This is a genomic window from Gluconobacter cerinus (assembly GCF_025961355.1).
Taxonomy (GTDB): Bacteria; Pseudomonadota; Alphaproteobacteria; order Acetobacterales; family Acetobacteraceae; genus Gluconobacter; species Gluconobacter cerinus.
Map to the genome: position 1 here is coordinate 1,721,328 of NZ_JAOQNM010000001.1, position 56,533 is coordinate 1,777,860.

The 56,533-nt window shown below is 56.6% G+C and carries 52 protein-coding genes and 3 tRNA genes (1 of these 55 running past the window's edge); 30 read left to right on the forward strand and 25 right to left on the reverse strand.

Annotated features, from left to right (window positions below; translation table 11 throughout):
- The first annotated feature begins 66 nt into the window (after positions 1-66).
- From M2305_RS07935 to M2305_RS07950, 4 genes are all read left to right on the forward strand, one after another.
- Positions 67-600 carry a Fur family transcriptional regulator gene (locus M2305_RS07935; RefSeq protein WP_052750032.1) on the forward strand — a complete coding sequence of 178 codons (534 nt, stop codon included), beginning with the start codon at positions 67-69 and terminating at the stop codon, positions 598-600.
- 74 nt (positions 601-674) lie between these two features.
- Complete coding sequence (locus tag M2305_RS07940; protein WP_174694812.1) at positions 675-1,505, forward strand: GNAT family N-acetyltransferase; 831 nt, start codon at positions 675-677, stop codon at positions 1,503-1,505.
- A 55-nt stretch (positions 1,506-1,560) separates the two neighbouring features.
- Positions 1,561-3,087 (forward strand): apolipoprotein N-acyltransferase, encoded by a 1,527-nt coding sequence (gene lnt, locus M2305_RS07945; protein WP_264649057.1) that lies wholly within the window; start codon positions 1,561-1,563, stop codon positions 3,085-3,087.
- A 57-nt stretch (positions 3,088-3,144) separates the two neighbouring features.
- Positions 3,145-3,663 (forward strand): helix-turn-helix domain-containing protein, encoded by a 519-nt coding sequence (locus M2305_RS07950; protein WP_211500486.1) that lies wholly within the window; start codon positions 3,145-3,147, stop codon positions 3,661-3,663.
- A gap of 8 nt (positions 3,664-3,671) precedes the next feature.
- Here M2305_RS07950 and M2305_RS07955 read toward each other — a convergent pair whose 3' ends face one another.
- Entirely contained in the window at positions 3,672-4,334 is a 663-nt protein-coding gene (locus M2305_RS07955; RefSeq protein ID WP_264649058.1) for a protein-tyrosine phosphatase family protein, read from the reverse strand.
- Positions 4,335-4,437: 103 nt separating this feature from the next.
- On the opposite strand from M2305_RS07955, the gene M2305_RS07960 reads away from it, so the two are divergent.
- Together M2305_RS07960 and M2305_RS07965 are read left to right on the forward strand one after the other, a co-directional pair.
- Positions 4,438-4,800 (forward strand): hypothetical protein, encoded by a 363-nt coding sequence (locus tag M2305_RS07960; protein ID WP_046900668.1) that lies wholly within the window; start codon positions 4,438-4,440, stop codon positions 4,798-4,800.
- A 118-nt stretch (positions 4,801-4,918) separates the two neighbouring features.
- Positions 4,919-6,430 carry a globin-coupled sensor protein gene (locus M2305_RS07965; RefSeq protein ID WP_264649059.1) on the forward strand — a complete coding sequence of 504 codons (1,512 nt, stop codon included), beginning with the start codon at positions 4,919-4,921 and terminating at the stop codon, positions 6,428-6,430.
- A gap of 13 nt (positions 6,431-6,443) precedes the next feature.
- On the opposite strand, the gene M2305_RS07970 is transcribed toward M2305_RS07965, so the two are convergent.
- Genes M2305_RS07970 through M2305_RS07980 form a run of 3 tightly spaced genes read right to left on the reverse strand, consistent with a single transcriptional unit; the run spans position 6,444 to position 8,249 of the window.
- Positions 6,444-6,623 carry a Trm112 family protein gene (locus tag M2305_RS07970; RefSeq protein WP_264649060.1) on the reverse strand — a complete coding sequence of 60 codons (180 nt, stop codon included), beginning with the start codon at positions 6,621-6,623 and terminating at the stop codon, positions 6,444-6,446.
- The gene (locus M2305_RS07975; protein ID WP_264649061.1) at positions 6,620-7,300 is read right to left on the reverse strand and encodes an LON peptidase substrate-binding domain-containing protein; all 681 of its coding nucleotides are present in this window, start codon (positions 7,298-7,300) and stop codon (positions 6,620-6,622) included. The genes M2305_RS07970 and M2305_RS07975 overlap by 4 nt, the downstream gene beginning before the upstream one ends.
- Before the next feature lie 4 nt (positions 7,301-7,304).
- Entirely contained in the window at positions 7,305-8,249 is a 945-nt protein-coding gene (locus M2305_RS07980; protein ID WP_264649062.1) for a thioredoxin family protein, read from the reverse strand.
- A 217-nt stretch (positions 8,250-8,466) separates the two neighbouring features.
- Between M2305_RS07980 and M2305_RS07985 the strand changes: the two genes are divergently transcribed.
- The 3 genes from M2305_RS07985 (at position 8,467) to M2305_RS07995 (ending at position 10,269) form a co-directional block, all read left to right on the forward strand.
- Positions 8,467-8,541 (forward strand) — tRNA-Gly (locus M2305_RS07985).
- 134 nt (positions 8,542-8,675) lie between these two features.
- A tRNA-Gly gene (locus M2305_RS07990) sits at positions 8,676-8,750 on the forward strand.
- 151 nt (positions 8,751-8,901) lie between these two features.
- Positions 8,902-10,269 carry an FAD/NAD(P)-binding protein gene (locus M2305_RS07995; RefSeq protein ID WP_264649063.1) on the forward strand — a complete coding sequence of 456 codons (1,368 nt, stop codon included), beginning with the start codon at positions 8,902-8,904 and terminating at the stop codon, positions 10,267-10,269.
- Positions 10,270-10,316: 47 nt separating this feature from the next.
- Here the strand turns inward: M2305_RS07995 and M2305_RS08000 are convergent, their stop codons facing one another.
- The 4 genes from M2305_RS08000 to M2305_RS08015 form a co-directional block, all read right to left on the reverse strand.
- A complete protein-coding gene (locus M2305_RS08000) occupies positions 10,317-11,849 on the reverse strand; it encodes a carbohydrate porin (RefSeq protein WP_086633471.1) in 1,533 nt (510 codons plus the stop codon).
- 189 nt (positions 11,850-12,038) lie between these two features.
- Positions 12,039-12,560, reverse strand: a complete 522-nt coding sequence (gene ppa / locus M2305_RS08005; RefSeq protein ID WP_046900674.1) for an inorganic diphosphatase — start codon at positions 12,558-12,560, stop codon at positions 12,039-12,041.
- A 204-nt stretch (positions 12,561-12,764) separates the two neighbouring features.
- Positions 12,765-13,166, reverse strand: a complete 402-nt coding sequence (locus M2305_RS08010) for a hypothetical protein (protein WP_046900991.1) — start codon at positions 13,164-13,166, stop codon at positions 12,765-12,767.
- Positions 13,167-13,281: 115 nt separating this feature from the next.
- The gene (locus M2305_RS08015; protein WP_086633592.1) at positions 13,282-15,420 is read right to left on the reverse strand and encodes an FUSC family protein; all 2,139 of its coding nucleotides are present in this window, start codon (positions 15,418-15,420) and stop codon (positions 13,282-13,284) included.
- Between the two features lie 219 nt (positions 15,421-15,639).
- On the opposite strand from M2305_RS08015, the gene M2305_RS08020 reads away from it, so the two are divergent.
- From M2305_RS08020 to M2305_RS08035, 4 genes are all read left to right on the forward strand, one after another.
- Positions 15,640-15,713: transfer RNA gene (locus tag M2305_RS08020), tRNA-Ile, on the forward strand.
- Positions 15,714-15,789: 76 nt separating this feature from the next.
- The gene (gene ettA / locus M2305_RS08025; protein ID WP_211500491.1) at positions 15,790-17,469 is read left to right on the forward strand and encodes an energy-dependent translational throttle protein EttA; all 1,680 of its coding nucleotides are present in this window, start codon (positions 15,790-15,792) and stop codon (positions 17,467-17,469) included.
- Positions 17,470-17,543: 74 nt separating this feature from the next.
- A complete protein-coding gene (locus tag M2305_RS08030) occupies positions 17,544-18,041 on the forward strand; it encodes a GNAT family N-acetyltransferase (RefSeq protein WP_046900676.1) in 498 nt (165 codons plus the stop codon).
- A gap of 84 nt (positions 18,042-18,125) precedes the next feature.
- Positions 18,126-18,482, forward strand: coding sequence for a pilus assembly protein N-terminal domain-containing protein (locus M2305_RS08035; protein WP_264649065.1), 357 nt, complete (start codon positions 18,126-18,128; stop codon positions 18,480-18,482).
- Positions 18,483-18,559: 77 nt separating this feature from the next.
- Here M2305_RS08035 and M2305_RS08040 read toward each other — a convergent pair whose 3' ends face one another.
- Both M2305_RS08040 and M2305_RS08045 read right to left on the reverse strand, forming a co-directional pair.
- Entirely contained in the window at positions 18,560-19,156 is a 597-nt protein-coding gene (locus tag M2305_RS08040; protein ID WP_099211669.1) for an MlaC/ttg2D family ABC transporter substrate-binding protein, read from the reverse strand.
- A gap of 10 nt (positions 19,157-19,166) precedes the next feature.
- Positions 19,167-19,973, reverse strand: a complete 807-nt coding sequence (locus M2305_RS08045) for an MlaA family lipoprotein (RefSeq protein ID WP_046900679.1) — start codon at positions 19,971-19,973, stop codon at positions 19,167-19,169.
- A gap of 317 nt (positions 19,974-20,290) precedes the next feature.
- Here M2305_RS08045 and M2305_RS08050 point away from each other — a divergent pair, with 317 nt between their 5' ends.
- Positions 20,291-21,451 carry an aldose epimerase family protein gene (locus M2305_RS08050; RefSeq protein WP_264649066.1) on the forward strand — a complete coding sequence of 387 codons (1,161 nt, stop codon included), beginning with the start codon at positions 20,291-20,293 and terminating at the stop codon, positions 21,449-21,451.
- A 75-nt stretch (positions 21,452-21,526) separates the two neighbouring features.
- Here M2305_RS08050 and cysE read toward each other — a convergent pair whose 3' ends face one another.
- From cysE to M2305_RS08065, 3 genes are all read right to left on the reverse strand, one after another.
- A complete protein-coding gene (cysE, locus tag M2305_RS08055; RefSeq protein ID WP_211498635.1) occupies positions 21,527-22,303 on the reverse strand; it encodes a serine O-acetyltransferase in 777 nt (258 codons plus the stop codon).
- Positions 22,300-23,517, reverse strand: a complete 1,218-nt coding sequence (locus tag M2305_RS08060; RefSeq protein ID WP_264649067.1) for a UbiH/UbiF/VisC/COQ6 family ubiquinone biosynthesis hydroxylase — start codon at positions 23,515-23,517, stop codon at positions 22,300-22,302. Before M2305_RS08060 ends, cysE begins: the two co-directional genes overlap by 4 nt.
- 65 nt (positions 23,518-23,582) lie before the next feature.
- A complete protein-coding gene (locus M2305_RS08065; RefSeq protein WP_264649068.1) occupies positions 23,583-25,775 on the reverse strand; it encodes a TonB-dependent siderophore receptor in 2,193 nt (730 codons plus the stop codon).
- 416 nt (positions 25,776-26,191) lie between these two features.
- Here M2305_RS08065 and M2305_RS08070 point away from each other — a divergent pair, with 416 nt between their 5' ends.
- From M2305_RS08070 to M2305_RS08095, 6 genes are all read left to right on the forward strand, one after another.
- Entirely contained in the window at positions 26,192-27,397 is a 1,206-nt protein-coding gene (locus M2305_RS08070; protein WP_211508233.1) for a mechanosensitive ion channel family protein, read from the forward strand.
- A gap of 171 nt (positions 27,398-27,568) precedes the next feature.
- Entirely contained in the window at positions 27,569-30,094 is a 2,526-nt protein-coding gene (locus M2305_RS08075) for a TonB-dependent receptor plug domain-containing protein (protein ID WP_264649069.1), read from the forward strand.
- Between the two features lie 149 nt (positions 30,095-30,243).
- On the forward strand, positions 30,244-30,582 hold the full coding sequence (locus tag M2305_RS08080; protein WP_029495718.1) for a P-II family nitrogen regulator: 339 nt from the start codon (positions 30,244-30,246) through the stop codon (positions 30,580-30,582).
- Positions 30,582-31,925 (forward strand): ammonium transporter, encoded by a 1,344-nt coding sequence (locus M2305_RS08085; protein ID WP_086633463.1) that lies wholly within the window; start codon positions 30,582-30,584, stop codon positions 31,923-31,925. The genes M2305_RS08080 and M2305_RS08085 overlap by 1 nt, the downstream gene beginning before the upstream one ends.
- Positions 31,926-31,983: 58 nt before the next feature.
- Positions 31,984-32,526: a hypothetical protein gene (locus tag M2305_RS08090; protein ID WP_264649070.1), complete on the forward strand. Its 543-nt coding sequence runs from the start codon at positions 31,984-31,986 to the stop codon at positions 32,524-32,526.
- Positions 32,527-32,703: 177 nt separating this feature from the next.
- Entirely contained in the window at positions 32,704-33,705 is a 1,002-nt protein-coding gene (locus tag M2305_RS08095; protein WP_264649071.1) for a hypothetical protein, read from the forward strand.
- Positions 33,706-33,716: 11 nt separating this feature from the next.
- Here M2305_RS08095 and M2305_RS08100 read toward each other — a convergent pair whose 3' ends face one another.
- A complete protein-coding gene (locus M2305_RS08100) occupies positions 33,717-34,502 on the reverse strand; it encodes a meso-2,3-butanediol dehydrogenase (RefSeq protein ID WP_264649072.1) in 786 nt (261 codons plus the stop codon).
- Between the two features lie 77 nt (positions 34,503-34,579).
- Between M2305_RS08100 and M2305_RS08105 the strand changes: the two genes are divergently transcribed.
- Positions 34,580-34,864, forward strand: a complete 285-nt coding sequence (locus M2305_RS08105; RefSeq protein WP_215766688.1) for a helix-hairpin-helix domain-containing protein — start codon at positions 34,580-34,582, stop codon at positions 34,862-34,864.
- Here the strand turns inward: M2305_RS08105 and M2305_RS08110 are convergent.
- Positions 34,861-35,760: a retroviral-like aspartic protease family protein gene (locus tag M2305_RS08110; protein ID WP_264649073.1), complete on the reverse strand. Its 900-nt coding sequence runs from the start codon at positions 35,758-35,760 to the stop codon at positions 34,861-34,863. The genes M2305_RS08105 and M2305_RS08110 overlap by 4 nt on opposite strands.
- Positions 35,757-36,707: a tyrosine recombinase XerC gene (locus M2305_RS08115; protein ID WP_264649074.1), complete on the reverse strand. Its 951-nt coding sequence runs from the start codon at positions 36,705-36,707 to the stop codon at positions 35,757-35,759. Before M2305_RS08115 ends, M2305_RS08110 begins: the two co-directional genes overlap by 4 nt.
- Before the next feature lie 33 nt (positions 36,708-36,740).
- Between M2305_RS08115 and M2305_RS08120 the strand changes: the two genes are divergently transcribed.
- Positions 36,741-38,981, forward strand: coding sequence for a primosomal protein N' (locus tag M2305_RS08120; protein WP_264649075.1), 2,241 nt, complete (start codon positions 36,741-36,743; stop codon positions 38,979-38,981).
- Between the two features lie 66 nt (positions 38,982-39,047).
- Here the strand turns inward: M2305_RS08120 and M2305_RS08125 are convergent, their stop codons facing one another.
- The 3 genes from M2305_RS08125 to ykgO form a co-directional block, all read right to left on the reverse strand.
- Entirely contained in the window at positions 39,048-39,278 is a 231-nt protein-coding gene (locus M2305_RS08125; RefSeq protein WP_046900693.1) for a hypothetical protein, read from the reverse strand.
- A gap of 64 nt (positions 39,279-39,342) precedes the next feature.
- Positions 39,343-39,969 carry a tetratricopeptide repeat protein gene (locus M2305_RS08130; RefSeq protein ID WP_264649076.1) on the reverse strand — a complete coding sequence of 209 codons (627 nt, stop codon included), beginning with the start codon at positions 39,967-39,969 and terminating at the stop codon, positions 39,343-39,345.
- A 41-nt stretch (positions 39,970-40,010) separates the two neighbouring features.
- On the reverse strand, positions 40,011-40,136 hold the full coding sequence (gene ykgO / locus M2305_RS08135) for a type B 50S ribosomal protein L36 (RefSeq protein WP_007281615.1): 126 nt from the start codon (positions 40,134-40,136) through the stop codon (positions 40,011-40,013).
- 175 nt (positions 40,137-40,311) lie between these two features.
- Here ykgO and M2305_RS08140 point away from each other — a divergent pair, with 175 nt between their 5' ends.
- From M2305_RS08140 to M2305_RS08160, 5 genes are all read left to right on the forward strand, one after another.
- Complete coding sequence (locus M2305_RS08140) at positions 40,312-40,767, forward strand: hypothetical protein (protein ID WP_264649077.1); 456 nt, start codon at positions 40,312-40,314, stop codon at positions 40,765-40,767.
- Positions 40,768-40,933: 166 nt separating this feature from the next.
- Positions 40,934-42,943, forward strand: coding sequence for an FUSC family protein (locus tag M2305_RS08145; protein ID WP_264649078.1), 2,010 nt, complete (start codon positions 40,934-40,936; stop codon positions 42,941-42,943).
- Positions 42,937-43,137 carry a DUF1656 domain-containing protein gene (locus M2305_RS08150; RefSeq protein ID WP_046900697.1) on the forward strand — a complete coding sequence of 67 codons (201 nt, stop codon included), beginning with the start codon at positions 42,937-42,939 and terminating at the stop codon, positions 43,135-43,137. The genes M2305_RS08145 and M2305_RS08150 overlap by 7 nt, the downstream gene beginning before the upstream one ends.
- 16 nt (positions 43,138-43,153) lie before the next feature.
- The gene (locus M2305_RS08155) at positions 43,154-44,104 is read left to right on the forward strand and encodes an efflux RND transporter periplasmic adaptor subunit (protein ID WP_064274642.1); all 951 of its coding nucleotides are present in this window, start codon (positions 43,154-43,156) and stop codon (positions 44,102-44,104) included.
- 129 nt (positions 44,105-44,233) lie between these two features.
- Positions 44,234-45,421 (forward strand): lipase family protein, encoded by a 1,188-nt coding sequence (locus M2305_RS08160; protein WP_264649079.1) that lies wholly within the window; start codon positions 44,234-44,236, stop codon positions 45,419-45,421.
- Positions 45,422-45,463: 42 nt separating this feature from the next.
- On the opposite strand, the gene M2305_RS08165 is transcribed toward M2305_RS08160, so the two are convergent.
- Positions 45,464-46,579: a hypothetical protein gene (locus M2305_RS08165; RefSeq protein WP_264649080.1), complete on the reverse strand. Its 1,116-nt coding sequence runs from the start codon at positions 46,577-46,579 to the stop codon at positions 45,464-45,466.
- 228 nt (positions 46,580-46,807) lie between these two features.
- On the opposite strand from M2305_RS08165, the gene M2305_RS08170 reads away from it, so the two are divergent.
- Positions 46,808-48,121 (forward strand): lipopolysaccharide biosynthesis protein, encoded by a 1,314-nt coding sequence (locus M2305_RS08170; protein ID WP_264649081.1) that lies wholly within the window; start codon positions 46,808-46,810, stop codon positions 48,119-48,121.
- A gap of 40 nt (positions 48,122-48,161) precedes the next feature.
- Here M2305_RS08170 and M2305_RS08175 read toward each other — a convergent pair whose 3' ends face one another.
- Positions 48,162-50,273 (reverse strand): S9 family peptidase, encoded by a 2,112-nt coding sequence (locus M2305_RS08175; protein ID WP_264649082.1) that lies wholly within the window; start codon positions 50,271-50,273, stop codon positions 48,162-48,164.
- Between the two features lie 232 nt (positions 50,274-50,505).
- Between M2305_RS08175 and M2305_RS08180 the strand changes: the two genes are divergently transcribed.
- Positions 50,506-50,988 carry a DUF2501 domain-containing protein gene (locus M2305_RS08180; protein WP_086633450.1) on the forward strand — a complete coding sequence of 161 codons (483 nt, stop codon included), beginning with the start codon at positions 50,506-50,508 and terminating at the stop codon, positions 50,986-50,988.
- A gap of 73 nt (positions 50,989-51,061) precedes the next feature.
- Here the strand turns inward: M2305_RS08180 and M2305_RS08185 are convergent, their stop codons facing one another.
- Positions 51,062-51,826, reverse strand: a complete 765-nt coding sequence (locus tag M2305_RS08185) for an SDR family oxidoreductase (protein WP_264649083.1) — start codon at positions 51,824-51,826, stop codon at positions 51,062-51,064.
- 105 nt (positions 51,827-51,931) lie between these two features.
- Here M2305_RS08185 and M2305_RS08190 point away from each other — a divergent pair, with 105 nt between their 5' ends.
- Positions 51,932-52,354, forward strand: a complete 423-nt coding sequence (locus M2305_RS08190) for a winged helix-turn-helix transcriptional regulator (RefSeq protein ID WP_264649084.1) — start codon at positions 51,932-51,934, stop codon at positions 52,352-52,354.
- 35 nt (positions 52,355-52,389) lie between these two features.
- Here the strand turns inward: M2305_RS08190 and mdoH are convergent, their stop codons facing one another.
- The 3 genes from mdoH to bioD all read right to left on the reverse strand — a co-directional run.
- Complete coding sequence (gene mdoH, locus M2305_RS08195) at positions 52,390-54,564, reverse strand: glucans biosynthesis glucosyltransferase MdoH (protein ID WP_211500509.1); 2,175 nt, start codon at positions 54,562-54,564, stop codon at positions 52,390-52,392.
- Positions 54,540-56,087 carry a glucan biosynthesis protein gene (locus M2305_RS08200; protein ID WP_099211713.1) on the reverse strand — a complete coding sequence of 516 codons (1,548 nt, stop codon included), beginning with the start codon at positions 56,085-56,087 and terminating at the stop codon, positions 54,540-54,542. The genes mdoH and M2305_RS08200 overlap by 25 nt, the downstream gene beginning before the upstream one ends.
- Before the next feature lie 168 nt (positions 56,088-56,255).
- Positions 56,256-56,533: the 3' portion of a dethiobiotin synthase gene (gene bioD / locus M2305_RS08205; RefSeq protein WP_264649085.1), read on the reverse strand. It continues 373 nt past the right edge of the window; the window shows 278 of its 651 coding nt (coding positions 374-651); the start codon falls outside the window, past its right edge; the stop codon is at positions 56,256-56,258.

The following is a 56,533-nucleotide window of genomic DNA, read 5'->3' on the forward strand; positions in this document are numbered from 1 at the left end:
GAAGCCGGTTCTTTTATTTGCATCTCTGATTGGACAAATGGTCCGGTTTTCGGCTAGGCCGCTGATATGGTCGTAGATATGAAAATCGCGGACAGACGCGCTCGCACGCAAGGTCGGAAGCCAGAAGGTTCCGTCGTTGTCGATGATTCTCCCATTGCACGCCTCTGCGTGGAAAATGGTTTGAAGATGACAGGACAGCGTCGGGTCATTGCCCATGTTCTGTCTGAAGCCAGCGACCATCCGGACGTAGAAGAGCTTTATCGGCGCGCATCCGCCATAGACAGCCGCATTTCCGTTGCCACGGTTTATCGGACCGTGCGTCTTCTGGAAGAAAAAGGGATTCTCGAACGCCGTGATTTCGGCGGTGGGCGTGCCCGGTATGAGGCCAGCGACAGTGGCCATCACTATCATCTGATTGATGTGGACAGTGGTCGTGTCATCGAATTTGAAGATGACGAACCTGTCCGTCTGCTTACGCAGATTGCAAAACGTCTCGGATTCGATCTCGTCTCACACCGCATAGAACTCTTCGGTCATCGTCTTGAAAAAGAAACTCCGAAGCAGACTGTTGCCAAGAACAGGAACAAGAGCGGATCATGAGCACCAATCCGGCCGAGGAAAAAACCTCACCGACAGCCCATTCGCTCATCAGTAGTGAAGAAACACTCAAGCAGATGGAGACCCTCTCCACGCTGGCTCTGAACCGTGACGGCGGTTTCCAGGAGCTTCGGGGCGGTTCTCTGGGTGTTCGCATTGCTGTTACCGAGGCTGAGCGGGATGCGGCTCAGGCCCTGCGGTATCGTGTCTTTTTTGAAGAACTTGGCGCACACCCGGACGAACGCGCATTCCGTACAAAGCGGGATGTGGACGAGTTTGATGAAGTTGCCGACCATCTACTCGTCATCGATCACAGCATTTCTTCTGGTGCAGAAGGCGTTGTCGGAACCTATCGCCTTCTACGTTCCGATGCTGCCGAGAAGATTGGCCGTTTTTATACGGCTTCTGAATACGATATTTCGACCCTGACAGAATTTCCAGGGCGTTTGCTTGAGGTTGGGCGGTCCTGTGTGGCTCGCGAACATCGTGGGCGTTCTGCAATGCAGCTGCTCTGGCGTGGCATTGCATCCTATATCTTTCTTCATCGCATCGACGTGCTGTTCGGTTGCGGAAGCCTTCCGGGCACAGATCCTGATGCGCTCTCCGATCAACTGACCTATCTGCATCATAATCATCTGGCTCCTCCGGCTCTCAGAATTCGGGCGCTCCCAGATCGTTATGTGGAAATGCTGCGTACGGACCCGCATACGCTTGATTACCGGGCCTGCCTGAACAAGCTGCCGCCTCTCATCAAAGGATATCTCCGCCTTGGGGGATATGTTGGAGACGGCGCTGTCGTGGACGAGCAGTTCAACACGACGGACGTAGCCGTTCTGGTAAAGAGTGAGCTTCTGGCGGACAAATATTACCGCCATTACGAGCGCCGCCTTCGGGACGCTCTGGACTGATTTCCGGCTCGGGCCTCTGTGGCCCGACCGTTTTTTCTAACGGATAATCATCTTCATGATTTCGACGCTCCCTGTGCGTGGCTGGCGACTTGCCGGCCTGATGGTGCTGGCAGGGGCGTTTTCTGCCCTGTCTCTTCCGCCGGTCTGTGCGCTTTTTGTGCTCCCTCTCGGGCTGCTGGTCCTCTATCGCGCCTCTGAGGATGCGGCATCCTGGAAGCAGGCTGCTCTTTGCGGCTTCCTGTTTGGAATGGGATTTCACACGGCAGGCCTGTATTGGCTGACCAATGCCATTCTGACTCGTATCCATCAGTTCTGGTGGGTCATCCCGTTCGCGGCTCCGGGTGTTGCGCTCATTATTGCCCCGCTGATGGCTGTTCCGGCGGTTCTCTGTCGTCTTGTGCCAGCGGGATGGCGCCGTATTCTGATGTTCGCCGGCAGCTGGACAGTCGTTGATATGGCGCGCGTCCTGATTTTTTCAGGCTTCCCCTGGAACCCGCTTGGCAGCGATCTGGAATTGCCGGGTTCGATCGGCAATGCGCTGATCCAGCCCGCGTCCATTCTTGGGGTCGATGGTCTGACCCTTGCACTGGTCCTGGCATCTCTGGCGCTTTTCCGTGGGCGTGTTGCTGTTTTAAGCGTGCTCGTGTGCAGCGTGCTGTGGCTCGGTGGCGGCTACTGGCGGCTTGCCACAGTGACCCCGTTGCCGATCAGTAATCCGCGTGCGGTTCTGGTTCAGGGGAATGTCTCGGAAAATGAAATTATCAACCGCCAGCAGAGCGTCGAAAATTTTCGGCGCTATCTCCGCCTGACGGCTCAGGGAACGCAGAAGGCCAGATTGATGGGCGATGACCGGCCCGTGGTTGTCATCTGGCCAGAATCCGGCTTTCCGGGCCTTCTCGACGAGGATGCACTGGCGCGACAGGTCATCGCCCATGCAGCCGGTGGCGCTTCGGCAATGATCGGGTCAGATCGTGAGGAAAATGGCCACTGGTACAACAGCCTCGAACTGGTGGATCAGGATGGCAAGATCACATCCATCTATGACAAGAGCCGCCTGGTGCCATTCGGAGAGTACCAGCCCTGGATTATTCCCTTCAACGTGCTTCCAGGGGTTTTGACTCCGGGCCCGGGGCTCAAGACATGGGATCTGCCTGATATTGGCCGTGTTGGCCCAATGGTTTGCTACGAGATCATTTTCTCGGGCTCTGTCGTTGTGCGGCATGACCGGCCTGACTGGCTGGTCACCATTTCCAATGATGCCTGGTTCGGTAACAGTGCTGGTCCACGCCAGCATCTTGCTACGGGTCGTCTGCGGGCGGTGGAAGAAGGTCTTCCGGTTGTCTTTGCGAACAACACGGGCATTTCAGCGATTTTTGATGCTGTTGGACGTGAAACGGTTCGTCTGGGGTGGGGACGGGCAGATGTGATTGTGAGTGATATTCCGTCACCCCTCTCACCAACAATATTCTCCCGGTATGGACGCGCTATTCCCCTGTCTCTGTCGATACTGTGCGTCTTGCTCTCGTTCTGGCCAACGGTTCGCCGCAAGAGAGAACGGGTTGTAATGCGTCAAAAGGGTTAATATTGACAATCTAGGGTTGTTTTATTTACCTTCTCTTGGTCTCAAGGGAGGATCATCATGTCTACGGGTCACGTTAAGGCCGAGCCAAAGAGTGCTTCGGCTGCTGGCCCGGTTGATGTGCATGTCGGAAACCGCATTCGGCTGCGACGCACGCTGATGGGGCTTTCGCAGGAAAAGCTTGGAGAGGCGCTGGGGCTGACGTTCCAGCAGATCCAGAAATATGAACGCGGCGCTAACCGCGTAGGGGCGAGCCGTCTTTACGATCTGGCGCGTGTTCTGGATGTGCCGATCGGTTTTTTCTTTGATGATATGCAGGATGCAGCCCCCAAAACGGCACCTGCTCCCATTCAGCCTTCGGTCACGACGGGCTTTGCAGAAACGCAGGCCACTTTTGGCGGTCCGCCCCGTAAAGCGGTTCAACCGCCTCGGCTGTTTGATCTGCCTGCCGATGAGGCGGCACTGTTCAGCCGTCGTGAAACGGTTGACCTGGTGCGATCCTATTATCGCATTCCAGATCCTTCCGTGCGCAAGCGGATGCTGGATCTTATCCGCAGCCTCGGCCCGGCAGAAGAATAAGCCAGAGCCTATTCGCGGCGCAGGACGCTATCGTTCAGGAAGGACGAAATCTTGCCCGCTTTGAAATCGGCCCGCAAACGGTCTTCATCGTATTCGGTCTGAAGCCAGTCCATGAAGGAAAGACGCCCTTCGGCTTCAGCGCGGTAACGCAGGAAAAATGCATCCAGGATGCCCGTGCGGGACCGGTTGAAATGTCCAAAGCGCCAGTGCAACTGCCTGAGAGCATCTGTTGCCGTTCCCCCCTCGAACATCACGACCAGCCCCGAAGCCAGTCCTGCGCGGTCAGCGCCTGACTTGCAGTGCATCAGCATTGGAAACTGAAGAGTCTGATACATGGCATGAAAGCGTAGGATGCGATCCTTGTGAGGCGCGCCCCGGCTCTCAAATGCCATATCCAGATGCGTCAGCCCCAGCTTTTCACTCGTGCTGCGGGACAGGGCATCCGACCCGCATTTACGATGCCCGCGCAGGTTTACGAGCGTCTTGAGGTGAAGCTTCTTCTTCAGTCTGCGCAGACGTGACGGTGTTGGGTGGTTGCAACGCCATACCTTGCCAGGAACGACTTCCGAAAGATTTGTCCAGCCGAGGCGGAAGATGGAGTGGTCCACAAAGAGACTGTCCCACCAGGCCCGTCGCAGCGTGGCGGCAGAAGTAATCCGGCCTTCAAACATCAAAAAACGTCCTCGACTGTGGGGCATGAAGCAGCTTCAGGCAGCGCTGTGTCCCATTTGAGATGGGGATGCGTCAACCGCAAGGAAATGGTAATGTCAGCTTATGCGGTGGCTTTCTCTTTCCCTGATGGTGTCCTGCCTGTCCCTGACGGGATGTGGTGTTGGTTCAATGTTTGACGGACCGGCTGCGGATATGACCGCGCTGCCCCCGCCGGGAGCTGCGCCGGATAGAGCTACTCATCGCCGGCCTCATGCCAGTGGCATGTCTTATGCGGACGATGCGCCCGTCATGCCGATGCCGCCTGGGGGAATGAGCGAGGAAAACCGCCCCCGGGAAAGCAGCGCTCCGTCCTCGGAAGGAATGACCTTTGGGACGAGTGGTGTAGGTGGCAATACAGCCGATATCACCCCACGCCCTGCCGTGCCGGATACGGAAGTGTCATACGGGAAGAATAGCGGAAATTAAGGACAGAGAGGCCGTTCAGGCCGTCTGACGGTCCAGTCTTCATGATTGCGTAACTATTGGCGTGGTAGGGCGAAAGCGTCCTCACCAGTGGGCCGAGTTGACGTCTTGGAGACTAGAAATGACCGAGCAGGTCGCGGCAGATATGAAAGAGCGCCTTACCTTTTTGGGGATTGGAGCCAATGAGAAGGCCCTGATAGCGCGAATTGGCCAACAAGTCCGCCGGATTTTGCCTCCCGCGCTTGACCGGTTTTATCGCCGTGTGGACGAGACCCCAGCGCTTGCACGTTTTTTCTCAAGCTCTTCCCATCAGAACTCAGCCCGTACACAGCAGGAAATGCACTGGAGCCGTATTCTCGAGGGTGATTTTGGCCCCGACTATGTCCAGAGTACGCGGGCGATCGGGAATACTCACGCCCGGATTGGCCTGGACCCACAGTGGTATATCGGCAGTTATGGGCTGCTGGTCGAAGGTATTGTCGCCGGCGTTATTCAAGATGCGTGGCCAAAGCAGAAACAAGGATTTCTTGGCAGGCTGTTCGGTAAGCGCCCATCAGGTCTAACCAGTCATGATGTTGCTGCGCGGGTAGGCGTTTTGGTGAAAGCCGCGTTTCTGGATATGGAGCTTGGCCTTCAGACATACACATTGAATCTGGATGGGCAGGAGCGTTCGCGCGCCGAGAAGGAGCGCACTGAAAGTCTGTCAGCACTTTCAGAAGCTCTTGCAGATTCGCTGGACCGCATGGCCGAGGGAGATCTTGTACAGGACATCGATCCCGAACTTGCCAGTCAGGCGGCACGGATGAGCGGAGCCTTCCAGCGTGCCTGTAATGGGCTAGGGCGAATTGTGCAGGGCGTACGCTCTACGTCGGGCGTGGTGGAGCATCGCGCCCGAACACTCAGCAGTTCGTCCGAAGACATCGCGTGTCGTATCGCGGAGCAGGTCGATGCACTGGGCACAGTATCGCGCAACATCACCCAGCTGACGACGTCCGTAAAGGAAGTGGCTGAAGAGGCACGGCAGGCAGATGAGACGGTTGAAGCCTGCTGTCAGGAGACAGGGCAAAGTACGGAAGTTGTTGCTCGGACAGTTGAAGCGATGGCCAAAATTTCGGAATCATCCACGCGGATTGTTCAGATTATTGGCGTTATCGATGAAATTGCCTTCCAGACAAATCTTCTGGCTTTAAACGCAGGCGTAGAAGCTGCGCATGCCGGGGATGCCGGGCGGGGTTTTGCCGTTGTCGCTCAGGAAATACGCGCTCTTTCCCAGAGATCAAAGACTGCAGCTTGCGAGATCAAGGAACTGATCAGCAGCAGTATGGAAGACGTGGAGCGTGGCGTGAAGATGGTCGATGAGACAGGGGCTGCACTCGGCAACATCAGTGCATCTGTGAATCGCCTGGGAGAAGCTGTGGGGCAGATTGCTTCAGGTGCGGAAGCTCAGGCGCAGCGGATTATGGATATCAACACCAGCACCACACAGCTTGAAGCTGTGACCAAAACCAACGCCGCGATCGTAAGGCAGATGAGCAACTCCAGTCAGGAGTTGGTTGGGGATGCTGCTCAGCTGATGAAGATCGTCATGAACTTCAAGGTTCAGAACGATCTTCCAGCACAGCATCAGCTCTGAAGAAAATCTTCAGTCAGAGCGAACGAGCTTCTTCCGGCAACATGATGGGAATGCCGTCCCGGATCGGGAATGCCAGCTTTGCGCGCGGGCTGATGAGTTCCTGCGTGTCACGGTTAAAGGTGAGCGGCCCTTTGGTGAGGGGGCAGACCAGAAGAGACAGGAGGCGAGGGTCAAGTTCAGTATTCATGGTCATTCCATGCCTTTTGCCAGAAGATCCAGCAAGACCCCGGCGCGGTCATCCAGCGTGCTTGCTTCAAGAAGGGCCTGTTTCTGCTCAGAACTGAACGGAACAAGCATCGGCAGGATGACGAGCAGCATGTCATCATCCAGTTCATCAAGCAAAGACCAGTCGGTCTGGAGCTGATGTGCTGTCAGATAGCTTTTCAGACGGCTTAACAAGCGTGCCCGGTTAATCGGGGAGGGGTCGCTTTCCAGCAAATCCGAGAAGAAAGGGGAGGCATCGATGGTGCCTTCCCTCCAGCCGCGCTGCGTCAAGCCTTCCATCAGCAATCTGAAACGCGTGACGCCCAGAAGCGTAATGGAGAACGTACCGTCAGAATATTCCGTAAAGCTGGTAATTCTGCCCAGTGTCCCGATGTTATGCAGCACCGGTAGAGGATCGGATTCGTCCTCTTCCTGAGGCTGGATCATCCCGATGAGGCGACGCCCCGCAAGCGCGTCTTCCAGCAAGGCGACATAGCGGGGTTCAAAGACCGTCAGAGGAAGATGCCCGCCAGGCAGGATCATGGCCCCGGAAAGTGGGAAAAGCCCGACCCGCGGTGGAATGTCAGCAAGAGTGAGGTCCGCAAGAGCTGGAACCCTGCGCGGGATATCATTTAGATCCAGGAAGGTGTCGGGCGTTTTCGTCATGGGATTACGAGAACAGGAGAGAAGAGAGCTTGCGACGCGCAGCAAGCGTTACAGGGTCCGTATGGCCCCACGCTTCGAAGAAACGAAGCAACTCGGTTTTGGCAGCGCCGTCGTTCCATTCACGGTCCTGACGGATAATACCCAGTAGAACATCCGCAGCATCAGCGCGATTTCCCGCAGCATTGAGTGCCCCAGCCAGTTTGAGCTGGATATCAAAGTCAGTCGGTGAGGCGGCGGCCTGTTGTCTGAGAGTATCCAGTTCGGAAACTGCCGCTGCACCTTCTATTTTGAGGGCGAGTGCCGCACGTGCTCCCGTAATCTCAGGATGGTTATTAAGCTTGGCAGGGACCTGGCTGGATGCTTCTTCTGCACCGTCTAGTTCATCGAGGGCCAGGAGCGCGCGGAGCATCCCGCCCCATGCTTCAGGGTTTTCAGGTTCTGCATCCAGAACCTGCGCGTAGAGGCCCACAGCTTCTGCAGCTTGGTTGTCTGCCAGGGCTGTTTTGGCTGTTGCCAGAATATCTGCTGCGGGCATCGTGCCGCCAGAAGCTTTCAAAAGCGATTCGACAAAATGACGAATTTCACTTTCTGGCTGTGCACCCTGGAAAAGATCCAGAACCTGGCCCTTCCAGAACGCGACCACAACGGGAATGGATTGAAGCGGAAGCCCCATCTGAGCCAGTTGAGCCGCGAGGGACTTGTTGGCCTCTACATCGACCTTGACCAGACGAACCCGTCCGTTGGCAGCATGGACGATCTTCTCCAGAACGGGCGTCAGCTGTTTGCAGGGGCCGCACCACGGGGCCCAGAAATCCACCAGAACCGGGATCTGCTGGCTGGCCTCAACCACGTCCGCCATGAACGTCGTCTGATCTGCTTCGACGATGTATGCGGCCTTGCCTGAAGACGGGGACTGGCCAATCAGATGTTCGTCAAAAGTGCTGCTCATGGAATGGAAGCCATCCTGCTGGGAAAATCTAGTTGCGTTGAAGATCGGGCCTGATGGCTCTGTGTGCAAGGGCGCTTTCGCGGGAATGCTTTTCATCTCGTCACGAGATCATGGCGCTTTCTTCACAAGAAACGGTGCAGATTGAAAAATTGACTGAGAGGTCCATTTTCTCTCTTGCATGTCCCTGAAAGTTCAGTAATAACACCGCCCACGGAACGCGGGTGTAGCTCAGGGGTAGAGCACAACCTTGCCAAGGTTGGGGTCGTGGGTTCGAATCCCATCACCCGCTCCAGTTTGAAAAAGACGCCTTAGGGCGTCTTTTTTCGTTTCTGGCTCATAAATATTTCCTGATCAGGAAAATGCTTTTCCACTCGTCTTTCCTCTTGCGGATATTGCAAGTTTCCGCCATAAGCCGCCTCACGGAATGCGGGTGTAGCTCAGGGGTAGAGCACAACCTTGCCAAGGTTGGGGTCGTGGGTTCGAATCCCATCACCCGCTCCAGTTTGAAAAAGGCGCCTTAAGGCGCCTTTTTTCGTTTCTGGAGCCTGCAGTGCCTCAAGGTGGCGTTCTGTTACGATAAAAGTCGCATGGTTGCAGAAAACGCAGCGATGATCAGGGCATTGTCCAGCCCCGAACAGAGTGATGCGCCTTCGTGGAAAATCCTGATCCATCCTCTCCGGTCATTGCCATTATCGGAAGTGGCGCCAGTGGAACGCTTCTGGCCTGGTATCTTCGCAAAGCAGGCTGCGCTGCGAGACTGATTGTTGTTGGAGATGCGCCAGAGCCGGGTCGAGGGCTGGCATACGGCACTCCCTGTCTCACACACTATCTGAATGTCTGTGCGTCCGGGATGAGCGCAGTTACGGATGACCCATCGCACTTTCTGGCGTGGGTACGAGAGCATCATGATCCAGAGATCAGCGCTTCAGATTTTGTGCCCAGAGCGATTTATGGGCGCTATCTCCAAAGTCTGTGGACAGAGGCCGCGCCAGAATACCATCAGGGCCATGTTCTTGCCTGCGACAAGGCGGATCAAGGGTGGCATCTTACCCTTTCTGACGGGGCCTGTATTGCAGCGTCCTATGTCGTTCTCGCGACTGGCAATTTTTCGCCCGTCGTGTTGTCAGACCCGCGGCGTTTGGTGCCCGGATACTCTCCTTCAGCGTGGCAGAATGATCTTTATAGCCGCATTCGCCTTGATGATGACGTTGCTCTGATTGGAACGGGGCTGACAGCTGTTGATGTTCTGGTTCGTTTGAGACAGCAGGGGCACAGAGGCCAGATTACCGCTATTTCCCGGCATGGGTGGTATCCGACCTCACATGCAGAGGCGCCTGCGGCGGGGGTGGATGATGTGTGGTTCGCCACGCCCCCGAGTGCGAGAGCTTATCTTGCTCTATTCCGAGCGTGTCTGCGCAAAGGTATTTCCTGGAGGAGCATGGTCAATGCTCTGCGTGCCCATACGAACGCCCTCTGGGGCCGACTGCCAGTAGAAGAAAAACGCCGCTTTGCGCGCCACCTTCAGCGGCGATGGGACATCGTGCGGCATCGAATGGCGCCAGCACTTCGATCAGTGCTCGATCAGGAAACTAGAGCAGGGACTTTGAAAACCCAAAAAGGGCGCGTGGAGCAGGTCTTCGCAGTTTCAGGCGGGGTGCGTCTTAGCATTCAGGGAGCAGAACGGCTTCGTTGTCTCGATGTAGATCACGCGGTGAACTGTACGGGGCCAAGTCGTGATTATCGGACAGTCGGCTCAGCTTTGTTAACAGGGTTGCTTGAGACAGGGTGGGCAACACAAACCCCATTGGGTGGCCTGGTTTGTGATGACAGTGGCGCTTTACAGAATGTCTCGGGCAGATGGAGTACGAGCCTGTATGCCATTGGCCCGATGCGCTGGGGGACTGTCTTCGAAACAACAGCCATACCCGAAATTCGCCAGCAGGCTGCTGAACTGGCTTATCATCTGGCTGCTCAGGTGCAGTCCTCGTCTTTCCAAAACAGTCTGGCCGATGAGGGCTGAGTAGCAAAAGCGGCCAGTCATGATATCTGACTGGCCGCTGAGAAAGCTTAGAAGAACTGGATGTGGCTCTTGAAGCCGAGCATTGCTGCATTATGCAGTGCAGCCTGGCCACCGGGACGGAAGTAGTACTGGAAGTCCGGTGCGAAGGTGACGCCACGCATCACGTGGATACGGTAGTTCGCTTCAAGAACTTCGCCATAGTTCTGGATCCCGTAAGATCCGTTCATGAGTGACATCCCACGAGCAAGCTGAAGGCGTTGTGTATCGGAAACGCTGCCTGCAACACGAACGTAGGTGAAGTTCACACCAATGCCGTCCAGCGGGCGAGCCTTCCAGAAGCCGCTGTCCACAAACCCGATTTCATACTGCTGGGCACGTGTCTGGGTGCGGGGGCTGTTGGCGTAGAAGCCACCCAGTACGACAAGGCCTGCGTCCGGATTTCCGGGTGTATGATGGCGCCAGACCATCTGATCCGCCAGGAACCAGGCTGCCCAGGAGTAATTGACCGTGCGCTGCGCCAGACCTGAGATGACATACGGGTTCCCGTTGACATCATAGTAGTTGTCTTTGTGCGGTGCATTGTCGATGGCGTAGCCAACCTTGTAGTGACCCGGCAGGTGGTCCTTGCCCACCAGCGGCTCCCAGCCAGCTTCCACGGGTACAGCTTCGCCATTGATGTCTGCGCCGTTGAGCTTGAAGCCCGTCCGGTACTGAACATTGTTGTAGATGCCTGCCTGCGCGAAATACACGCCGGTCTGGATGTATGTGCTTTTTGTTGGGCGAACGCGGATACGGGCCGCCCACACGGCATCTGGGTAGGACGAATGGGTAGTGTTGTCAGACGATGCCTTCGGGTTACCGCAGAAGGCATTGTTCTGGAAGTTGCAGTACAGCGGGTTGGCGGAGAAGTCGTTCAGGAACGGAATACGTCCGGCGGCGACGTCAAAGTGACCGTTTCCGAGTGTTTCCTCGCCATAAGCATAGACAAGGTGAACGACCACGTTGCCGCCTGCGCCATAGATTTCGGAGCTGGGGTTCAGGTTGTCACCGAACATGCGGCTGGCGGGAATACCGTAACGGCCGACAACGACGGCATGGGTTGAGAAGCCGCGGATACCAGCGAGCTTTTCCCAGTCGATATCGTTCTCAAGGCTGTACTGGCCTGCGTTGCTGCTACCCTGACGAAGCCCATAACCCGGTGTCGGCTTGGTGATGGCGCCCGTGTATTCGTTGGTGTTGTCCATCATGATCGCGATGCCGCGGTCACGAAGCCACTTGTTCCAGCCAAACGGGTTGGTCAGCAAGGCCTCAGGCTTGGGGAGCGGGGGGACCTGCTCCTTGTCGAACGACATGATTGTAAGCGGGGTGTTAACGCGAACACTCGGGTTTTCCGAGTTCTGGTCTGGCCAGTCCATAACCGTGATGGGCGCGAGAACGCGCACGGTCGTAACCTTGTCGCCAGCCTTTGACTGAACGACGGTCGTGACAGGTGCGGGAGCCTTGGTCGCGCCTTCAGCGGCGGCGATGGCGGGCGTAAAACAAACCGCACAGGCTGCGGCATAGAGATGCAGGCGAGACAAGTCTCTTATCCTCGGGTATCAGGTTGCGAGATCTTCGTAACACTTTTTCCGGGATAAAGAACAGAGATTATGAGATAAATTTCTAAAAAATCACGTTCATATGATATAGGCTCCGTTTTTCAGGAAAAAACAAAGCCTATACCAAGCGATGTAAACTATAATCCGTATAAAACGGATCACAACATCGTATTATTTGGCTGCTGCGAGTGCTGCCTCGATGACTTTACCAGCCTCTTCCTTGCCAGCCCAGCCTGTTACCTTAACCCATTTGTTGGGTTCAAGATCCTTGTAGCGCTCAAAAAAGTGCTCAATCGCCTTGCGTGTGATCTCTGGCAGATCGTCGATGGACTTCACGTCCGTGAACTGCGGGTGGATCTTGTCATGCGGGACGCAGATGATTTTCTCATCCTGGCCGCTCTCATCTTCCATCTTCAGCATGCCGATCGGACGTGCACGGATCACCGCACCAGGAACGACGGCTGCCGGAGCCAGAACGAGGGCATCAGCCGGGTCACCGTCAGCAGCGAGGGTGCCAGGAATGAAGCCGTAAGCTGCCGGGTAGGCCATCGGCGTGAACAGGAAACGGTCCACGAAGATCGCGCCGCTATCCTTGTCCACTTCGTACTTGACCTGAGAGCCCTGCGGGATCTCGATAACTACATTAATGTCGTTCGGCACGTCTTTGCCGGGCGAGATCTTGGAAACGTCCATGATGTTCACGTCCTGAACTGGTTTTAAGACGGCGGAACCTTAGCTGTCCTGCGCCTTTCTGCCCAGAGCGGAAGCAAAAACATGATGGGGAGCTAATGCGCTGATCGCCGGATTGAGGACAGTCGCCAGATCGCCAGAAACGCAAAACGCTCCAGCACAAGGCTGAAGCGTTCGTAGAAGCCGATAAACTCGGAAAGTCAGGGGTCAGAGAAGCGGCTGTGCGGCCTTCAGGGCATTGTGGCAGGCTGCGCGACGGTCATCTTCGTTGGTGTAGGCCACCAGATAATAGCGCTTGCCGTTGCTGTTGAAGAAGCCAGCGGTGCCAAGAGCATAGTCTTCATTGCCAACCGTCTGTTCGGTGGCCTTGTACTTTTCGCTCAGGCCATAGAGAGCCGGGTTGCCTTCATCATAAGAGAGATACTGCAGTTCGACGCAGTAGTTCATGATTCCTGCAAGATTGGCAGGAGAGACGCCCGTGAAATCTTTGCCAGGCGTGCCCTGAACGGCAGCAGGAGGCGGTGGCGACTGTTCCTGGGCCATAGCAGCCGTGGACATCACGCCGAGGCCAAGAGCTAGGCCGAGAGCGGGCACGATACGACGAAACATGACGGTATCCTTTCTGAAGACCCTGTCTTCCCGCGGCACTCCGCGGTTGAAACGGAACATTTCCCCCCTTTTCGTGAAAAGAAAAGTCTATTTCAGAACATTTCTTCGTGAGCACTCACACTGGAGGGTCGAGATAGGGACTCTTTGTGTCAAAGAATATCTTGTTGGTGTTCAGTTCCGTTGCAATGACGTCCAGAGCCGTCAGGGCAGCGATCAGCACAAAGCGCTGACGAGGGCGCGATTCGGTTGTCTCACAGTCTCGCAGTCTCTGAATGGCAAGGAGCGTGGCGCGCAGCGTTCGCCCATAATGCCCGTGATAACGCCCACTGAAATGGCTCATCCGTGCCAGAACCAGCTCAAGAGCCTGATGCGCGCGGGGATTGAGAGACGCATCATGGTTGATGGCGCGAAGTCGGAGCAGGTTCAGCATGACACGCATCGCTGAAAGAATCCCCGCCAGATAGGCGTGAACCACAGGAGACGGTGTATTCCCCGAGTTGGTCATCAGCCGGACGAAGCGATCCACGTTGCGTGAGACCACTGTATCAAGTGTGGCGTTCGTTTTCCCTTCTGCAATGTGATGCAGGTCCTGAAGGATGTGTTCGCGCATGGTCCAGCGTTGGTGCGCCGGGTCATAAGGCAGGAAAACGCGGTACATCCATGATGTGTAAAGCAGCCCCAGAACGAGCGGCATGGCCGTATTGAAATAGACGATTTCATCCGTTCGGCCCTGATTGGACGGGCCTAGAAGGATGGGCAGGAACAGGTTGTAAGAGACGGCCGGAAGCGTCAGTGGCGGATAGGCAAAGGCCAGCCCGCCCAGCATCATGGCAACGCCAGACCACATTCCGAGCATTTCGAATGTTGTGGGTTTTCCCAGTAAAAGCAGATCGAGCACGCCCCCAGCCAAAACGGCGCAGCAGGCGCCATGCAAAAAGGCCTGTGTCGCGAGGGCGGGGCGCTCCAGCGTAGAGAACAGGCTGCATGCAATCGCGACAAACATGATGAATGTCAGGCCGCTGGGCCACGCTGTTGCAATCCAGATTACGCCCGCCCCAAAGACAGTCACCGATGAGCGGAGGCTGTTAACGATGGCCTGCCGCCAGTCCCGGTAGGAGCGGATTGGCTCATGGAAATGATCGTGAGGCTGAGGATTGCGGCTGGCTTCGAACTGCCGCAGAGCCATTCTCAACGCATCAATCAGTTCGACCAGAGACTGCTGCAACATGCCATGGCGAAGCATGGCAGCGCGGTCTTCTGCTTTGGGAAGAACAGTATCGAAATCTTCCACGACCCGACGCCGGCAGTCCCGCCTGATGTCTCGCAGGTCGCTCAAAATTGCGTCCATGTTCTCGGTGCTTTCCAGCCTCGCGGGCAAGGCGAGAAACATGTGCTGGATGGTTTTAGCCTGTTCGAGAAACGCGTCATCCTGACTGAGGGGAAGACGCATCAGCGTGGCAAGGTCCATGGCCCGCGCCAGGAGAACAGCGATGTTCGCCAGCGCGGCGCGCGTATGATCGCCCGCATGATCCTGTCGTCCCAGCTCGACCTCAGCGAATTCAACCTGATCCCCCAAAGTGGTGATGCGGGTGAAGACAGATTGCATGGTTTCCAGAGCATCAGTCTTGCCCGCCAGGATGTCCGCGATGGTCGAAAGTGCTGGCTTCAGCGTGTCTTCAAAAGTGCTGGTGAGTTGTTGGCGCGTTCGTTTCGTGAGGCCGAGCTGGAACAGTCCAGAAATCGATGCTTCCAGAACAATGCCCAGCACAATGTATGTGGCGCGCGAACTGGCAATTTCGAAAATGTGGTGCGGGTCCGCGATCCCATCGAGGGAGACAATGGCGTAGGTGAAGCCCGTCGCCCGCATACCGTGAATACGGTAATTGGTCATGGAAGCCGGCCCCGGCATGAACGTGCCAATCAGGCAGAACAGCCCGATGCCTGCGGCCAGAAGCAGAATGAACATCAAGGGCGCCTGAGGGCAGACCGCGACGAGGATCACGCCGCAGATCACGCCCAGCACCATGCCGAACAGATGCCACTTCGCCTTTGCCAGACTGCGCCCACGTGTGCCCTGCGCGACCATCCAGACGGTCAGGGCTGCCCATTGCGGGCTACCAAGCTCCATCTTCAAGGCAATCCCCAGCGCGAGCAGGGACGTCAGAGTAGTTCGGAGAGCGTAGCCGGCCATGACCGGGTCCGGGCTGTAGAGCCAGCGGAATTTTTGCAGAAAAGCTGTCGCGCTTGCCTGCATCACCGAATGTGCGGCGTTGTAATGTGTTTCAATGAGCGTCCAGCCACGTCTTCCCCCAGAATAATGAAAACCGGTAGGTGCCTTCTCGAAACGGCGGCAATGGCCTTCTGAGGCCAGTCGGGGACGGGAGGCGTTTTGACACATAATGCAAAAAAAGACATTTCACCATGTCAGCCCTTGCAAAAATGCGTCAGGTGAGCGATTTCGTGCAGCTACCGCGCGCCTGTAGCTCAATTGGTTAGAGCCGGCCGCTCATAACGGCTTGGTTGGGGGTTCGAGTCCCTCCGGGCGCACGGTGTTCTATTTTGTCTGGCGAGCCTGTCTGCCGCCGCTCATTCCGCACTCCACCACCGAACAGGAGACCTCATCATGGCCGCCTACCAGTACGTCTACGTCATGAAGGATCTTACGAAGGCCTATCCGGGTGGACGTGAGGTCTTTAAGGGCATCACCCTTTCCTTCCTGCCCGGTGTGAAGATCGGTGTTCTTGGCGTTAACGGCGCGGGTAAGTCCACGCTGCTCAAGGTGATGGCCGGGATCGACAAGGAGTTCGGCGGTGAAGCCTGGGCGGCTGATGGCGTCAAGATCGGCTATCTCGAGCAGGAGCCGCAGCTTGATGAAAAGCTGACAGTTGGTGAGAACGTCGCTCTCGGTTTTGGTGAACTCAAGCGCGCACTCGATCGCTTCAACGAAATTTCCATGCTGTTCGCTGAGCCCATGTCCGATGAGGAGATGACCAATCTTCTCTCGGAACAGGCTGAATTGCAGGAAATCATCGATGCCGGTGACGGCTGGGAGCTGGATCGGAAGCTGGAGATCGCTCTCGACGCGCTGCGCTGCCCACCAGCAGACAGCCCGGTCGACAAGCTTTCCGGTGGTGAGCGCCGCCGCGTTGCGCTGTGCCGCCTGCTGCTTGAGAAGCCTGACATTCTGCTGCTCGATGAGCCAACCAACCATCTTGATGCCGAGAGCGTCAGCTGGCTCGAAAAGACGCTGCGTGACTATCAGGGCACCGTCATGGTCATCACCCATGACCGTTACTTCCTCGATAACGTCACGAACTGGATTCTGGAGCTCGAGCGTGGCCGTGGCTATCCGTTCGAAGGCAACTACTCGTCCTGGCTGACCCAGAAGCGCAAGCGTCTGGCCCAGGAAGAGAAGGAAGAAAGCTCCCGCCAGCGCGCTCTTGCTGCCGAGCAGGACTGGATCAACAGCTCCCCGAAGGCCCGTCAGGCCAAGAGCCAGGCTCGTATTACCAAGTACGAAGAGATGCTGGCAGCCAACTCCGAGAAGGTTGGTGGCACGGCGGACATCGTTATTACGCCGGGTCCGCGCCTTGGCGGTACGGTGATCGAGGCCGAGAACCTGACGAAGGGCTTTGGTGATCGTCTGCTGATCGATGGCCTAAACTTCAAGCTTCCCCCTGGTGGCATCGTGGGTGTGATCGGTCCGAACGGTGCGGGTAAGTCCACGCTGTTCAAGATGATCACCGGTCAGGACACGCCGGATGGTGGCACTCTGAAGGTCGGCGAGACGGTGAAGCTCGGCTATGTTGATCAGTCCCGCGACACGCTGGATGGCAATAAGACCGTCTGGGAAGAGATTTCCGGCGGTACGGACGTCATTCAGCTTGGCAAGCGGACGGTTCCGTCCCGCGCATATGTCGGGGCGTTCAACTTCAAGGGCTCTGACCAGCAGAAGCGCGTTGGCATCCTGTCGGGCGGTGAGCGTAACCGCGTTCATCTTGCCAAGATGCTCAAGGAAGACAGCAACGTTCTGCTGCTCGATGAGCCGACCAACGATCTTGACGTTGATACGCTGCGTGCCCTCGAAGATGCTCTGGCAGACTTCGCTGGCTGCGCCGTGGTCATCTCCCATGATCGCTGGTTCCTTGACCGTCTGGCCACGCATATCCTGGCCTTTGAAGGCGACAGCCATGTCGAGTGGTTCGAAGGCAACTTCCAGGACTATGAAGAAGACAAGCGCCGCCGTCTGGGCCCGGATGCGACTGAGCCAAGCCGCATCAAATATCGCCCGCTGGCCCGCTAAGACGGACCGTTCCTTTTGCACGTCACCGGGGTAGGCTATTCTGCCCCGGTTTCTGACGGTTTGAGGAGGCCCGGTTGTTAGGGCGAGAACTCCGTACAGCACGTCTTGTCCTCACTCCGGTCAACTGGCCGGACCTTGAGGACATGATCGCCCTGAAGGCTGATGCTGGTGCCTTTGGGCGTATGCTTGGTGGCGTGCGCAGCCGGACCGAAGCAGAGCAGGATATGGCTGAAGACGTCGCCTTCTGGGCTCGTCGCCGTATCGGTATTTTTGCCATCCGTGAAAATGGCCGCTTCGTCGGGATGACGGGCGTGCATGAACGCCCCGATGGGCGCGGCCTCGGACTCAGATTCTCTATTTTTCCATGGGCTGCTGGCCGGGGACTTGCTCGTGAAGCTGCGGGTGCAGCGATCCGGTATGTCCTTGATGAGGGTGAGCCCCGGATCGTAGCCGTTGCCCGCGAAGATAATCTTGCGTCTCGTATGGTGCTGGGAAGTATCGGCATGCGTCATATCGATACTTTCAAGCGAGATGGCGATACGATGTTCCTCTACGAAATTGCTCCAGCCTGAAAAGGTGCAGAAAGCAGGGAATTTTCCTTTCGCTTTTAGGTGCTGGCGTTTGAATTAAGGCGACGCGGTCGTCGAGGAATAAATATGGTCTATTTTCTGAAAAACATACGAACAGCAGGTCTTGTTGTGCTGGCCTTGGGCATGGCCTCTCTATCGGCCGCTCGGGCCGCAGACCCCAAACCTGCTGAGTCGGCGGTTGGTGGTATGCGCATCATTGAGCATACGCTCGTTATGACGTTGGGAGGAACGGAGATCGTAGCTCTTCCTCCTAACCTGCAGACGGCGTCTATCAGCCTGCCTGCAATTGTGCATATCAATCTCGTGTCCCAGAAAGTGGCGGAAATTCTGGCCCATCAGGAGGGCCGGACCGATGTGCTGTTCACCGGGAAAGACACAATCTATCGGTTCCACATCAGCGTGCAGCACGTCGCCCCGCGATAAAGGCTTGTAGTGCAGAACCAAAAAAGGCCTCCCGTTCAGGAGGCCTTTTTCAGAGTGTTAGCTTCGATGTGCAGCACTCAGTGGTGATTGCTGAGCTGACGCTCCAGAGCGGAGTTCAGAGCACCAACATCGCCACCGTGGCGAGCCAGATAGGAGCTGTAATCGCCGCGCTGGTTCATGCGCAGGCTGGCACCTTCACCATACATGTCCACGACCTTCGGTGGGTTTCCACCGATGATGAGCTGCATGTTGACCTCTGGCTGGCCTGGACGGTCAATCAGTGCATTGACCCGTTCGCCATCCGGCGTTGAGCTGGTGCCGGTAACCCGGAAGCTCACGCCCTGATAGTTACCAATCTGGTCCGTGATCGTGTTGACCAGAACCTGATCGAAAAGCTGCAGGTACTTCTGCTGCTGTGCCGGGGTGGCGGTGCGCCAGTAGCGGCCGAGGCAGTAGCGGGCAATGCCCTGAATATCCACATTGGACTGAAGAAGCGGAAGGACTTCGCGCTTCTTTTCACCCAGTGGCTTGCCGGAATTAACGATGCTGACCAGCTGGCCACCAAAGGAATTCACGAAATCTGTTGCCGGATTGGCATGAGCGACGCCAGCCCCGAAAGTGAGGGCTGCAGCAAAAGCACCAAGAAGGGCCCGGCGCGAAAAGGCTTTAAGCATGCGTTTGTCCTCAGTTGTACCAGTCTGGGGTGGTGGCGCGGTGATCGTTCGTCATAGCGTCAATCTGGCTCTGGCGGTTCTGCTGCCAGGCACTACGGACGTAGGAGTACGGATCAAGGCTGTCCTGCTCCAGATGGTCGATCTGATCCACACTGTTGGCAAAGCCATCAACCGTTCCAAGAATATTGTAGGCCCAGTTGAATGTCAGCAGACCATAACCTCTTGGCACATAATTGATCGGGGTCAGAGCCTGCCCGATCCCGTAGCCGATACCATCGCGGAAATTGCTGGGGCCGACAAACGGAATGAAGAGGTATGGGCCGCTCTTCACGCCCCATGTTCCCATCGTCATCCCCGGGTCAGTCTCATGCTGTTTGTAACCGACCAGACTGGCAACATCGAAGAAACCCGCCACTCCCGCACTCATGTTGATCGTGAAGCGCATGAACGAGTCACCCGCACGACGGGGCTTTCCAGCCCCAACATCAGAGAAGAACACCGCAGGCTCACGCCAGGTTTCATTGATGTTGGAAATACTGTGCCGAACCGGTTTTGGAACAGCCCAGATCCAGGCCTTGGCCACGGGACGCAAAGCCACGTGATAAGCCCACATCTGGACGTTATACATCTTCCGGTTCAGCGGCTCATACGGATCGTTGGCAGCCTTGTAATCAGCAAGGTCGTCCGGATCTTTCGGCGGGGGATTATGCAGGGAGCCACAGGCCCCCAGCGTCAGCAGTGCCAAAACGCCTGCAATGGCTCTGCCACGACGCGAGCGCGTCGCCCTGATACCGATTCTGTCCTGCCGAGAGTCCATAACCATTCCTCAAAAACCCCACTCCGCGGGCGTGCTCACAAAGACTTCATCTGAAAACGGAAATTTTCGAAATCCGTTCCCATTCAATTGGTGTGCCGCCAGCGGAGCCATGAGCCGTCCGTCGCGGAAAACTGCGGAAGGCCGTAGTCATAGCCTATACTGTGCCAAGCTGCACCCCTCTATGTATCCAAATTATGACACAGGGAAGGGACGAGATCCTTTAACGATCCAGAAGTCAGAAGGACACTCCGGCCACTTTGACGGCTGAAATATTTTGAGAGCAGTGTGGCGGCAACTCAACACCAGGGAATTTTCCAGTGTCCAGATTTTCTGCCTGCAAAGCACCGCTTTTTGCCACCGTGGCCCTAGTCGGCCTGTCTCTTGGGGCTGCTCAGGCGCGTCCAACGGCACTCTCTCAGCCATGGGGCAACACGCCCGATGGTAAGCCTGTCCGCATTGTTACCCTGAAGAATGACCATAACGTGACGGTCCGCGTCATTACCTATGGTGGCATTATTCAATCTGTTGAAACGCCGGATCGTAACGGGCATCCGCAGGACATCGTCCTCGGGTTTGGCGATCTCAAGGGATACACCGTCGATAGCGCCAAGGGTGGACTGTTCTTCGGGGCGATTATCGGCCGTTACGCAAATCGTCTCGCAGGCGGCAGCTTCCCCGTAGATGGGAAAATCTACCACACGGACATTACGGCGGCTCCGAATGCTCTGCATGGTGGCAAAAAGGGATTCGACAAGAACGTCTGGACGCTTGAAAAGACAGGCGTCTCTGCAAGCGGCTCCGATGTGACGCTGAAGCTGGTTAGTCCGAACGGAGACCAAGGCTTCCCCGGAACGCTGACAACGCACGTGACCTACACGCTGGGCAACGACAATGCTCTGTCGCTGCATTATGTGGCGACAACCGATGCGCCGACGGTTCTGAATCTGACGAACCACAGCTACTGGAATCTGAATGGCGAAGGCTCTGGCAGCATTGAGCCGGAAATCCTTCAGATCAACGCAGACAGCTATACTCCGACTGATAGCACCTCGATCCCAACGGGCCAGCTTGCACCCGTTGCAGGCACACCATTGGACTTCAGCAAGCCAACTGAAGTGGGCGCACGCCTCCGCAGCAATGACATCCAGATGATGTATGCGCGTGGTTACGACATGAACTGGGTCGTCAACGGAGCATACGGACAGGCTCCGCGTCTGGCTGGAAAAGTCTATGACCCACGCTCGGGCCGCAGCATGGAAGTTCTGACCAACCAGCCGGGGCTACAGGTCTATACGTCCAACTCACTGGACGGTGGGTATGCAGGGATTTCCGGTCACGCTTATCGTCAGACAGATGCTATCGCCTTTGAAGCCGAGCATTATCCAGACAGCCCGAACCATCCGTCCTTTCCGACGACAGAACTGAAGCCGGGTCAGATATTCGACTACACGACGACGTTCAAGTTCTCGAATCAGTAAGCGCGTAACGCCGACAAGGCCTTGCTTGAGGAAGAGGCTGTTCTCCGAAAGGAGGCAGCCTCTTCCTGTATCTGCTCAGGACGGCAGCTTGGCGTCTGTTGCAGCACTGACTTTGGAAGGCTCCAGAATCCTGGCCGGATTTCCGACTGCCGTCGCATTCGCAGGAATATCTTCCAGAACAACTGATGCCGCACCAATACGGGCATTTTCACCGATGATGAGGCGCCCCAGTACCTTGGCACCCGATCCAATCATGGCCCCTCGGCGTACGATCGGATGTCTATTCCCGGTCAGTTTCCCTGTGCCACCCAGCGTGACGTCCTGGAAGAGGGAGACGTCATCTTCGATGATGCAGGTTTCCCCGATCACAATCCCCGTTCCATGGTCGATGCTCAGGCGTCGACCAAGGCGCGCGGCCGGATGGATGTCGATTGCGAACAGCTCATTGACCCGGCTTTGAAAGTGATAAGCCAGATGCCGTCTGTTTTTCTGCCAGAGGTGATGCGCGATACGATGAACCTGTAACGCCTGCCAGCCTTTGAAGAACAGGAACGGTGTCACCAGATCCGGGCAGGCCGGATCACGGTCATGAATTGCCAGAATATCTTCGGCGGCTGACTCGGCTATGCCGGGGACTTCCAGAAGAATGGAAGTGACCAGCCGTGTGATGGCCGTAGCAGAAATGGATCGATCCGCCAGCTTTGTACCCAGAAGGGACGCAAGGCCCGAACTGAAGCTGTGATGGTCTCCGATATTCGTGGCGAAAACATCCTGAATCAGAGGGTCATGGCAACTGCAGGCCTGTGCCTGCATATTTCGCCAGAGCTGATCAAGATTTACGGTTGAACTCATACGCCCATCGCCTTGCGAACAAAGGCGCGTCTCAGGCGGGGCAGGCGATGAACGCCCGCAATGCCCAGGTCGCGCACGCGCCGCAGAACCGGATTATCGTTGCCAAAAAGACGTTCCAGAATGTCCGTGGCGGCCAGCATGGCCATATTGCCGGGCCGGGCTCGGCGCTGATAGCGGACAAGGAGTTCCCGGCTTCCCGGATCTGTACGTTTCGTATGGGCTTCAATCAGCAGGTCTGCCAGAGCGATGACATCCCTAAAACCGATATTCAGCCCCTGACCCGCAATCGGGTGAATACCATGGGCCGCATCTCCGACCAGAGCCAGACGTGGCGCAATATATGTCTGCGCATACTGCGCTGACAGCGGATAAATCCAGCGGCGGCCAATGGGTGTGATGGCGCCCAGATCCTCATCGCCCATGCGGGCACGGATTTCGCGGGCAAAGATTGCATCGGGGAGGTCGTGGAAGCGCTGGGCGCGACCCTCGCCTTCTGCCCAGACAATAGCGGACCGATGCGGATGTTCAGCCGTTCCCGGCATTGGTAGCCGGGCGAAAGGCCCTTCCGGCAGGAACTGTTCCAGCGCCACGCCATCATGAGGCTTTTCATGTGCGATTGTCGCAACGATACCGCACTGATGATAGGGGAGTTTGGTCAGGCCGATGCGGGCCTGGTCGCGCAATGGAGAACGACGTCCCTCAGCGGCGACAGCCAGTTTGGCCGTCACGGTTGAACCCGATGCCAAACGGATCGACACATGATCCGGGTGGAACGTGAAGGTTCCTGTGTCTGGCGCGCGGACGTCCAGCGTCTCGTATTGTTCAAGCGTCCGGTTAATGGCGAGACGCAGATCGCGTGCTTCTGCCATCCAGCCGAAATTCATCCCTTCAGGGGCATCGTCCACACCGAAATGCAGGAAAAGCGGTGAGGGAGCCTCGTGCGGGCGGCCATCCGAGACGCGGATTTCACGGATCGGCTGGGAAACACCGGGAAGATTATCCCAGATACCTGCGGCTTCCAGCATCTGGCGTGAGCCTTCTGCTATGGCGTATGCCCGGCCATCGAGAGAGGGATCTTCCATGCCTGGGAGCGCCGCACGGTCAATGAGCAGAACCCGCACACCTTCGGCTGCCAGACGACAGGCCAGTGTCGCGCCAACAGGACCAGCTCCGTTAATGCACAGGTCGTAATGTGTCTTGGTCATCGTGCTCATCTCCCTGCCCCTGTCCTACTCCTGTGACGTGTGGAGCGGAAGAGGGCAGGAAGGGGCAGAAAAGATCAGAGATCGAAGCGTGCGTTCAGGAAGACAGCGCGCGGTGTCCCGACAAAGAAGTAATCAGAGGCCAGAAAGCCCCAGTAATGAAGGTTCGTGGCGTTATCGAGTTCAGCGCGTAGCGTCACCTTGTGACGGCCGATGCTGGTGCGATAGCTGGCCCGCAGATTGAGCAGCGTATAGCTCGGGACATGGAAGCTGTTGGAACTGTCCCCCCACATTGACGCAGTATAATGAACTTCCGCAGTCGCTGAGAGACCCGGCACGCCCGGGATACGGTCCGTCAGCTGAAAGACATTCTGGAACAGCGGAATGCCTTCGATCTTGTTTCCTTTAACGCTGGCATCTGCCTTGCTGTATTTTCCGCCTTCGGCACCCAGACTGTCCGTGAGGGTAATGCCAAACGGCAGATCGACATGGCCGCTGAGTTCTGCGCCCTGATATGTGACGGTGCCGTTCGACACATAAACATTGTCCGCATTGGCATACTGCGCCCCTCGCGTGATGCGATAGAGCGCGCCTGTCAGGTCCCAGGTCTGGCGCGCAATCTTTGCACCCACTTCAACCTGATCGGAACGGATGGGCGGAAGGGTCTCGCGTGCGTTCTTATAGGTGTCTCCCACGGTCCCACCGTTTTCCAGCGCCTGAACGTAGCTGGCGTAGATGGTGGTGTCTTTCCACGGATGGAACATCAGGGCGGCAGTTGGTGTCAGTGGCGTAGTGCGCAGCGCTGTTTTTGTTCCGGCGGACGTCCAGGTCAGCTGGTGAAAATCGGTAAAGCGAATGCCGGCGAGCAGTGACCAGTGTTTATCAAATGTCAGGGTGTCACTGCCGAAAAGACCAACCTGATCGGAACGATAATTGCGATAGGTCGCGGTGTCCCAGCTTCCGCTATAAGAGCGGCTGGTGATCGGCGAGTAGAGGTTCTGGCCTCCGATATTCACGTAATCAGAGTCATATGGCAGATATTTGCTGAGCCCCTGCCAGGCCGCTCCCATCGTGAAATCATGCCGGATAAAACCTGTCCGGAACTTGCCTTCCAGAATGGCCTGAACCTGATCATATTGTGCCCAGCTTCCAGGATTGGTGCTCATATAGGTGTCATAGTTGCCACCCTGATCCTGCAGGGACATCCACTCTCCGCGGTAGCGGCGATAGTCCATGCTGTGGCTGTAATCGATGCGCGCCGTCCAGTTCTTTGTAATGTCCCAATGCAGCCCCGTGGAAACGAATAGCGTGTGAGACGTGAACATGCTGGCGGGAGAGGCGGTCAGGTTCTTGTGTCCGCTGATGGCATCGGGAAGACGGTTGCTGCCATAGGCGGACGGGTCATCAATAAAGAAGTCCTGCACGCCACCACGGACCTGACGGTCCTGATAAATGGCGTCAGCGGTCCACAGCAGGTTGTGAGCCAGCCGCACATCCGTGGACAGGGAACCTGAAAAGCGCGTGACGTGCGATCCGTTATAGGTTTCGCCATTTTCGTGGGTGAGGTTGAGGCGATATCCAGCAATATCGTTTCGGAAAAGGCGCCCACCCGTGTCGATGTGCTGACTGCCCACAGCGCCTGAGCTGTATCCGGCATCAAAGGAAAATGTACGCGCGTCGGTCGGCTTCTTCGTCTGGAAATCGATGATGCCGCCGGGCGCGTTGAAGCCGTACATGAAACCGGAAGCACCCTTGAGAAGCTGCACCGCTTCGAATGACTCAAGCGGGAGTTCCACGGTTGTCATGAAGAAGGGCGTACCGTTGATCTTGTAGCCGTTGTAATCGTCAAGCGGTACGCCCCGGACCGTGACGGAATAGGCGTTGAACGAATACGTGTCGCCGTTTGAAATGACCGATGCATCCTGTGAAAAAACGCGTGCCAGCGATTTGACCTGCCGCTCCTGTAGTTCTGCGGCCGTCACGACCTTGATCGAAAATGGCGTATCCAGAAGGCGGCGTGTTCCTAGCGCTCCGCCGTCAGCCTGATGGGCATGACCGAGAACCGTAACGCTCTCGCTTTTTGCACTGGGCTGCTTATGGGACGTCGGGACAGGTTTGGAATGTCCATTATGACGGGGTGCGACAGAGGGTTTTCGCTCGGATTGAGAATGCTCGTCCTGAGCGTCTGCTGCCAGGGCAATGGCCGAGGTGCCTGACATGAGCAGAGCAAACGAAAACACAGATGACAGAACGGAAGTGGCGGCGGCCATAAAACTACACCAAATAGTTATAATATGAAACAACCAATAAAATATGTTTATAATGATAAATTACAACATGAATCGGTGTTTGTGGTTTGTTGTGATAAAGAACTGAAAAGGCTTAAAAATACTGATTTTCTCTTAAAGTTTTCGCTTTGGCTGTTTGGTATCTGTGGAGCCGAAAAGACGGGTAAATCAGTGTCTCATTTCTGCAACATAAATCGTACAACAATATTAATAACAATTTAAAATAGTGAAAACGGAACTGTTCGTATTTCGGGAACAGTTGGGTCTGCCTGCTGTTGTAGTCTGACGTCCTTGGCCAAATGCGCGCTGAGGGACGCCGCTTACAGCATTTCATTCGCTCAGGATGCAGCCTCCGCGTGACCTGATGGTGGATGACAGGTGATCGTCTAGGGAGACCAATGTTCAGACAGAATTATGTGGACTCAATGTCCAGCCTTCGTCACCAGTTCGACTGGCTGCCTGACCCGCTGGGTTCTGTTCTTCTGCTGATTGCAGCGGCGCTGATTGCTCTTCTGTTCAGTCGGATCATCACGGATGCGCTGCCCCGCCTGCCGGGTCTGAGGAAGATCCAGTTCATTCATGCTTTAACCATCAGGTTAAGGATGAATGTCCGCTATTTTCTGATGATCATAGCCGCCAGTGCAGCTTTGCCAGCGACGGAGGGCTTCTCTCCCGAGACTGAAAAGCTTCTCGCGCACGTGCTGGCCTGTCTGTTCATTATGAACCTGGGCTTCGGCATTATCAGGGCATTTCGTCTGGCGACCGATCAGTACCTGAACCGGATCAGTGCCAAGGAAAACGTGGATGATATCACGGTCCGGTCTCATCAGACGCAGATCCGGGTGCTCCGTCGTCTGATTGAGATCACCTTCGGAGTGCTGACCGTCGCTGCGTCTCTGATGGTTTTCAATTCCGTTCAGAAATTTGGCGTTTCGCTCTTTGCCTCTGCCGGTGCGGCCTCCCTGATCGTGGGTCTCTCCGCCCGACCGGCCTTGTCCAACTTGATTGCGGGTATTCAGATCGCCATTACGCAGCCGATCCGTATGGAAGATATGCTGATCCTGAACGGTGACTGGGCTTGGGTTGAGGAGATCAATGCGACCTACGTCGTCCTGCGGACATGGGATCGTCGGCGCTATATCGTGCCTATTTCCTATTTCCTCGAAAACCCGTTCCAGAACTGGACGCATAGTTCGCAGTCTTTGATCGGCTCCATCTTTCTCTGGCTGGATTACCGCACACCGATGGATCGCTTGCGGGCAATGTTCATGGAAGAAATCGAGCACTGTCCGGACTGGGACAAGGACCGTTCCTCCATTGCCTGCCAGATTGCAGACAGTAATGCCCAGGTCATTTCCATCCGTATGATCGCAGGGGCGGCAGATGCAGGAAACATGTGGAACCTGTCTTGCGATATCCGCGAACGCATGCTGCGTCGTATCCAGATAGAAATGCCGGAATGCCTGCCGCGTGGACGGACTGCGGTCGTATCGGATTCTCCGTCTGACACGCCGTGGCCCGAAAGCCTCATGTCACCGCCCGTTAACCGGCCAGGCGACGGAAAATATCGCGGACCGGACCTGAACACATCATCAGTTTCCTGAAATTTCTCAGTGCCGCACTTCTGGGTTCAAAAGTTTCGTTTTGACCCCACAGGAGTGTGGCATTTATGCACTGGAAATCCTGTGATACATTCTGACAAAGGAATAATCGTAGACACATTTTAAAACGTTTCTAATCTGAACCGAACACCGGATCTGATTAGGACTGCCTGAATGCGCCTCAAGTCACTTCTTCTCGCTACTACAATCGTTACGGTTTTGCACCCAGCACATCAGGCCTCTGCTGCCGTGTATAAAACGACCAAGGCCACGGCGCCTGCAAAGGTGACGGCCAAGACCACAGGGAAGAAAACAGTCGTCCGCCAGGCTGCCGCCACGCCGCGTCGCCCACACGCGGTTGATAGCAACAGCAATGAACAGATGATCGTGACGGGAACGCATGCGTTTAACCGCCGCGCCCGTGATTCCACGAGCCCGATCAGCGTTCTTACCGCTGCCACGCTGCGTCGTTCCGGTCAGATGAACCTTGCGGACGCTATCGTCCGTACGGATCCGTCGATCACAGTGAACGCTATGGGGAGTGATGCCGGTGCGCTGACGTCCTCGATCCGTATGCGTGGTTTGAACCCGAACGAAGTTCTGGTGCTCGTGGATGGAAAGCGCCGTCATACGACAGCCAACATCTACGCCGATGCCGGTCCGCAGCAGGGCTCAACGCCGGTCGATCTGAACATGATCCCGGCTTCTGCAATCGATCATATCGAAATTCTGCGCGATGGCGCGGCCGCAATGTATGGCTCGGACGCCATTGCAGGCGTTGTGAACATCATTCTGAAAAAGACGCCGCATGGCCTGAATATGACCGCGCAGACGGGTGCAAACGCCTATAACGGCGATGGCTGGCAGTATCAGCTTGGCGCGGATGGTGGCTTCGGCTTCCTGGGTGACGGGTATGTCCACATCAGCGGACAGATGTACCACACCGATCACATGGTCCCGAACACGACGGACGTGCGAACTGTTCCGGGGAATTCTGAATACAAGGGCTATAATGTCCCGCACGATTCCAACAAGATCCTGAGCACACCAGAAGAAACCCGCGAAAATCTCAGCATCGAGTTTGGCAAGACGCTGACGGAAGGTGTGAATGGCTATGGCCTCATCACCTATGCTCACCGTCATTCCGAGGCTTACGAAAACTATCGTATGCCGTCTGTTGCCCCGACGCTGTATCCTTATGGTTTCTCTCCGCTCGAAACCATTGAAGAGAACGATTATGCCGCGACACTGGGTCTGAAGGGGGACAATTTCTTCGGTTTCTCCTGGGACCTCAGCTCCACGTATGGTGCGGATGAAGACGATGTCGGCAACAAGAACACTGCCAACCCGAATCTGATTGCAGCTACGGGAACGTCTCCAACGACGGTTCGTGCCGAGACGTATCGCCTGTCCCAGTGGACCAACAATCTGGATTTCCGCCGGCAGTTAAAGATCGCTGATCTTGTACCGGTCACGGTGGCTTTCGGCGGCGAGCATCGTCTTGAAACCTACCAGATCTGGCCAGGCGAAGTTGGATCCTATGCTGATGGTGGAACGCAGGGTTATGCGGGTCTGATGCCAGAGAACGCCGGTAAGTGGAGCCGTGACGTCTGGGCTGCCTATCTTGATGGTGACTTCCATCCGCTGAAGCACTGGGATCTCGATTTTGCAGGTCGTTTTGAGCATTACACGGACGTTGGCAATACCGAGAATGGCAAGGTTTCCACACGGTACGACATCACGAAGCGCATTGCCGTTCGAGCCACGATCAGCAATGGTTTCCGTGCTCCGACCCTGCCGGAAGAAAATTTCAGCTCTCTGAATGTGTCGCCGACGGGGGCATCCGGTCTGCTGTCCACGTCCGGTGCGGCTGGCAAGAGCCTTGGCGCGCAGCATCTGAAGCCTGAGCGCTCCACGAGTGCTGAGGGTGGTATTATTCTTGAGCCCGTTGATGGCTGGCATCTCTCGGCGGATGTCTATCAGATCAACATTCGTGATCGGATTTCCGGCGCCGGTTCTGTTTACGGTGATTCCGCAATCTCGGCGATTGCAATGACAGGCGCAACACTGCCAACAGGTATTACGACGTCTGACGTGTCTGCTAATTACTTTGCCAACGTTGGCAGCACCCGGACCCAGGGTCTCGATATCCAGTCTGACTATCTGCTGCACATGCATCAGTATGGCAACCTAGACCTGACCATGGCTCTCAACCTCAACCGGACCCGTGTCAGCCACATCAACACGAACTCTCAGGGCAATCCGTATCTTAATGAGCAGAGCATTGCGTATCTGACGTCCACCTCTCCGCGGAGCAAGATCATCCTGAACGCGTATTGGACGATCGGAAAGTGGGATGTGAACCTCCGTCAGACGCGCTACGGCGAAACGACGTCCATGCTGACCTATCAGGACCAGACGCCTGCCAGCCTGACCTGCAAGGGGCAGAGCCTTCAGTATTCCAACGTCTGCTGGGGACAGTTCAAGAATACGCCAGTCTGGCTGACGGATCTTGAGGTCGGGTACCGTCTCAACCACATGTGGCACTTCGCTGTGGGCGCCAATAACATCTTCAACCAGCGTCCGCGTCGTCTGACCAAGTATCTGAACTACCTCGGGGCGAATGCTTACGACACAGACTCTTCCGGTATTGGCATTGCTGGCGGTTATTATTACGGCCGTATCAACGCCACGTTCTAATTGTCCTTCAAGACCCAGACGGAGCAGAAATGCCCGGAGGCGCCGGTTTTCCGGTGCCTCCGGGCTGTTTCGTATATTGTTGTTGAACTGGTACAATCTGGGCCATACTGGCCACCAGTCTTCTGATTCCCAACGAGGATATGCCGTTCGTGAAGCTCGTCACCGCAATTATCAAACCCTTCAAGCTTGACGATGTCCGGGAGGCGCTGACGCCACTGGGCGTGCAAGGTCTGACCGTGACGGAAGTCAAAGGTTTTGGCCGTCAGAAAGGCCAGACGGAAATCTACCGCGGCGCCGAGTATCACGTCAGTTTTCTTCCGAAGCTCAAGATCGAGATCGCAGTGGCGGATTCCGTTGTGGAAGATGTTATTGAAGCAATCATGACGGCCGCGCGTACCGGCAAGATCGGGGACGGCAAGATCATGGTCTCCAATCTCGACCAGCTCATTCGCATCCGCACAGGAGAGACCGGGGAGGGCGCTCTGTGATGAGACGTTCCGGTCTTTCGATCATGGCTGCTGGCGCACTTCTGCCAGTATCCGCGATGGCTGCTGATGCGCCTGCCGCCATCGACACAGGCGATACGGCCTGGATGCTGATCAGCACGGCACTCGTTCTGATGATGACAGTGCCTGGTCTTGCGTTGTTCTACGGCGGCATGGTTCGCAAGAAGAACGTTCTTGCAACCCTGATCCAGTCTTTCGCCATCTGTTGTATAGCCAGCCTCGTCTGGATGGTTGCGGGTTACAGTCTGGCCTTTTCGAACGGTACGCCGTGGATTGGTGATCTGTCCCGCGCTTTGCTGAACGGTGTTGCAGCAAACTTCCACAACGGCGTTGATTCCGCTTTCACGCTTGGGGCAGGGACGGCAGCCGCTGTTCCGATGACGATCCCGGAAAGCGTCTATATGATGTTCCAGATGACGTTTGCCGTCATCACGCCAGCCCTGATTACAGGGGCCTACGCGGAACGCATGAAGTTCTCTTCCATGTGCGTCTTCACAATCTTCTGGCTGCTGCTGGTCTATGCGCCTGTCGCTCATTGGGTCTGGAGCCCGACGGGCTGGGTCGCTGGTCTGGGCGCTGTGGACTTTGCCGGTGGCACGGTCGTGCACATCAACTCCGGTGTGGCTGGCCTTGTCTGTGCTTATGTTCTTGGCAAGCGCCGGGGCATCGGAACGGATGACATGTCTCCGTTCAACCTGACATACGCCATTATCGGTGCGTCCCTGCTTTGGGTCGGCTGGTTTGGCTTCAACGCAGGCTCGGCGCTGGGCGCAAACGGTCGTGCAGGCATGGCCATGCTGACAACGCAGCTTGCCGCTGCCGCCGGTGGTGTCGCCTGGATGGCTGTTGAATGGGCGCGGACGGGTAAGCCAACGGCACTTGGCATCATTTCCGGCGTGGTCGCCGGCCTCGTCGCCATTACGCCTGCTGCGGGCTTTGTCCTGCCGGGCGGCGCTGTGGTGATTGGTCTGATTGCCGGCGCAGTCTGCTTCTGGAGTGCAACATGGCTCAAGCACGCTCTCGGCTATGATGACAGCCTCGATGCGTTCGGTGTTCACGGTACGGGTGGTATTATTGGGGCTCTGCTGACAGGCGTTCTGGCCTATGGGCCTCTCTCTGCGACGGACGCCAACCCGTCCGGTACGGTTGGAAGCCTTTCACAGCTTCTGGCTCAGGCGGAAGCCGTCTGCGTGACGATTGTCTGGTGTGTCATCATGACATTCGTGATCCTGAAGGTTCTGGATCGTGTCATGGGTCTGCGTGTTTCTGCAGAAGAGGAACTTGAAGGCCTCGATACGACCATGCATGGTGAACGCATCAACTGATCGTAGTCACCGGCGTTTCTGAACCGGGAGGCTGCGACTTCCCGGTTGACAGACAAGGATGTTTTTCATGGTTTCCAGCCGTATGTTGTCCCGCCTCTCCCTGGCCGCTGTTCTGGCTGCCGGTCTTGCCTCGGTTCCTGCACACGCGATGACGGCCAAGGAATGCCATGCTGCATTCCAGTCCGCCAAGAAGGGCGGCACCCTAAATGGGCAGAGCTATAAGGCCTTCAAGGCTGCAAGCTGTGGTAGCGAAACGGCTGAAGCCGCGCCTGCGACAACTGCTGCCCCGGCAACGGCTGCCACAGCACCAACAACGACGGTCCCTGTCACGACGGGTAAGGCGAACCCGCCTGATTCGTCTGTTGCAGGCACGAAGGCACCGATTGCGTCCAAGAGTGCTCCGGTCACGTCTGGAAATGTTGTGTTCCCAACGGCTGTGTCGTCCCAGTTCTCCAGCCTGTCCGCTGGCAAGGCTCGCATGAAGACCTGTGTTGCCCAGTACAATGCGAACAAGGCGAACGGCGGCAACGGCAGCCTGAAGTGGATCCAGAAGGGTGGCGGTTACTGGTCCCAGTGCAACAGCCGCCTCAAAGGCGAATAATTTCCTACAGTCCCGTGGGTGTCAGAAACCTCCGTTCCTTTACCGGGACGGAGGTTTTTTTATGCCGGTCATTCAGGATTGAGAATTCTGTTGGAGAGTTTCGGTGTAAGGGGAATGGTCAGGCGTTGGTGTCATCATGAGGTGTCATGTTCTGTCGCGTTCGGAAAGTCACGATCAGTGATCAATAGAGGCTTTCTCTTTATTGGGCTGGTAGCTCTTACGATCATCCTGGGACTGACGCCGTCTGCGTCTGCGGAAGAGCAGTCGGACTGTGTCACTGCACCAGTTATTCTCCCATTACTGGGAGGCGAGGGAGATGCGCCGCTTATACCAGTGAAAATCAACGGCAAACCCGCTGCGATGTATGTCAGCCCGGCCTTCGATTATATTTACGTCCGCAATTCTGAAGGAATACAGTTTCCCAAGGGCTATGATGACGCCAAAGTCGTCATTAACGGCACCTATAAGGAAAGCGCCTTTCATTCCAAAATTAATGAACTGGTTCTGGACGATATTCCGCTGAAAGATGTAGACGTTGTCTTGCTCACGAAGGCCAGTACGCAGGTGGTTGACGGGCGACCGATTGTGGGTGTGCTCGGACGCGCGGCGTTATCCCGCCTGGCAGTTCTGATAGATATTCCGGAAAGACAGTTCGCGTATCTTGATGTCAAAGATACGAAAGCCTGCAAGCTGGCGTTTAAAACATTCCTAGGGAATGACAATCATTCCGTGGACATGGAAGACGACTTCACAGTTCATATTCGGGTTGGCGAAAAGAAGAAGCGCGTCAGCCTTGATCCTGATCTGACATACACGACATTTCCGTCTTTCTGGATTTCATCACTAAAGGAAAATCTGGAAGGTCTGGGGGATCAGAAGAAATTCACGCACTATGATGATTTTCTGAGTGTGGGGCAGGGCGCGCTTGTCAAAAACCTTTTTATGGGTGGCGCGCCGATAGAGAATGAAAAAGTTGTCTTTCAGGATGAAGTAGAAATTGGAAGTCTGGGACTTCCGTTCTTTACGGACAAAATCATCATCTGGAGTCTGGAAAACAACCGGATGTATTTCGCCATCCCGGCCCATATGCGCCCTCTTTCCAAAGGGCAGGGGCTGCATTTCTTCGCCACACATTCAGGAAACGTCTCCGTGCGGGACCGGCGCGGAGACGTACAGTAATGTTCTGCAGGTTAGCTCATAGGGAAGGGTGGCTGCCCGTTTGATGCGGTCACACCGCCATCAACAGGCATAATCAATCCGGTAATGTAAGCCGCGTCCTCACTGGCCAGGAATGTGATTGCTGCGGCCATATCTTCCGGCTCTCCCAGACGCCGCAACGGAACGCGGTCTTCGACGCTTTTGACGAAAGCTGGATTTTTAAGGGCATCCGCCGTCATGGCAGTGCGTGTGACCGACGGGCAGATGGCATTGACGCGAACGCCGTCCTTTCCGTGATCCATCGCCAGAACGCGCGTCAGGTTCACAACGCCGCCTTTGGCAACATCGTAATAGGCCGTGTTCCAGTCTCCCCTCATTCCAGAGACGGAGGCCGTGTTGACGATGTTGCCTTTGCTCTGGATCAGCAAGGGCAGGAAGGTGCGGCTGACATTCAGGGTTCCGGTCAGGGTTGTGGCACACACGGTCTGCCAGGCGTCTAGATCGCCGTCCAGAACCGTGCCGATTGTGGTGACACCGGCGTTGTTCACCAGCACATCCAGTGTACCGAACGTTTGTTTGGTGAGGTCCAGCAGTTTCTGAACTTCGTCGGGTTTTGAAATGTCTGTCAGAGAGGCCGTAGCTTTGTTCTGGTCGAGGCTCTTCATGACCTCGTCGAGCTTTTCCTGATCCCGGTCCACAAGAATGACATGAGCGCCTTCGTCAAGGAAACGAAGGGCTGTCGCATGACCAATACCCGATGCCGCCCCCGTCACGAGAACCTTGCGGCCAGTGAAACGTGATAGTCCCTGCGTCGCCATGAATAATGTCCTTTTGTTGCTAGGACTTTAAAGTGCCGCTCGCTACAATGGTTGCCTCAAATAAAGGGCGAGCAGGCATGAGTGATCTCACAATGCTGAAGAATGTTGGCAAAGCAGCACTCGCAGATTTTGCCATATTGGGGATTACCTCAACTGCACAACTGGCATCCTGTGAGCCGGACGATCTTTATCTGAAGCTCTGTCACCTAACGCAGCAGCGTCATGATCCCTGTGTGCATGACGTGTTTGCAGCCACCATCCATCAGGCAAAAACAGGAGAAGCCCTGAACTGGTGGGCTTTTACCGCGGCCCGCAAGGAACGGATGAAATCCGGGACGTTCTGTACGCTCCCAACTCCTTAATGAACGAAAATCTGGTTTGTGGCGTAAGAGAGCCAGATGTCGTGTTTGGCGAACCAGTCTGAGCCCAGCAGCATGTCGGCCTGATCATGAACCGGGGCGACAGTCAGAACGGGATCAACCCACACCGTGCCCCCCATGGAAAAGCGTTTGAAGCGATGCCAGTGGTAGCGGCGTTCATGCAGGTCCACCCCAGCAGTGATGCCGCCAGGGTCGAGCGCGAGCAGCTCATCCGTGAGGCCGAGGCGATAGGCGAAATCGGTGCTGACAATATGGGAGCGCGCGCCGCTGTCGAGAAGCGCCGTTCCGCGCGTCCCATCAAGCGTGAATGTTACCATCAGGCGTCCGTCAACCTGTCGGGCCGGAACCGTATTCCACTGGCCTTTCCAAGTGGGCTGAAGCTGGCAGGACGCGCTGTTTGAGGAAACTTTCCAGAACACGAGCTTCTGATGGGGGACGTCAAATTCCAGATCATACCCATCCAGAACATCTGCCCCAAGAAGCCCCAGAATAGGCGGATGAATCATCGGGGAACCGGGGAGAGAGCCTATGGGCATGGACCCGGCGCCCAGAGAAAGGTGTCCCAGTTGCAGATCCGCAATACGGACATTGGCCACAAGGCGAGGTGTTCCATTGGGCCCCTGCATAACAGTGTGACGGTCAGGGTCCTGAGGTAGATGAAGCGCTGCAACGCCCTGCGGTGTCATCAGACTTCCCTGTGAGCCGGTATCTACGATCATGGAGACCGCGTGGCCGTTGATCTGGGCGGGAACGCTTAGATATCCACCATCATCGCGCAGCGGCAGAACGGCCGCTTGTACCGTGTGGCATGGCACTGCTTCAGCCTTTCCGGTCAGAGCCATAAGAGCAGCCAAAATGCCCCATGTCAGTCTTTTCATTCCTGCTCCGCCCGTGGGTGTGCCTTGCGCCAGACGTCCAGCAGGTGCTTTTCGTCTGCCAGAGTATAAGCCTGGGTGGTGGAAAGACTGGCATGGCCCATGAGTTCCTGAATGGCACGCAGATCAGCGCCACCTTCCATCAAATGGGTCGCAAAAGAGTGGCGAAGAGCATGCGGTGTGGCGGAATCCGGCAGGCCTTCTCCCTTGCGCCATTCGCGCATGGCCCGCTGGGCGACGCCGGGGTTCAGGCGGCCTCCCCGCACACCGCAGAACAGCGGAGCGTCCGGGGCCGGAGAAGGGTGAACCCCTTTCCATAACTCCAACGCGTCACGGACTGCCGGAAGCAGCGGAACCAGACGTTCCTTCCCCCCTTTGCCCACCACGCGCAGCATGTTCTCACCAGCGTTGGTCAGGTCCCGCACATCAAGGGCCAAGGCTTCACCAATCCGCAAGCCCGTCCCGTACAGAAGCGTAAAGAGTGCTTTGTCCCGGATGGCAGCAGCGCTCGTAAAAGCATCGTCGGAAATCCCTTCCGGCGCGGCCAGAGCCTGCTCCTGTCCAAGAGGACGTGGAAGGCGCTTTTTCAGCCGTGGGGTCGCGAGGAGCCCCGGGGCAGGATTCGAGACATCATGGCGCATGGCCAGATAGCGAAAGAACGATCGCAGGGCCGAAACATGTCGTGCTCTGGAACGAGCGCGCGCATCGGCATTCGTGGCGCGACGTGTGGGTTTTTCGCTCCGGGCAGTTTCATAAGCCAGCCACGCCCGGAGATCAGCAAGGGAGAGCTTTGCCAGAGCGGTTAGATCAACCTCGCCCCCCAGATGCTGCTCAAAGAAGGAGAGGGCCATAACGATATCATGGCGATAGGCCTCAACCGTTCGCAGGCTGGAGCGTCGTTCATGGGTCAGCCATTCGGTCCAGTCGCGTAATGCGTCATGGGCCATCATGGCATTTCGGGCTCAGGGAGGTTAGACACAGGCATGGCATCCAGCAGCCTACCCAAGCCTGACCTCTGGCGAAAGCCACCCTCCACCGGAACGCGTGTCTCGGTGCTCGTTCCGCTGCCTTTTCCGGGTCCGTTAGACTATCTGGCACCCATGGCGCTTCAGCCGGGCGATCTGGTGTCAATTCCTCTGGGAAAGCGGGAAACGGTCGGATGTGTCTGGGATACGACCAGCACAGTCCCTGCTGACTTCGCGACGGCTCCGGGGCGGGAGGTTCCGCTGTCCCGTTTGCGTCCTGTTGCTGAAAAGCTGGACGTACGCCCCCTGCCGGGCAGTCTGCGGCGGTTTATTGATTGGGTTGCTGCATATACCCTGACGCCGCCTGGTCTGGTGCTGGCGATGGCAACCCGCATTCACCTGAAGGACGCACCAAAGCCTGCGTTGGGTTGGGTTAGAACGGAACAACCGGAAGAGGGCCTTCGCATCACTCCGGCCCGTCGATCCGTCCTCAATGCGGCGTCCGATGCACCGATGACGACGTCTGATCTTGCGGCGGCCAGCGGCGCCAGTTCCGCCGTGATCCGAGGGCTCGCGACTGCGGGGCTCCTTCGGGAAGCCGTCATCTCTGTCGCGGCCCCTTTCGCAACGCCGGACCCAACCCACGGCGCACCGCAGCTTTCTGAAGAGCAGGCAGACGTTGCCGAGCAGCTGTGCCGCCCGGTGAAAGAGCAGCGTTTTGACGTCACTCTGCTGGAAGGTGTGACAGGATCGGGAAAGACCGAAGTTTATTTCGAGGCTGTCGCGGCCTGTCTGGCGCAAGGGAAACAGGTTCTGGTCCTGTTGCCGGAAATTGCTCTGTCAGCTCAGTGGACGGATCGGTTCATCCGTCGTTTTGGAGCAGACCCAGCCGTATGGCACTCCGACCTCGGAACCAAGCGTCGACGCGAAACATGGCGCGCTGTAGCGGACGGGACGGCGCGTGTCGTTGTGGGCGCACGATCAGCGCTCTTCCTGCCGTTTGAAGATCTTGGGCTTGTCGTGGTGGACGAGGAGCATGAGAGTGCCTTCAAGCAGGAAGAAGGCGTCATGTATCATGGGCGGGACATGGCTGTGGTTCGCGCCCGTCTGGCGAACGCTCCTGCCATTCTCGTGTCTGCCACGCCATCACTGGAGACGCTGGCGAATGTGGAAAGCGGCCGCTATCGCCATGAGCTTCTGACTGCCCGCCATGGTGGCGCGACGATGCCGGACGTCTCTCTGGTCGATATGCGGGCTGCTCCGCCAGAGCGTGGGCTCTTTTTGTCCCCGGTGCTCTGCAATGCCATTGATGAGACCCTGAAGAACGAGGAGCAGGCGATGCTGTTCCTCAACCGTCGTGGCTATGCCCCGCTCACCCTCTGTCGTGCCTGCGGGCACCGAATGCAGTGCCCTAACTGCTCCACCTGGCTGGTGGAGCATCGCGCGCGTGGCATCCTGACCTGTCATCATTGCGGTCACACCGAGAGTATTCCGTCAGACTGCCCGCAATGCCACGCCGAACACTCTCTGGTGCCAATCGGGCCGGGAATTGAGCGCATTACGGAAGAGGCAAAGCTACGTTTTCCTGAAGCGAAGATCCTGGTCATGTCTTCGGATACACTGGGTTCCCCGGCGGCTACGGCGGAAGCCGTACGGAAGATCACGGATGGCGAGGTCAATCTCATCATCGGAACCCAGATTGTCGCCAAGGGCTGGCATTTCCCGAAGCTGACGCTGGTCGGTGTTGTGGATGCGGATCTGGGGTTAGGCGGCGGCGATCTGCGGGCAGCGGAACGCACGGTTCAGCTTTTGCACCAGGTCGCGGGTCGTGCGGGTCGTGCGGAGCGTCCTGGCCGTGTCCTGCTTCAGAGCTACGTGGGTGAGCACCCTGTCATGACGGCGCTTGTCTCCAATGATTTCCAGACCTTCATGGAGCAGGAAGCTGAGCAGAGACGCCCTTCTTTCTGGCCACCATACGGCCGTCTGGCTGCGTTGATCATCAGTGCTGCGACAGCAGACGCGGCAGATGCGCTGGCAAAGGAAATTGCGTTTGCGGCGCCGGAGCGGGAAGGGGTACAGGTTCTTGGCCCAGCCCCCGCGCCTTTGGCTGTGCTGAGAGGGCGACACCGTCGGCGGCTGTTGCTGCGAACAATGCGTGGCATCGCCGTACAGCCGATTCTGCGAGACTGGCTGAAAGATATCAAGCCGACTGGTAGTGCCCGGATCGATATTGATATTGATCCAATTTCGTTCCTCTAAGGGCTGCGAGGAACGGGGAAAGGTGATCTGGCCAGCAACCTGAAAAGGTGTCTGGCCAAACCAAACTCAGGCCTTCCGGTTGCGGAAGAACTGGATGGTTGCTGCCACGACGGAAATCACGGCGAGTGCCTGTTGGAAATAGGGGCGGAAACGCTTGGGGCCGATCGTGGCCATGCCGGTCATGACTGCCAGGCTGATTTCGCGGGCGCGACCGGCATGCTTGCAGCAGGCTTTGACTTTGCTGCAGCAACCCTGTTTTGCGGGAGCCTGATCGGCGGGAACTGTTTTGGTTTTCATGAAGGTCCTCCTGAATAGAGTGAATCAGGGAATGAACGCTGACGAATACAAGAGGTTGTGTTCGTCAGTCTTCCTGTCCGTCTTTCTCTGTCTGAAGGATTTTGAGTTGCTTGTCTGCATCAGGAGCATGCGGATCAAGCTGCATCATCTGTTTGTAAGCACGAAGGGCAGCGTTTGGCTCGTGCCTTTCCCGCTCTGCATCCGCCAGCATTCCCCATGCCGTTGCGTCACCGGGGTCTGCCTGAATAACCACCCCGAGATCGGAAATCGCCCCATTGTTGTCGCCCGCGGCAAGGCGCACGGCAGCACGATAACGACGAAGAATGGATTGGTCAGGCTGGATGGTGATGGCGGAGGTGAGGTCGTCTTCTGCGTTCTGGAAATCGTGTTTGCCCAGTGCGTCCTGCGAATCGGATAGGAGCAACCGTACAGCGCCTGTCAGGCTGCGGCTGCGCAGGCTTTCAGCCTGGTCAGCAAGCTGACGCGCAATTTTCTCATTTCCAGCGAGAGCGAGAGCCTTTTCCGCCTCAACAAGACGTTCCTGAACGGTCTTGTGGTGTGGATGTGTCTTGCTGGAATCGTTTTTTGCAGGGGAGGGAGCGCTGGCCGGTCCGGATGTTTGGGACGGGGCAGGGGGCGGCGGTGTGGCAGAGGAAATGGCCGGTGCACAAAGCAGAACGGCGCCAGCCATCAGCCAGCGCCGTCTGTTTGATATCCGGCGGATCAAAGCTATTAGCCCTGACGTGCCTTCATGCGCGGGTTCTTCTTGTTGATGATGTAAACGCGTCCACGACGGCGGACAACGCGGCAGTCCTTGTCGCGGACCTTTGCGGACTTCAGGCTGTTGCGGATCTTCATGATGTTTCCAGGCTCTCGACTGTATGGCCCACAATGGACCGGATAGCGGGCCGAAACGCCCGCAAAAGGATGGCCTCGCTTAACGACCGTCCCTTAAGGAGTCAAGGTCAACAGCGTCCCGCAGCGCGGAAAAGCTGCCAGAATGCGTTCTGCAACGGTGTGTGACTAACATGCCATGAGGCTTGTCCGGAGATTATTTTCCCCTAATCATGCCGTCATGATCAAGCGTCGCTTTGTGGCCACCCTCCTTCTGGCCGTCCCGCTCGCCTTTCCAGCCCTGGCTCACGCCGAGGATGGAGGGGCCAAAACCAATGATGACGACCCATCGATCAATGCTTTGGGCATCGGGGTCAATCAGGTCCTCAAGGTTCTGCAGACTCACCCCGATTCTGCCACGGATGCCTGCATCAACGCCCTCAAGGAAATGCACGCTGCGCAGGACCAGCTGAGCAAGGAAGAGGGCCATGAAAACAATCAGGACGTTGAGGTGGCGCGGGACGTGACATCGTCCACCATGGAAGACGTGACAACGATCTGTGGTGCGGATGCACGGACGCTGTGCAGGGAGTCAGCGGAAAGTAATCCGAAGCTCGACGCAGCATGTCATGCTTTGCCCCATGAAGACGACTGAGGATTCGGTACATCACGTTCAGGCGATAAAATCCGTCAAATCATGTCAGGGGCAATACAGGGCTAACCTTCTTCTAAAGTGAGGAGTAGGGTTTTCAGTCTGAGTTGATGACTGGAACTGTAAGCTGCGCCGGAATGACCCGTTTGCCTGGCAGGGATAATCTGTCTTGACCGCCACGTTACAGTCGGTCTTTCGCCCGGGATGGATCCAGTTCAGCCTCCGAACCTGGATTGCGCTCGTTCTGGCTTTGGCCACGGCGTTCTGGGCGCAGGTCGATACACCGGCCGGCGCTGGCGTGACTGTCATGATTCTTGCCCAGCCCCTGAGAGGGCAAGCCCTTTCCAAGGCATTTTATCGCTTTCTCGGGACCCTGCTGGGTGTCGGCGTTTCTATCCTTCTGATTTCCATGTTCAGCCAGGATCGTGGCCTCTTTCTGGGAGGCGTCGCTCTCTGGATGGCTGGTTGTGCTTTTGTGGGGACGCTGGAGCGCGACTTCCGGGCTTATGGTGCCCTTTTGGCTGGCTACATGGTGGCACTTGTTGCTGTTGCCAGTATCGATGCACCCCAGAACATCTATCATGTCAGTGTGGCGCGTGCCTCAACGGTCGCTATCGGCGTTGCATCCATTGCGGTCGTCAATCTGCTGTCTGGCTCACCACAGGCCTGGCGCAATCTTGCCAAGGGGCTCCAGAACCTCGGGCAGAGAATCCGTGGCCTGAGCCACTCCGCCATCATGGGAGAGCCGTCCCCCTCCGCGCAGTGGACAACGGCTCTGGCCTCCGAAATCCTGTCTCTGATGACGCAGATTTCTTACGCCCGGACAGAGCTGGATCGTAGCCGCCTGCGGATGGCAGGAGCCAAACTCAGCATCATCGGTATGTTGACGGTTCTCACCTGTAGCCGTGCGATTTCTACGTTGCTGAGTGAAGGTGGGGTAACGGACATTCTGGTCCGCTACGTGCGCCAGTGGCACGAGCGTGTTGAGGATGGCACGAACCGTCAGGAAACGATGGGCACCATCCTGTCCAACATCAGACGGGAAGATCCGGAGTATTTCCCAACGCCTCGGGATGCCTGGTTTCTGGAGCGTGCTGCGACGCTTCTGAGTAACCGGCTGCATATCCGCACGGGTATCAGTACACTCATGAAAGCAACCCCGGCAGGGGAGGCGCTGAAACTGGCGACGCTTTCAAACAATCCAGACTACATTACAGCGTTCATCAACAGCATGCGTGTGCTGCTTGGTTTCAGTTTTATAGCAGCATTCTGTGTGGGAACGGGCCAGCCAGCTTCTGCCACCGCCCTTTCCCAGAGCGCACTCGTTCTTGTCCTTGCATCTTCGTCACTGGACACGGCGGTGTTCGGTAAAGGCGCCATGATCGGGACGCCTTTGGGAATCCTTGCGGCCGGGTTTCTGTCCTTCTGGGTCTTACCCCACGTCTATACCCTTCAGGGGCTGGCTTTTGTTCTGCTTCCCCAGACCGTTATTGCCTGCCTGCTTCTGATGAATCCGAAAACAACCGCTGTGGGCTTTCACTATGGTGCGTTCTTTCTCGTCTTCGTAGGCTTGGGTAATCACCACAGTTACGACCCGGGCGCGTTCCTCGAACGCAACACGTTCTATTTCCTGTCAGCGGTTCTTTCATTCATCCTTCTGGTTCTGCTGTGGCCCCCAACTGCGCGCCGCCATCGGTTCCGCATTGCCGTGACCATTTCTTCGGATCTGGAATCACAGCTGAGCGGTCATGGTGAGGCTATGGGCCCTGCGTTGCTCAGCCGGAAATATGATCGTCTGAGCCAGCTTCTGTTGTGGACAAAGCGTCTCCCGAAGCGCGGTACGGCCTCAGAGCATGTTTTTGAGCGCCTTGTCGCGCTGGAGGATCTGTCCAGCACGATTGCCCGTGTGCGTCTGTACCTCGATCAGGCGGCGCGGATGCCGTCTCTGAGGCACCTTGTGAGACCTGCGCGTAAAGCGCTCGCACAGGATAGTCTGGCGCTGCTGGAGAGTGAGCTGGCAGATATGACGCAGGCCTTTCTTGACCGACTGCGTCTGGGCGCCCCCAGTGAGGAAATTCTGATCCTCAACTGTGTTGGTGGGCTGGAGTCCGTGCGCGTCATGCTTCTGCGAAATCGGACAGCCGTTCATCATTATGGAATAGGACGCAAACGATGGTGATGAGACAGGTCGTAGACCTTGGCGGTTTGCTTGTGTCCGCGTTCGTCGTCAATCTGGCGTTGTCACTTCTGACGCTGGCCATTCTCCGCTGGCTCATGGGCTGGCTTGATCTGTGGCGTTTCGTCTGGGATCCGCCGCTTGCCCAGTTCGGCATCCTTATCTGCCTGCTTGGGCTCTATACCCTGATCCTCTGATACAAGGCCGTTTCAAGTGCTATCCAGTGCCCATCGTCTGATCCGCCTGACCATTACGATCTCCATTCTTGTGGTGGCTGCCGTCGTGGTGGTTATCCTGTGGGATTACTACACGGCCTCTCCCTGGACACGGAATGGCCAGGTGCGTGTTCAGGTCGCCAATATCGCGCCACGTGTTTCAGGGCAGATCCTGCATGTGAATGTGCTGGACAATCAGCCGGTTCACCATGGAGACGTCCTGTACGAAATTGACCCGTTCGATTTCCAGGTTGCGGTGGATGCGGCCAAAGCCAAGGTGGCCGAACGCAAGGCAGACATGGAGTTCAAGGAAGTTCAGGCCCAGTGGCGTAAAGCCATTCCCGGTGTGGCGGTCTCACAGGAAGAAAAGAAGCAGTACGTTGCACTGTCGCAGCAGGCAGCAGCGCAATACGCTTCTGCTCAGGCAGACCTGCGTCAGGCAGAAATCAATCTGGACCGTACAAAAGTCCGCAGTTCCATAGATGGTATTGTCACAAACCTGATCATGCGACCGGGTGACTTTGCAACGGCTGGCGTCGTGAACATGCACGTCATTGATACCAACTCATACTGGATCGACGGCTATTTCGAAGAGACCAAGGTCCATGATCTGGATGAAGGCGATCTCGTTCGCATGGATCTGATGGGCTACCACGACCCACTTTTCGGACATATCGAGAGTATTACGCGCGGTATTGCCAGTAACAATGCACTGGTGAATGAGCAGGGTCTGCCGACAGTTGATCCGGTTTATACATGGGTGCGTCTGGCACAGCGTATTCCTGTGCGCGTGAAAATCGATAAGGTCCCATCCGATCTCACATTGGCTGCTGGCATGACCGCAACCGTGACGGTCGTTTCAGAGACGGGAAATCGTCGTCATCGTTCAACGCAGGATGCGTTTCAGCATTTCGGTGATGATGTTCGTCACCTCTTTGGTCACAAATAACGGAAATTCCAGTATCCGGGGCGAAAAGGCCCCGATTTGGGTTGGCACAAGATTTTCACACAACTTTTTCCGTCAGAACCCGTACCTTACTTTGTCAGGCCCACAGAGCATTTCAGGTAAGGAAGAATTGTGCGCGTATCTTTTTCCCATAAGACGATCAGTCTGGTTATGGGTGGCGTTTGTATTGCTGCCATCTCAGCGCAGGCGAATGCCGCACCGCAGAACAGCGCACAGAAGCCGGGTGTTCTGCTGAACTCTGCTCCGTTGGCAGAGACCCTGAGCCTTCCGAATGCTGCTCGTTCCCTGCGCATCACCTATCTTTCCACAGATGGTGTTACGGGGAAGGGGCTCGTCCCCGTGACTGCCGAAGTCATTGTTCCTGCTGGTGAAGCGCCTGCAGGCGGGTGGCCGATTGTTGCCTGGGCGCATGGTACGGTTGGAAATGATGACAGCTGCGCACCGTCTCTGAACCCCTACAGCGCGCGCAATACTCATTACCTGTCCGAATGGATGAAGCGCGGTTTTGCCATCGTCGCAACGGATTACCAGGGGCTGGGAACACCGGGTGTACACCCTTATCTGAATACACGGGCTGAAGCTTATAGCGTGCTGGACTCTGTACGGGCTGCGCTGAAGTCTGTGCCAGGCCTTCAGAACAAGGTGATGATCGTCGGGCAGTCCCAGGGCGGCGGTGCAGCTTTTGCCTCTGCGGCGTTTGCACCGACTTATGCTCCGGATATCAATGTGCGCGGGACTGTGGCGACAGGCATCCCGTACATGACGCCGGAAATACTGTCTGGCCTGTTGCAGGAAGCTGGCAAGTCATTGGGATATAGCCCGTTGGTGGCTTACACGCTGCTGATTGGTTCGTCCTATGCTGGTCTGCATCCGACCTTCCGTCCCGAAGACGCCTTTACGTCCAAGGCGATGCCGGCGTTCAAGGCAGCGGCTGACTCCTGCCTGACGGGCCTGTCAGACATGGCGGAGAAAGACGGTCTGACGCTTGCGAATGCGCTTCAGCCTACGTTTGTGAAGGCCATGACGCCTGCATTCAAAACAATGACGTACCCGACGTTGAAACTGGCCCAGCCACTTTTTGTTGGAACGGGCACCGCAGATCAGGACGTTCCTCCACAGTTGCAGGAAGGCTTGGTCAAGGCAGCCTGTGCAGCTGGATCAACAGTACAGGCGCATTTGTATAAAGGGCTGGACCACTCTCAGACAGTCAATGCATCCCTGCCGGACTCTGCGGCTTTCACAAAGGCCGTGATGGCGGGTGAGCCTGTCACACCGCAGTGCACGCCGATTCCTCAATAATCAGATGATCACCCTGAGGGAGAGCAGTCTTCCTCAGGGTACTTAGACGTTGTTCATAAAACTGACGATCGCGTCAGCCGCTCTCTGCGACGCCCCGAGCAAGGGCTCCCCAAATGTTTCCCGGAACAGTTTTTCCTGCACTGGCCGATAGAACGCATGACGTTCCTCTGCCCTTGCAACCGCAGGCATGATGTCGGCGGGGTCATCGACCACCTCTCCGAGTGTCCAGTGTAAAAAATACGGATCGTCACGCCATGGGAGCTTGTGAGGATTCAGGAAAATACAGGGCCGCGGGATGGCCAGAAACTCATAAACCTGGCTGCTGACATCCCCAATATAAAGGGCCGCCTGAGACGTATAGGTCATGTCCAGCATGGCGTTCGAGCCAGTGTCCACGAGCACCTCGGGGCTTTGCTGGCGTTGGAGCAGACGCTCCCGGATGCCAAAGCCTTTGTGGAACATCTTGATGTGAGGGGCCACGACCAGATTGTACTCGTTCTGTGCCTTAAAGCCTTTGATGATGGTATCCATACACGTGGGTGCAGATGTCAGGACACGCTGATAGTGCGGATTATAGAGCGCGAACGGACGTTCGTTGCTGAAAGAAACAGCATTTTCCCGACGGACGGCTTCGAATACATCGAATTTGGGATAACCCACGATGCGTGATGCACCGTTCTGGAGAAGCCCTTTGTCCCGGAAGTAAGTCTCGACTTTCGGACCGGGCAAAAGCGTCAGATCAAACTCTCGAACAAGATGTTCGTCATTAACGTAACGGTCTCCGGCGCCATGCATCAGTAGGACAAGTTTCGGGCCGTTCAGCCCCATGTCTTTCAGGACGCCCGCCGTATATTCCGTTGCGACAACCACATCGTACTGGTTTAACTCTTCAACGTTCTCCCGAAGAATGACCAGTCGCTCCTGATCCAGCCGCCGTGCGCGTTTCAGGATGTTTGCTTTCCAGGATCTGGGAAATGGCAGCAGCGGAAGCGGCGGAACATTCAGGGCGCGTCTGATGCGGGCCAGATGATCAATGGTCTCTGGAAAGCTGTAGTATTCCGTGACGTCACATCCCGGTATTGCCGCAAGTGCACTGGCAACGGATGCGGTGTGATAGCACTGATAAGGCTCGGCAATATAAATAAAGGCGATTTTCATGAGCGTGTTTTGCGTCCTGCCCGGAGCAGACTGCCTGCTGCTCTTGTCCGGAACGCCGTCTGCTGAAAGGGCGCCATCCCGGTTATGAAGTGCCTCTGAAACACTTCGGAGGCTCGGAATAGGGCCCTGTTCATAGCCCTCGGGTCTTTGCTGTCAAGAACGCTGCAAAACGCAGGGATGCATGTTCCGGCATGGACACTCCCGGGGCTTTGTGGTCAGAAAGCCCGCATGTCCGCCGAGCGCTCTGTTTTCAGATCCATTTTCCGAAATGTCAGTGTTCTCACCCTTGGCCGTGTGGTCAATGCCCTGTGCAGCTTTGTCTATATCGCGTTCACCGTGCGCGCTTTGGGCCTCTCTGACTTCGGATTGCTGATCCTCATCCATTCTCTGGCTTCGACAGGGTCCGTTCTGTCACGGATGCAGTCCTGGCAGACGCTGATCCGCTTTGGCAGCGACGCATTCAGCAAGAACGAAACGGACCTGCTACGGAAGGTCGTTCATTTCTGTATCCGGCTGGATACAATGTCTGCGGCCGGGTCCATTATTTTCGGGCTGGTCGCCGTGCAGATTTATGGTGTGACGGCACACTGGTCCAAGCATGTCCGGTTTCTGGCGGATTTGTACGTGATCGTGAGCCCACTGATGTATTCAGGCTGGGCCAACGGTATTCTGCGAATGGCGGGGAAATTTCACCTTGTCCCGATCATTGATACCTGTGCCGCGATCGTAAAGACGGTGGGAGTTCTGGTCGGATATGCCCTGCATCTGAAGCTTGGATATTTCCTTGCAATGTGGGCGCTCGCGATCATCATCGATTACGGTTTCTACTTCTATTATGCGATGGATATCCTGCGAAGGAAGTTCCGGTTCCGCTATTTCCAAGCCTATCGCAGTTGGCGCTGGCAGATCCCTGGCATGTGGCAGTTTACGCGTGCGGCCAGTGTAAACCAGACACTCGGCAACATTTCCGGGCATGTTGCAACGCTTCTGGTCGGTAACGGTCTTGGCCCGGCGGAAGCTGCTGTTTTCCGCGTTTGTCGCCAGATTGCGGACGGGATTGTTACGCCTGCCCAGCTCATTTCGCCGGTGCTGTACCCGGAACTGGTCAAGATGCGGGACAAGCAGGACTGGAAAGGCCTCAAGCGCGTTACATGGAAAATGTTTGGCGTGCTGACCGCACTGTCCCTGCTGCTTCTGGTGCTGTCTGCGTTTTTTGGCTCAAAGATTTTCCGTCTGATGCTGCATGTTCATGTGCATCACACATCGCTTTACATTTCCATCATGCTGATGGCAGCCGTTTTCAGCCTGCTGGTTATTCCGCTGGAGCCCCTGCTGATCGTCGTGGGGCATGTGAAGTTCCTGATGACCAGCCGCACGGCCATCATGGCGATCTATTTTCCCGCGCTTTATGTCCTGACCATGCATTTTGGTCTGGCCGGTGCCTGCCTGACGACGGCTGCCTGTAACGCAGCTATCTTACTGTCACGATTTGCCGGGGTCTGGATATTTGGCGGACGGATCGGGAAGCCGAAACCTGAGTGATGTCTGGCCCACTGCAGGCGTGGGCCAGACTGTCATCCCTTTAGCGTAGAGGCGCGCGATCCATGGCCCAGATGGCGAAAGCCTGCACCAGCGCAACTTCTTCCAAGCGCTTGAAGCGCCCGGATGATCCACCATGGCCAGCATCCATGTTGATGCGGCACAGGAATGGGCCGCCGGAGGCCACTTCACGCAGCTTGGCAATCCATTTTGCAGGTTCCCAATAGGTCACTCGCGGATCTGAAAGGCCTCCCATGGCAAGAATGGGCGGGTACGGGCGCGCCTGAATATTGTCATACGGGGAATAGCTGGCAATGAGATCGTAGGCCTCTTCGTCTTCGAGTGGGTTTCCCCATTCCGGCCATTCGGGTGGGGTCAGCGGCAGGGAAACGTCAGACATGGTGTTGAGCATGTCCACGAACGGTACCTGCGCGGCGATCCCGGCAAAGAGGTCCGGTGCCATGTTGGCCACAGCGCCCATCAGTAGGCCCCCGGCTGAGCCACCATGAGCAACGATGCGCCCTGCTGAGCCATAGCCCTCTTTGGCCAGATACTCTGCGGAGGCAATGAAGTCCGTGAAAGTGTTGGGTTTGGTCTTGCCGCGCCCCTGCAGGAACCAGTTCCAGCCTTTCTCGGACCCGCCACGGATATGCGCGATGGCATAAACCCATCCACGGTCAACGAGGCTGAAGACTGTTGTGGAGAACCCTGCATCCATCGCAATGCCGTAGGAGCCATATCCATAAAGCAGAAGGGGGGCAGAGCCATCCAGCGGCTGGCCTTTCCGCATCAGAACGGTGACGGGAACCTGCTCGCCATCAGCCGCCGTCGCGAACAGACGCCGCGTTTCATACTGCGCTGGATCATGGCCAGACGGGACATCGCGAACCTTCTTCAGGGTTCGCTCGCCTGTTGCCAGATTGTAGTCATACCAGTGCGCTGGTGTTGTCGGGGATTGATAGACGTAGCGCAGAACAGAGCCGTCATATTCCAGAATGCCCTGAAGGGTCAGATCATATGCGGGTTCGTCCATTCCGATCGTGGCGGCCTGCGCACGAACATCTCCTGATACGCCTGCCTTTACGACGCGGATATAAACGTTTCCGTCTTTCCGCTCTGCCCACGCCAGATAATCACGCGACGCTGTAGCTGCCAGAAGGTAGTGCCCTTCCAGATACGGGACAAACGGGCGCCAGTTTTCCCGATCTGTGGCCGTATCGGGCGTTTGCATGAACTGGAAATCGACAGCGCCGCCCGCGTTGGTGAGAATGATGAAACGATCATTCCAGTGCGTGAAGGAATAGCGCTCTCCCCGGACCAGGGGGGCCGCAACAACAGGCATTGCTGTCGGCTCGGCAGCAGGAATCAGAAGCGTCTCATTCGTATCGTGATCCCCGCGTTCGATGACGATCCACTTGCGAGAGGCGCTGGTGCCGATGCTAAGGAAAAAGCCTGCATCGGTTTCATCGAAGACGAGTACGTCCGTCCCGCCGGTCAGAGGACGGCGGTAAATCCGCGAGGGGCGGCCATTGTCGTCCCGGAAGATCCAGAACAGCCACGCACTGTCAGGGGAAAGAGCAAAGCTTCCAGTCGTGCTTTCAACCGCCTCGGAGCAGAGTTCTCCGGTTTCCAGGTCCTTGACCTGAATGCGATAAACTTCAGAGCCCTGCACGTCTTCGGAATAGACGAAGTAGCGATGATCCGCGGAATGGGCCGTCCCGCCGAGCGCATAATAGTCAAACTGCTTGGCGCGGGCGTCCACATCCAGAAGGATCTGCTCTTCTCCGCCGTCGCGCGGGCGCCGTGCCCGGAGAGGATGCTGAGCCCCATCTTCGAAGCGACTGTAATAGGCCCAAGGCCCATCAGGCACGGGAATGGATTCTTCGGCAGGGGGAATGCGACCGATCATTTCCTGCAGAAGCTCTTTGCGAAGCGGCTCCATGCCAGAGAGCACGGCTTCGGCGTAAGCATTTTCTGCCTTGAGGTGATCGGTGATGTCCTGACGAAGGACAGACGGATCCCGCAGAACCTGCTGCCAGTTCTCGTCCTTCATCCAAGCGTAGGAGTCAGTTCTGGTCCGGCCAAGCTGCGTTGTTGACAGGGGCTCCTGCTTTGGAGCCGGCGGAACGGGGAGGGATTGCATCGCGTCTGACATATCCGAAACCTTGGCGCAGAAATGCCGGGGACTCAATCCAGCGTTAATGGACCGCCTGAATGCCGGTCCTCATGGCGTTATAAAATCAGGAAAGATGATTCGAAAAGAAACCAAGCCGGCTCTCAAGTGTTTCTAGAAAACGGCCGTGAGATAGCCAACAGAGTATTGCTCTGGTGATTATATTTCTGAATAGCCGCTGTGTAATAATATCGAACATGGAAAGACTCCATCCATGAATACCAATAAGTATTTTGCCGCCGTAGCCGCACTTGGCCTCGCTGTTTCCGGAGCTGCCTTTGCACAGACAGCACCGCAGCCAGGACAGCCGATTGTTCCACCAGGAACCCAGGCCGTGATTACGCCGAATCATGTGCAGGCCGTCGGTAATCTCAACGGTATTGCAACTGCATCAACACCTGGCACGCTTGGCGAGAACGGCATGCCGTCCATCGACAATGCCCAGGCCGGCAACGTGGCAGGCCTGACGTCCTATTGCATCCATAAGAAGCTCTCGCTGGGTACAGGGCCGCGCTCGGCATCCCGTAAGCTTGCCAAGCGCTCCGATGTCCAGAATGACCAGTACTACTCACTGGGTGGTCGTGGTCTGCTCCAGACCAGCAGCAACACGCCGTTCGACATCTCTACGCTCCCGAAGGACAAGCAGGTTCTGGTCTGCCGCGATCTCTTCAAAAAGGCTCAGAGCCTCGGCAACTGATTCTTCTGAGTTTTCGTGCTGATAAAAGCCCCGGAGCAACTGCCCCGGGGCTTTTTTTATGAGCATTGGCCTCTTAACCGTTGCGGGCTTGCGCGGCAAAAGCATTGAGCTTGATCAGTGTTTCATCAAAGTGACCATTGGCCTCTGCAAAGCGCAGAAAGCGCACGCGTTCGACAAGAATTTCCGGTGGCGTGGGCTGTTGCGTCAGCAATGCCATGACTTCATCCGTAAAGTCCGTCAGGGGCTGATAGCCGGGGCGCGTTTCCTGGCCAGGCGTGAGGCCTGTCTGCACTGCGGGTGGGGCAAGTTCGATAACCTCGACTTTCCCTTTCAGAACCTCTCGGAGGGTAATCGTGTAGGAATGGATCGCGGCTTTGGTGGCATTATAGGTGGGTGTTGTCGTCAGCGGCACGAATGCCAACCCGGATGTCACATTGATCACGACGGCATCCGGCCGCTTAACCAGATGATCCGTCAGGCTGTTGATCAGGCGGATCGGCCCAAGGAGGTTGGTCGTAATCGTCGCTTCGGCGTCCGTCAGATCATGCGTCTGCGCCAGATCTTCAAATCGCATGATGCCGGCATTGTTGATCAGAACATTAAGTGACGGATATGCGCCCAGAAGCCGTTCTGTAAAATCGGCAATCCCCTCTGGGCTTTCAATATCCAGCACCAGTGCATGCATGTTCGCCCGACCGGCGATCGTCTTATCCAAAGCATTCTGGCGACGCCCGGCGACAATAACCGTGTTGCCAGCATCATGCAGTCGCTGTGCAAGGGCCTGACCTATGCCTGAGCCACCACCAGTGATCAGGATTGTGTTTCCGCTCGGTTTCATTGGAGTTGCTCCATTGAGAATTGGAACACTTTATCTAGCGGGCTATCGTCAATTCGAAAGAAGGCACCTCAAAGATTTATACGCACTGAAAAGAGAGTGACCCCTATGACGGATAACCCCTACGAAGCCTCGCCTGAACGCCGTGCCAAGCGTTTGGCCGAAGCAACGCCACTTACGGAGTGCGATGCGCGCGTTGAGCGATTGGTGACGGAACTCATTGGTCGCGTTGCTGACAAATGGACGATGATCATTCTGGAGGTTTTGGAAGAGCACAAGGAATTGCGCTTCACGCAGTTGGCACGAAAAGTCGAGGGGATAAGCCAGAAGATGCTGACCCAGACACTCCGGCAAATGGAACGGGACGGAATGGTGACCCGTACGATTCATCCGGTTATTCCGCCACGAGTGGACTATCGTCTTACACCGCTGGGACTAAGTCTGGGTGCAGCATTTTGTGGGGTGTGGATCTGGGCAGAGAAAAATCTGTCTGAAGTGGAAGCCGCCCGGAGTGCGTTTGACAGTAAATAATCTGTAGCTGGATACTTTGCCAGCCACAGAGAGGGTTAGTCCGGAAGGTTCTCGACGAGTGCGACGCCTTCGGCCGCCCCGAGGACTGAGGCCTTTTCCTGTCGGGTCAGTTTGGAAAGGGCGGCCTTGATGGAGGGCGCCTCTTTCAGCTTGACCAGTCCAACCAGCAGGTTGGCATCAATCGCACTGCCAGCCTTGCGGGTTGGCGGAAGTGCGCCAAGGTGAGCGTCTAAAAGTGTCCGATCCGTCCGCAGAAGGGCGAATGCCTCGCTAGGCGGTTGATGAGGCGCGTGCAGGGCTTCTGTGCGCAACCGTTCGTTTTCTTCTGCAAGACGAAGAATAGGCGGCGGGGCCGTTTCTTCTTCGATCAGCAGAAATCCAGCCCGACGGAGTCCCAGTCCAACGTCGCGGCTGGCTGTAACGGCCGCGAGTGGAATAGCCAGCACAAGCCCAAGCAACACTGGTGTCATCCACAGGAAGAGTGCGTGTGAAACGGACCATGCAGCTGCGGCCAGCAGAAGGCCGAACACTGTGTAAACCCAGTATCCACGTGCAACTTCACGGAGTGAAACCCGCCCGTCTTCACGGTTCTGGGCATTCCAGCCAGAATCACGGCCCAGCAGAATGGAGATAACTCCAGACGTCTGGATCAGCATGGCAATCGGCGCAATCAGGCCACCAATCAGGGTTTCCAGAATGATGGAAAGGAAAAGCCGGATAGCACCGCCGGAACCGCGCAAGGCAGCGCGATCAAACATCATGGCGATGAACGCCAGGAACTTTGGCGCCAGAAGGATGCCCATCGTGCCGATGAACACAAACTTTGCCTGCACAGGATCGACGCGTGGCCAGTGCGGATAAAGCGTCGGCTTCGTGCCGAAATATTCCGGATGATAGAAATGCGACTGAAGGGAAATCAGGATTCCGAACAGCAGGAACAACAGCCAAAGCGGAGACATGATATAGGAACCAATGCCCGTCAGCATGTGTGTACGGCTGACCCAGTGGAGGCCTTTGGTTCCAATGATCTTGGCGTGCTGGAGATTGCCCTGACACCAGCGCCGGTCACGGATGGCCACATCCGTCAGGGACGGGGGGCTTTCCTCATAAGACCCGAACAGCCCAGGCACCATGTGAATGGCCCAGCCACCGCGTCGCATGAGTGCTGCTTCGACAAAGTCATGGCTGAGAATATGGCCGCCGAAGGGTGGTCGGCCTTTCAGATGGGGCAGGCCCGCCTGTTCGGCGAAAGCCCGTGTCCGGATAACGGCGTTATGGCCCCAGTAATTTCCTTCCGAGCCATGCCACCAAGCGATGCCATGGGCAATGAGGGGGCCGTATACGCGGCCTGCAAACTGCTGCATGCGGGCAAATAATGTCCGGCCGCCCACAATAACCGGAAGGGTCTGGATCAGCCCGACGCCCTCATGGTTTTCCATGGCGGAAACGACACGCACGATCAGGCTGCCGTCCATCACGCTATCAGCATCAAGGGTGAGCATCTGCTGGTACGAGTCACCAAAGCGTGTCACCCAGTCGCCCAGATTGCCTGCCTTGCGATCTGTATTCTGATGGCGGCGGCGATAGAAAATGCGCCGATCATCACCAGTGGCCCGACGGAGGGCAAGGAAGGCACGCTCTTCCTGTAACCATACGTCCGGATTGGTCGTATCAGACAGAATGAAGAAGTCGAACGCATCAATCTGGCCGGTGGCAAGAATGCTGTCATAGATGGCCTTCAGGCCGCCCAGAACGCGTTCCGGATCTTCATTATAAGTCGGCATCAGCACGGCAGTCCGTGCTTTCAGCACTGGAAGAGCACCGTCCCGATGAATGCCGAGCCCAAGGCCTCCGCGTGTGATCAGGGAGACGAACCCACCAAGACTTGAGGTGAAGGAAAGCGCGATCCAGAAACCGAGAATGGCGAACAGGATCAGCACAATCACGCCAAGCGTAGACACGCCTAACGAGTTAAAAACCTGATTGATCCTGTAGATGCCAAACCCGGTCAGCGCGAGCGCTGAGCCAAACACGAAAAGGCGTCGCAGCCAGAGCGTCTTCGGCGTCGTGTCCAGAACCCTGAAAGGGCGGCCATGCCGATCAGGCTGCTGATGGAGGTTTTGAGGCTCCATCCTGAGCGGAGCCTCATGAGGCAGGAACGGTGCTTCGGACGGAGACATATTGGTTACGGCGTCCAACGGTACATCCATTTTTCTGAGATCGGACCCTGATCGCTTGCAAGCTGCGCCTGGAGTTCAGAGGCTTTGGCATCGCCCGGCACGAATTCAAAGGTTGTTCTCCAGCCTTTGATGTTCGGGTTGGGCTCGACAACAACATTCCGGATGGTGCCGGGTGAAGCCTGTGAAATCAGGTGGAAATGTGCGTCCTGCGGAATGTTCTGGAATGGCGCGCCCGTAAAGTCGATCACGAACATTCGTGCATCGGCGTGGTCCGTGACTGCACCGATACGGGTCCCAGCAACACGTGCCAGCGGTGTGGGCCACGGCGTATCCCAACCCCAGTACATTCGGTAGGTAAAGTTGTATTCCTGACCGGCCTTAAGAGCGTCTTTTGGCCGCCAAAACGTCACGATGTTGTCGTTGACCTCATTGGGCGTCGGAATTTCCACGAGATCAACCGCTCCGTCACCCCAGTTGCCAATGGGCTCGATCCACAGGGACGGCCGCTTTTCGTAGTTGAGGGCAAGATCTTCGTAGTCATGGAAAGAGCGCTTGCGCTGCATCAGGCCAAAGCCGTGCGGGCTGCTATCCTGGAAGGCCGAAAACTGGAGGTCCGTGGGGTTGACCAGTGGACGATAGAGCTGCTGCCCAGATCCGGTCCACACCTGAAGCGCCTCGCTGTCATGGGCGGCCGGGCGCCAGTCATCGACGTGGTTATGTTCGTTGGCATCGAAATAGAACATGCCCGTGAGAGCCGCGATGCCGGACTCGGTAATATCCTGCCGGGGGAAGAGCGATGACTGTACATCAAAGACGGTCGTGTCGCCGGGGCGGATCGTGAAGCTGAAAGCTCCCGTGACGGACGGACTGTCCAGAAGCGCATGAATGACAACGGACTGAACGCCAGGTTCCGGCTTTTCCAGCCAGAATTCGCGGAATAACGCGAACTCCTCGCCTTTCGTGTTGCCAGTGCCGTTGGCGAAGCCGCGGGCGGACAAGCCGTAGTTTTGCCCCTTGGCCACCGCACGGAAATAGGATGCGCCGAGAAATACGGCACATTCTTCCATTTCGCCCGGTGTGTTGATGGCGTAGCGCAGGCGAAGACCGGCAAAGCCCAGATCATCGGTGACGCGCAGCATTGGGTTGGCGTAGCTGAACAGGTCAGGGTCGTAGGCAATCGGTGTCGATTGGCCGCCGATGACTTCATTCATCGCAATCCGAGGCTTGTAGAGAAAGCCGCGCGGAAAAAACTCGACCTCAAACGCCAGACTCTGCCCATGCCAGAGGGCGCGGTCAGGGTTGAATGTAATGCCCCGGAACTGGTCAAAATCCAGATTGGAAATGGCAGAGGGCAGACTTTGCGGAGGTGGAGCGTAAGGAGATCTGGCCAGTTTCTGCGCAATGGCGCGAACAGTTCCATTGTCAAACGGAACAGTCTTTGGAGCCTGCTTGGCAGCAGGCGGCGCGGACTGGGCATAAGCGAAGCGGCCAGACGTTCCCATCAGGGACAGGCCTGCCCCAAGCTTTACCAGATCACGACGCAGGATACTCATACTTTTCCCAACAGTCCCAGTTGTATGCCTCCCCCTGAAATCAGAGAGCGGTCTTTGATCAAGCGATACGCCGGATGCACTTCGTTGCGAAGAGACGTTCTATGATTACGCAGCTATTTCACAAGGGTCGGATGTGTTCTTTTCATGGCACATCCCAAAAAGAACACATCATTGTGAATTCTGTTGCTGCAAGACACAAAGCGGCGGTACACGGCCAGAAATTTCAGAAACGACGGTTTCATTTATGCTCTCTAGACGTGGAACGCTGAAAAGGATCCGAACGTTCCCGAAATGAGCAATGTCGCGTGCATTTCCTGGATTTTCAGGCCCGCTGAGGACGACCCCCAGAACGGGAATGCCTCTGCGACGAAGCGCTTCGAGACTCAGGAGCGTATGGTTGATGGTTCCCAGCCCGCTTCGCGCAACAAGAACGACGGGAAGATCCA

Excerpts from the sequence above, each read along its gene's own strand:
- M2305_RS08060 (WP_264649067.1), bottom strand. The coding sequence starts at position 23,517 with ATGAGCACGATGACCAAGACACATTACGACCTGTGCATTAACGGAGCT.
- M2305_RS07975 (WP_264649061.1), bottom strand. The coding sequence starts at position 7,300 with ATGACGAAAACGCCCGACACCTTCCTGGATCTAAATGATATCCCGCGC.
- M2305_RS08070 (WP_211508233.1), top strand. The coding sequence starts at position 26,192 with ATGTTCAGACAGAATTATGTGGACTCAATGTCCAGCCTTCGTCACCAG.
- M2305_RS08190 (WP_264649084.1), top strand. The coding sequence starts at position 51,932 with ATGACGGATAACCCCTACGAAGCCTCGCCTGAACGCCGTGCCAAGCGT.
- M2305_RS07935 (WP_052750032.1), top strand. The coding sequence starts at position 67 with ATGGTCGTAGATATGAAAATCGCGGACAGACGCGCTCGCACGCAAGGT.
- mdoH (WP_211500509.1), bottom strand. The coding sequence starts at position 54,564 with ATGGATGTACCGTTGGACGCCGTAACCAATATGTCTCCGTCCGAAGCA.
- ykgO (WP_007281615.1), bottom strand. The coding sequence starts at position 40,136 with ATGAAGATCCGCAACAGCCTGAAGTCCGCAAAGGTCCGCGACAAGGAC.
- M2305_RS08150 (WP_046900697.1), top strand. The coding sequence starts at position 42,937 with ATGGTGATGAGACAGGTCGTAGACCTTGGCGGTTTGCTTGTGTCCGCG.
- M2305_RS08180 (WP_086633450.1), top strand. The coding sequence starts at position 50,506 with ATGAATACCAATAAGTATTTTGCCGCCGTAGCCGCACTTGGCCTCGCT.
- ettA (WP_211500491.1), top strand. The coding sequence starts at position 15,790 with ATGGCCGCCTACCAGTACGTCTACGTCATGAAGGATCTTACGAAGGCC.
- M2305_RS08035 (WP_264649065.1), top strand. The coding sequence starts at position 18,126 with ATGGTCTATTTTCTGAAAAACATACGAACAGCAGGTCTTGTTGTGCTG.
- M2305_RS08085 (WP_086633463.1), top strand. The coding sequence starts at position 30,582 with ATGAGACGTTCCGGTCTTTCGATCATGGCTGCTGGCGCACTTCTGCCA.
- M2305_RS08200 (WP_099211713.1), bottom strand. The coding sequence starts at position 56,087 with ATGAGTATCCTGCGTCGTGATCTGGTAAAGCTTGGGGCAGGCCTGTCC.
- ppa (WP_046900674.1), bottom strand. The coding sequence starts at position 12,560 with ATGGACGTTTCCAAGATCTCGCCCGGCAAAGACGTGCCGAACGACATT.
- M2305_RS07980 (WP_264649062.1), bottom strand. The coding sequence starts at position 8,249 with ATGAGCAGCACTTTTGACGAACATCTGATTGGCCAGTCCCCGTCTTCA.
- M2305_RS08110 (WP_264649073.1), bottom strand. The coding sequence starts at position 35,760 with ATGAAAAGACTGACATGGGGCATTTTGGCTGCTCTTATGGCTCTGACC.
- M2305_RS08165 (WP_264649080.1), bottom strand. The coding sequence starts at position 46,579 with ATGAAAATCGCCTTTATTTATATTGCCGAGCCTTATCAGTGCTATCAC.
- M2305_RS07965 (WP_264649059.1), top strand. The coding sequence starts at position 4,919 with ATGACCGAGCAGGTCGCGGCAGATATGAAAGAGCGCCTTACCTTTTTG.
- M2305_RS08100 (WP_264649072.1), bottom strand. The coding sequence starts at position 34,502 with ATGGCGACGCAGGGACTATCACGTTTCACTGGCCGCAAGGTTCTCGTG.
- M2305_RS08075 (WP_264649069.1), top strand. The coding sequence starts at position 27,569 with ATGCGCCTCAAGTCACTTCTTCTCGCTACTACAATCGTTACGGTTTTG.
- M2305_RS07960 (WP_046900668.1), top strand. The coding sequence starts at position 4,438 with ATGCGGTGGCTTTCTCTTTCCCTGATGGTGTCCTGCCTGTCCCTGACG.
- cysE (WP_211498635.1), bottom strand. The coding sequence starts at position 22,303 with ATGAGTTCAACCGTAAATCTTGATCAGCTCTGGCGAAATATGCAGGCA.
- M2305_RS08010 (WP_046900991.1), bottom strand. The coding sequence starts at position 13,166 with ATGTTTCGTCGTATCGTGCCCGCTCTCGGCCTAGCTCTTGGCCTCGGC.
- M2305_RS08185 (WP_264649083.1), bottom strand. The coding sequence starts at position 51,826 with ATGAAACCGAGCGGAAACACAATCCTGATCACTGGTGGTGGCTCAGGC.
- M2305_RS08015 (WP_086633592.1), bottom strand. The coding sequence starts at position 15,420 with ATGCAGGCAAGCGCGACAGCTTTTCTGCAAAAATTCCGCTGGCTCTAC.
- M2305_RS08090 (WP_264649070.1), top strand. The coding sequence starts at position 31,984 with ATGTTTTTCATGGTTTCCAGCCGTATGTTGTCCCGCCTCTCCCTGGCC.
- M2305_RS07950 (WP_211500486.1), top strand. The coding sequence starts at position 3,145 with ATGTCTACGGGTCACGTTAAGGCCGAGCCAAAGAGTGCTTCGGCTGCT.
- M2305_RS08140 (WP_264649077.1), top strand. The coding sequence starts at position 40,312 with ATGAGGCTTGTCCGGAGATTATTTTCCCCTAATCATGCCGTCATGATC.
- M2305_RS08130 (WP_264649076.1), bottom strand. The coding sequence starts at position 39,969 with ATGGCTGGCGCCGTTCTGCTTTGTGCACCGGCCATTTCCTCTGCCACA.
- M2305_RS08170 (WP_264649081.1), top strand. The coding sequence starts at position 46,808 with ATGTCCGCCGAGCGCTCTGTTTTCAGATCCATTTTCCGAAATGTCAGT.
- M2305_RS08115 (WP_264649074.1), bottom strand. The coding sequence starts at position 36,707 with ATGATGGCCCATGACGCATTACGCGACTGGACCGAATGGCTGACCCAT.
- M2305_RS07955 (WP_264649058.1), bottom strand. The coding sequence starts at position 4,334 with ATGTTTGAAGGCCGGATTACTTCTGCCGCCACGCTGCGACGGGCCTGG.
- M2305_RS08045 (WP_046900679.1), bottom strand. The coding sequence starts at position 19,973 with ATGGACTCTCGGCAGGACAGAATCGGTATCAGGGCGACGCGCTCGCGT.
- M2305_RS08105 (WP_215766688.1), top strand. The coding sequence starts at position 34,580 with ATGAGTGATCTCACAATGCTGAAGAATGTTGGCAAAGCAGCACTCGCA.
- M2305_RS07940 (WP_174694812.1), top strand. The coding sequence starts at position 675 with ATGGAGACCCTCTCCACGCTGGCTCTGAACCGTGACGGCGGTTTCCAG.
- M2305_RS08175 (WP_264649082.1), bottom strand. The coding sequence starts at position 50,273 with ATGTCAGACGCGATGCAATCCCTCCCCGTTCCGCCGGCTCCAAAGCAG.
- M2305_RS08040 (WP_099211669.1), bottom strand. The coding sequence starts at position 19,156 with ATGCTTAAAGCCTTTTCGCGCCGGGCCCTTCTTGGTGCTTTTGCTGCA.
- M2305_RS08065 (WP_264649068.1), bottom strand. The coding sequence starts at position 25,775 with ATGGCCGCCGCCACTTCCGTTCTGTCATCTGTGTTTTCGTTTGCTCTG.
- M2305_RS07970 (WP_264649060.1), bottom strand. The coding sequence starts at position 6,623 with ATGACCATGAATACTGAACTTGACCCTCGCCTCCTGTCTCTTCTGGTC.
- M2305_RS08125 (WP_046900693.1), bottom strand. The coding sequence starts at position 39,278 with ATGAAAACCAAAACAGTTCCCGCCGATCAGGCTCCCGCAAAACAGGGT.
- M2305_RS08120 (WP_264649075.1), top strand. The coding sequence starts at position 36,741 with ATGGCATCCAGCAGCCTACCCAAGCCTGACCTCTGGCGAAAGCCACCC.
- lnt (WP_264649057.1), top strand. The coding sequence starts at position 1,561 with ATGATTTCGACGCTCCCTGTGCGTGGCTGGCGACTTGCCGGCCTGATG.